The following is a 57,671-nucleotide window of genomic DNA, read 5'->3' as shown; positions in this document are numbered from 1 at the left end:
ACCCATAGTATCGTGTTCAACTCTGTATTCCATAGTGTTTCCTTTCTAGAAATATTGTTAGAATTATTTAAACAAAAATAAGCATAAAGTTAGCTTATAATTTAAAATTTATTTATATTTTTTGTAGCATTTTGAAGTTATGTGCAGTTTGTTTAAACTGCACGGATTATTCGACTGTTACGCTTTTAGCCAAATTTCTTGGCATATCCACATCATTGCCAAGTCTTATGGAAATTTCCATCGCCAAAAGTTGAGTAATGACCATCATTTCAAAAAATTCACACATATAATGATCTTGCTCATTGGTTTTGATAAAATCATCACTTAAATCAAATTCTAAAGGTGAAATGCTAAGCACTGTAGAATCCCTAGCAATAAGCTCTTCAACATTTGATTTTGTTTTTTCATAAAGCATGTGCTTTGGCATTAAAGCTATAGTATAAAGCTTAGAATCAGCCAAAGCAATAGGGCCATGTTTCATCTCTCCTGCGGGATAACCTTCAGCATGAAGATAAGATAATTCTTTAAGTTTCAAAGCTCCTTCTAAGGCCAAAGGATAAAACACATCTCTACCTATAAAGAAAAAGCCGTGTCCATCTAAATAACGCTTAGATAAACGATGAATTTTTTCATGTAAAGCTTGTTTTACACTCACGCAATTTGGAGTATGTAAAAGTGCTTTAATTTCAGCAGAAACATTTAATTTTCTTTTTTGTGCCATAAAAATAGCAAGCATCCAAAGTGTTAAAACTTGAGTGGCAAAAGCTTTGGTTGAAGCAACTCCTTTTTCTATACCTGCACGAGTTAAAAGACTTAGGTGTGCTAAACGCACTATATTAGAATTATCCACATTACAAATTGCAAAAGTCTTAGCACCCTGCTCTTTTGCAATCTTTAAAGCCTCTAAAGTATCTGCTGTTTCTCCACTTTGAGAAATAACGATAAATAAAGAATCTTTTTTTACAATTGCTTCACGGTAGCGAAATTCACTTGCAATTTCTACTTTAGCTTTAACTTTAGCAATTCTTTCAAACAAATAAGCACTTGCCATTGCAGCATGATAGCTTGTTCCACAAGCACAAAGCGTGATTTCATCTACTTGACTTAAATCTTCATTGTTTAACTCATCAAAAACGACTTCATCGCCTTGAATACGCCCCATTAAAACTTCACTCATCACGCGACTTTGTTCATAAATTTCTTTTTCCATAAAAAAGCGAAATCCGTCTTTTTTTGCATAAGCCTTATCGCCTGAAAGCTTAGAAAAACAAAGTGATTTTAAAACATCATTTTCATAAACGACAAGCTCATCTTTACTCGCGTATCCCAAGCTTAAATCTTCAAGATACATTACCTCATCACAACTTCCTATCAAAGGTGCATCACCTGAAGAAAAATACCATTCTTTATTTGCATTTTTACCGATAATCAAAGGAGCAGCATTTTTTGCAAAATACACATGATTAGGATCTTTTTTTGTTACTAACAAAGTAGCAAAAGCACCGCGAAGTTCTTTGATGGTTTTTTGCCAAGCTTCAAAAACTCCCAAATTTCTTGCATAAAATTCAAAAAGCTGGACAATAACTTCAGTATCTGTTTGACTTAAAAAACTCACGCCTTCTTTTTCAAGTTTATCTTTGATTTCTTTATAATTTTCTATAATACCATTGTGAATCACACAAGAATACTGTCCTAAATGAGGATGTGCGTTGATTTCAGTAGGCTTACCATGAGTTGCCCATCTTGTATGACCTATAGCAAAACCATAACCTTGACTTTCAAAATCTGTGCATTTATTCGCCAAATTTTCAAGTTTTCCTACAGCTTTAAAAAAACTAAGCTCTCCTTCTTGCATCGCTGCCATACCCGCACTATCATAGCCACGATATTCTAATTCTTTAAGTCCATTTAGTATAATTTGTTTTTTTTCATTATTTCCTATATAGCCTACGATTCCACACATTTTTTTACTCACTTATTAATAAATTAACTAACTTTTGCTCGCTATGTTCTAATTTTTCATTCTTTTGAAAAATAAAAATATTACGCGTCCTTTGTCTTATGGTTTGAATTTTTGCTGCACATAAAACAAGTTCAAGTTCATTAAAAACATTCATCAAATACGCCATTAAACCCTGCTGATCTTTAGTATTAAGACCTAATTTGGCATACATTTTAGAATAATTTAAGTCTAATTTTAACTCATCTTTTTTAATGATTGGCTTTTTAATTTTTTTCAAATTAAAACCAGAAAGATTTGAATTTAAAAGCTCCCAAAGTTTTAGTTTTTGCTCATCACTGATAATATTATCATATTCAAATCTTAAATAAATTTTATCATCAAAAAGTTCAAAAAAATTCATGAAAATAAGATTTAAATTTGTTAAAGAACTTAAAATAATGGCAATATTAAAATGAAGTGGTGCAACAATTTGCAAACTAAGATTTGTTTCATTACTAAACCAAAATTTAAAATCATTTTCTTTGGCTAATTTAGAAATCATAACAATATCTTCAAAAGTATTTTTTATAATAAAAAGATTTGATTTGATATGTATGATTTTATCTTGCAAAATTTCATCTTGCTCTAAAAAAATCTTACTTCTTTTAAGTGTTAATTCTTTTTTTACTCTTCTTGTGCTTTCTTCAAGTAGATTTTCATCTTCAAAACCTTGTTTTGCATTTTCTAAAAGTTTATCAAGAACTCTAAAATAAAAAGCATTATAATTTAAAGCCTTAGCCTTTAGCCAAGTTAAAGTGTATAAAAGCTCTAAATTTTCTAAATTTTCTAGCTTAGAAACCAAGCTACTTACAACAATAGGATTGTATATATCTTCTTTTTCTGCAAGATCTTTTAAGGCATTATTGTTTTTAAATATCTTAAGACCCCATTCTAAAATTTCATTCTTTAAATCAAATTTAGAGCAATACGCTCTATATATGCCTGCTAAAGAAATTTCATTTTCACTTTCTATAGCGCTTAAAAGTATCACAAGCTTTAAAATCATTTTTTCATCGGTTTTAAGTTTTTGGAGTATCTCAAGCTCATCTTCGTATTTTTCAAATTCACTTAACATAAGAAAAACTTGCTCATCAAAACTATAATTTCCTTCTTCATCGCTTAAAAAACGAACTGTCCAAAAAGGCTTGCATAAATCTTTTAAAATTCCACTATCAAGCAAAAGCTTTAAAACACAAAAACTATGCCTTTTATAAAAAATTTTCTCAAAAAGTATTAAAGCTTTTTCTATATCTTTTTTACCGTATTTCAATCTTCTTAGGGCAAAAACCAAGTTAAGATCGAAAATAACCTGTTTATCTTCAAGTTTTAATAAGTATTCTAAAACTTCCACAAGAGTTTTAAATTTATATTCTTGTTTAAGAGTATGATTTAATCCATCTTGAATTTGCTTTGCTAGAAAGTGCGTATAAAAACCTATAGTATGCATACTTTGCAAAGCCTTTTGAACCAACAACTCATTTGCTCCAAAATGTTTTTTAGCTTTTTTATACATTAATTCACTCAAATCATGAACATTAATAAGTAAAAACTCATCCTCATCTTTAGCACTTAATAAATTCATCGCTGATTTTAAAGAAAGTAAAAAATCTCCAGCTAAACGCAACTCGCTTAAATTTTTTTCATCTATAAAATTTAAAGCATAATTTTTTGGAGAAGTCTTAAAAAGAACAAGCAAACTCTCTAAGGATCTTAAATGATTTAGTCCGCCAAAATCTTTTAAGATATTAAATTCCTGCTTTATAAATGGAATATCAAATTCTTTAAAATTTTCTAGCAAAAGCTTGGCAAAATCATTTTTATTTTCTTTTAAAATACTCTCAAATTTTGTCTTAATCCCTTTAAATAAAATCCTAGAACCACATATGAAACGAGTTTGTATTATAGAAGTCTTAAGCTCATTGCTAGCATTATAAAGTCCGTTAAATTCTAAGATAACAGAGTCAATTTGCAAATGCGCATCATTTAAAATTTCGATAAAAGCCTTAATCATAGGTTTTAAATGAAAAGCCTTAATATCTTTATAAACAAAAATCAAAGAAATACTTTCATTAAAACAAAGACTATTATTTGCATATGCTTTGCTTGCTAAAACACAAAAAGGGATATTATCACTTGGAGGTGAAAAATCATCAAAATAATCTTTAAGAACTATATCATAAGCTTTTTTTATGAAATTATCCATATTTTTAGAATGATATAAGCTAAATGCCCCTTGCTTAAGAAAAAATTTTCTACAACTTTGGGTATAGGAACTAAGATTTTTTTTAAAAATTTCTAATTCTTTATTTAACAAAATTTCTACTCTCTTTAAATTTTAATATTTTAATAATAATCTTAACAAAAATATCTTTTATTTTGGCTTTTTCTATAAACTCTTTTTCAGTAAGCAAAAATTATAATGCTTTGTTTAAAAACAGCAAAAGAGTAAAATTAAAATGAAAAATTTAATTACCAAACTAGAAAATGAAGAAAGATTAAACCAAGAAGAAGCCAATGCACTTTGGGATCTAGATCTTTTTACCTTAGGTAAATACGCTCACAAAAAACGCACCAAACTTCACGGAAAAAAAGTCTATTTTAATATCAATCGTCATATCAACCCAACTAATATCTGTGCAGATACCTGTAAATTTTGCGCCTTTTCAGCGCACCGAAAAAATCCTAATCCTTATTTGATGACTCATGAAAAGATTATGAAAATTGTCGATGAAACTGTAAAACGAGAAACTAAAGAAGTACATATCGTTTCAGCTCACAACAAAGATACAACTTGGCAGTGGTATTTAGAAATTTTTAAAATGATAAAAGAAAAATATCCTAATCTTCATGTAAAAGCTATGACTGCTGCTGAGATTGATTTTTTGCATCGTCGTTTTAAAATGAGCTATGAAGAAGTGATAGAAAAAATGCTTGAATACGGCGTTGATTCTATGCCTGGGGGTGGGGCTGAAATTTTTGATGAAGAAGTGCGTAAGAAAATTTGTCATGGAAAAGTTAGCAGTGAAAATTGGCTTAAAATTCATAAACTTTGGCATGAAAAAGGCAAACAAAGTAATGCTACCATGCTTTTTGGACATATAGAAGAAAGACATCACAGGATCGATCATATGTTAAGATTGCGTGATCTTCAAGATCAAACTGGTGGATTTAATGCTTTTATCCCTCTAGTTTGGCAAAGGGATAATAGCTTTATACAAACTGATAAAATCATGGATAGTGAAGAAATTTTAAAAACCATTGCCATTGCTCGTTTAGTGCTTGATAATATTAAAAATATCAAAGCTTACTGGGCAACAATGACTTTAAATTTAGCCATGGTAGCACAAGAATTTGGAGCTAATGATTTAGACGGTACCATAGAAAAAGAAAGCATACAAAGTGCAGGTGGTGCAAAATCTGCTAAAGGCACAAGTTTAAAAACTTTTATCGATATGATAAAAACTTCAAATCTTATTCCTGTAGAACGCGATAGTTTATATAACGAGCTAAAAACCTACTAAGGAGAAAAAATGGACTTTTTTAAACTCAAAGAAAACAATACGAGTTTTAAAACCGAAGTTATAGCAGGGCTTACTACTTTTTTGGCTATGGTTTACATTATCCCCGTAAATTCTAGCATAGTAGGAAATACAGGAATGCCCATAGAAGCTTTAATCACCGCAACAGCTTTAATCACCATAGTTGCAAGTGCTTTTAATGCTTTTTTTGCCAATACTCCTGTAGCTATGAGTGTAGGAATGGGTTTAAATGCTTATTTTACCTTTGCGGTTTGTTTAGGTCAAAACATAGCTTGGCAAAGTGCCTTAGGAGCTGTTTTTATTTCAAGTATTATTTTTCTCATACTTTCTTTTACGCATTTTCGCCTTTGGGTAATCCGCAATATCCCAAAAGATTTACGCCTTGCAATTTGTGCGGGTATAGGTTGTTTTATAGCTTTTTTAGGCTTAAGTCAAATGGGTGTGATCATGCATAATAAAGATACTTTAGTAAGCATAGGAAATTTCAAAAGCCCTCATGTGCTTTTTGGAATTTTCACTCTAGCTTTAATCATCTTTTTTTGGGCTATAAAACTTCGCGGAGCTTTTATTTTGGGGGTATTAGTAAGCTCTATTATCGCTTGGATTTTCCATTTAGACAATGCAAGTTTTCCTGTGCAAATCTTTTCTTTGCCAAATTTTAGCATGGAAAATGGCCTAGGAGCCATCTTTTTACAACTTGATATCAAAAGTGCCTTAAATATTACTATGATACCTATAATTCTTACTTTTTTTATCACTCAACTTTTTGATAGTATAGGAACTATCACAGGTGTGGGTGAAAGAGGAAAGATTTTTGATGATCCAAAAAATGGAGAAAAAAAACTAAGCAAAACATTAATGGCAGATGCAACAGGATCGGCTTTAGGAGCTATGACAGGCACTTCTACAGTTACAGCTTTTGTAGAAAGCACTACAGGGGTTGAAAGCGGTGGAAGAACAGGACTTACAGCTTTAGTTGTAGCTATTTGTTTTGCTTTTACACTTTTTTTACTGCCACTTTTTAAAGCCATTCCTGCAAACGCAATATACCCCGTACTTGTAATGGTTGGAATTTTAATGTTTATGGAAGTTAAAAATATAGATTTTAAAGATAGTGCTATAGCTGTAGCAAGCTTTTTTACTATTATCATGATGCCTTTTACTTACTCCATCACCACAGGTTTTGCTTTTGGTTTTCTTTCTTATTTACTTGTAAGAATTTTTAAACGCGAATGGAATAAAATCAATCTTGGCATTATAGTTTTAAGTTTATTATCTTTGGGTAATTTTTTACTTATGACACTACAATAAATAAGGATATATAATGATATTTTACTCTTATGAAGAATTTAAAGAAGATGTAAAAATTCTTGCTAAAAAAATTAAAGAAGATTTTAACCCCGATGCACTTTTAGCTATAGCAAGAGGAGGGATGAGTTTAGGACACTCTTTAGCAGTGGCTTTAAAAACGCGTCAGCTTTTTGCTTTAAACTCAATTCATTACGATGATACGAAAAAACTTGATACTATTGAAATTTTTAACATTCCTGATTTAAGCAAGCACAAAAAAATTTTACTCATTGATGATATAGTAGATAGTGGAGAAAGTTTAACAGAAATAAAAAAAGTTTTGCTTGAAAAATTTCCTCATATCGAACTTAAAATTGCGACCATTTTTTACAAAAAAACCGCTCTTCTAGAGCCTGATTTCAAAGTAAAAGAAGCTACTGAATGGGTAGATTTTTACTGGGATATAAATCTTGATTAAAAATTTGCTATAATCTTACTTTTAAAATTTTTAGGAGTTTTTGCTTGAGAATAAAATTTATATCTTTTATTTTAATTTTTTTTACTATTTTTGCTTTTGCTAAAGAACAAAATTTAGATGATTTTGAACAAGAATACCAAAATCATCAAGTAAACGATCCACTTTCAGGATATAACAAAGCTATGACAAGCTTTAATGTGGCTTTGTATGATTATGGTCTTCGTCCCGTTCTTAAGGGCTATAACGCCATCACTCCTGAATTTATAAGATTAGGAGTAAGAAATTTCTTTGATAATTTACTTGCTCCTTTGCGTTTTGTAGGCAATGTTTTGCAGTTTAAATTTGAAGAAGCTGGAGAAGAATTTAAAAGATTTACCGCCAATACCATCATGGGTTTTGGTGGACTTATGGATGTGGCATCAAAAATGGGTCTTAAAAAACATCCCGCGGACTTAGGAACCGTTTTGGCTCACTGGGGTGTAGGAAGCGGTTTTCATATTGTCTTACCTATACTCGGCCCTAGTAATCTTAGAGACACTCTTACTTTACCTGCAACTTGGTATGCAAGTTTTACCGCTTACATTGATCCTACTTGGGCAAGTATAGCTATAAGTGCTTATGGATTTGGTAATGAACTTAGTTTTAGGCTTGATGAAATTGATGAAATTTATCACAACACGCCTAATTTATATCCATTCTTGCGTGATGCTTACGAGCAAAGACGCAATGAACTTAGCAAATAAAGGAAATTAATGAAAAAAATATTTTTAATCTTGACTTTATTTTTTAATGCTTTTGCCTTACAACTAGATGAAATTTCTAGCACTATGCAAAAAAACATTGATGCAAGCTTAAAACTTTTACAAGATAGTAAAGAAGATAAAAAACAAGCTGCTAATGGAATTTTTAAACTTTTTGATAGCATAATTGATTATAAACTCATGGCAAAACTGAGTCTTTCGAAAAATTATTCTAAATTAACCCCAAAAGAACAAGAAAAATTTACCACAGCCTTTGAAACAAGTCTTAAAAAAAGTTTTACCGATAAACTCAGTCTTTATAAAGATCAGGTTTTAAAGGTCAAAAATGGTGAGTTAAAAAATGAAAAACGCTATTTTTTAACCACTTCTATGGTAGTAGATGGGGAAGAAAAAAATATCATTTTCAAATTTTACAATGATAATAACAACTGGCTTATTTATGATGTAGATGTTTTAGGTGTGAGTATAGTACAAACTTATAGATCACAATTTGGAGATATTTTAGCCAACCAAGGCTTTGATGCCCTACTTCAAAAACTTGAAAGTATTGTCATAGAATAATGTTTGCAAAGCTTTTAAAGTTTTTTATTTCTCGTCCAAAAAGTACTTTTTTTGGAACGTTGTTTATATGCCTGTTTTTAAGCTTTTTTGCTTTTAAGCTTAGCGTAGATGCAAGTGCTGAAAGTTTACTTTTAGAAGATGATGCAGATTTAAAAACTTTTAGAGAAATTTCAAAACATTATAAAAGTGATAATTTTTTACTTTTAGCCTTCAAACCCTATGATGAAAAACCTTTTTCAAATGAAAATTTAGCCAAATTAAAAAAACTTCATGAAGAATTAGAAAAAGCCCCTTTAGTAGAACGCGTTTTTAGTATCATCAATGCCCCTTTGCTTCAAAGTTCGCAAAATACGGATTTAAAAGAACTTTTAAAAAATATCCCAAATATAGAAAGCCAAGATATAAACCGCACAAAAGCCCAAAATGAAATTTTAAATAGTCCCTTTTATAAAAATAATATCATCTCAAAAGATGGAAAAGTAACAGGGCTTATTATTTACTTAAAGCCTGATACAGTTTATAATAATCTTATAGAAAAACGCGATCTTGCTACCGATGAAAAAGAAAAAGATCAAATTCGTCTTGCCATAAAAGAACATCAAGACAAGCAAAAAGTTATCACGAAACAAAGTCTAGATACTATTAAAAGCATAGTTCGAAATTATGAAAAAAATAAAGATACGCTCTACCTTGGTGGCGTAAGCATGATCGCTGATGATATGATAGCTTATATAAAATCTGATCTTGTGCTTTATGGTGTTTCTCTTGTATTTTTACTAGGACTTGCACTTTATTATTTTTTCCGCTCATGGCGCTTTGTTTTTTTACCTCTTTTTATTTGTTTTATAAGCTTAAGTGCGGCTAGTGGAGTTTTTGCGCTTTTAAATTTTCAAATCACGGTTATTTCATCAAATTACGTTGCTTTGGTTTTAATTATCACCTTAAGTGTAGTTGTTCATTTGATCACGCATTTTATCGAAAGCACCCAAAATCATCCCAAAGCTAAAGTTGAGCGCATAGTGCTTGAAACCTTACTAGCCAAAGCAAATCCTAGCCTTTATGCCATTGTTACAACGATGATAGGATTTTTTTCTTTAATCCTATCAAATATCGAACCTATCATAAAACTTGGCATTATGATGAGTATAGGCATAGGTTTAGCTCTTATCTTTAGTTATTTGTTTTTAGCAAGTATCTTGATTCTTTTAAAACCAAAAAATTATCATAAAAAAGAGTTTAAATTTAATCTTTTAGCCTTTTGTGCCAAAACCGCTCTTGATCCTAAAAAGCGTCGCATGATTTATGGAATTTCAGTTCTTGCTATAATAATCTTAGCTTTAATAGGCATTTCAAAACTCAGAGTTGAAAATTCTTTTGTCAATTATTTCAAAGATGGTAGTGAAATCAAAAAAGGACTTTTGGTTATTGATAAAAATCTAGGTGGAACCTTGCCTTTAGAAGTGATCATTCGTTTTCCAAATAATAAAAACGATCAAAATACAAGTGATACCCTTGATAGTTTTGAAAGTGAATTTGAAAATTTAGCCACACAAGAAACTTATTGGTTTGACTCTAAAAAAACACGTATTGCAAAAAAAGTTCATGAATTTTTAGAAAACAAAGAATTTGTAGGCTCGGTTTTAAGTCTTAATAGTCTTTTAACCCTAGGGAAAAATATCAACGATGGAAAAGAGTTAGATGATTTTGCCCTTGCGTTTTTAAATGAGAATTTACCTGCTAAATTTAAACAAGACTTGCTTTCACCTTTTGTAAGCATAGAAAATAACGAGTTAAGATTTAGTATGCGTATTATTGATTCTGATCCGAATTTAAGACGTAATGAGTTTTTAATAGATCTTAAAAAACAGCTCAACGAGCTTGTAAAAAACGATGGAGTAGAAGTTCAAATCACAGGCATAATGGTGCTTTATAATAATATGCTCCAAAGTCTTTTTTCATCGCAATTTGATACTCTTATATTTGTAATTTTAGCTATTTTCATACTTTTTATCATTGTTTTTAGAGATTTAAAATTTTCAGTTGCGGCTATATTGGTAAATGTTATTCCTTTAAGTGTGGTTTTTGCTCTTATGGGACTTTTAGGTATTCCTTTGGATATGATGAGTATTACTATAGCTGCTATTGCTATAGGCATAGGCGTTGATGATGCTATACATTATATTTATCGTTTTAGGGAAGAAATTAAAAACAAAAGCCTAGAAGAAGCCATTATGATTTCTCACCTTAGTATAGGTTCGGCACTTTATTATACCACAATTAGCATAGTTTTAGGCTTTAGCGTGATGATGAGTAGCAATTTTATTCCAACAATTTATTTTGGAATTTTAACCGTTTTTGTAATGATTTTGCTTTTAAGTGGAAGTTTGTTCTTGTTACCAAGCTTTTTAATCACTATTTATTCTAAGAAAACCAAGTTTCCAAACCAACATAAAGAGCATATATTAAAACAATAATAGCTATATATTTTAAAAAATTTTTCATTTTTATCCTTTATTTAAAATCTTTAAAATGATTTTTGCAAGCTCTAAAGCTTTAAAACGATGAGAGATATTATTCTTCTCATCCACGCTAAGTTGGGCTAAGGTTTTATCAAAACCCTTTGGAATAAAAAGGCTATCATAACCAAAACCATTTTCACCTTTTTCTGTATCTATTACTTTTCCATGCATGGTTCCATGCGTACTAAATTCCCCCATCAAACCTACCATAGCAATAGCAGCAACATAATATGCCTTACTTTGTTTAAAACCTTTTTTTACCATTTCATTGACAAGTTTATCACGGTTACTTTTATCATCACCTTGACCACTAAATCGAGCAGAATAAATTCCTGGATTTCCTTCTAAAACATCTACACAAATGCCACTATCATCACTTAAAGCGATAAAATCTTTTTTTTGCTTTTCATCCAAAGCATTAAAAACCGCTCTTGCTTTAATCAAGGCGTTTTCTTTAAAAGTTTTTCCATTTTCTTCAATCTCAAAAGGCATTAAAACTTCATCAAAGGCATGAATTTCAAAATCTTTCAAAATTTCTTTAAGTTCTAAAACCTTATGCTTATTGCTCGTAGCTAGGATAATCTTCATAACAAAAGCTCCAAAATAATATCAAAACAAAAATATGATTTTATAAAATTTATCCTTGTGCATAGCTTTTAAATATCAAATGATAAAACGATGTTAATCAATGCTTAATCCATTTCATAGTAAAATTATCCTAATTTAAATTTCAAATTTAATAGGAAATTGATAATGCTAAATAATGTCTTACCCTTATCTTTCATAGTTGGAACAAGATTTTTTGGGCTTTTTATAGTTTTGCCAGTTTTAAGTCTTTATGCTTTAAAACTTGAAGGTGCTAATGAATTTTTAGTCGGACTTTTAGTAGGTGTTTATGCCTTAACTCAAATGATTTTACAGATGCCTTTTGGAATTTTAAGTGATAAAATTGGTCGTAAAAAAACCATGCTCATTGGACTGATTATTTTTATAATAGGCTCTTTAATCTGCTCTTTTGCAGAAAATATTTACACCATGCTTTTAGGAAGAATGCTTCAAGGCGCAGGAGCTATTGGAGCAGTAGCTACGGCTATGATAAGCGATTTTATTACAGAAGAAAATCGCGGTAAAGCCATGGCGGTTATGGGCTCTTTTATAGGACTTAGTTTTGCAGCTTCTATGGTGGTCTCTCCTTTAATGAGTGCAAAATGGGGTTTATCTAGCCTTTTTGATCTTAGTGCGGCTTTGTCTCTTTTATGTATAATTTTACTTTATACCGTTGTACCTAAAGAAAACAAAATCACTCATGAAAATGAAAAAACTCCTTTTTTTCATCTTATTAAACAAAAAAATTTAGCCCTTATGAATCTTACTAGTTTCATGCAAAAAATGCTTATGAGTATAGCATTTTTAAGCATTCCTATCATTCTAGTAAAACATTTAGGTTTTGCTTCTGATAAACTTTGGATTGTTTATAGCGCTTCTATGGTAGCAGGTTTTATCGCTATGGGCTTTGCTGGAAGTTTAGGCGAAAAAAGAGGTTTAGCTAAACAAATTTTACTCTTAGGAATTGTTTTTTTCATACTTTCTTATCTTTTTTTTGCTTTTAGTAATTCTATAGATTTTTTTATCATAGCAGTTGTGATTTTTTTTATAGGTTTTAATTTACACGAACCTATTATGCAAAGTTGTGCATCAAAATTTTGTAAAGTTCATGAAAAAGGTGCAGCATTAGGGTTGTTTAATGCTTTTGGATATGGTGGAAGTTTTATAGGTGGTATTATCGGAGGGATATTTTTACATCTAGATGCCTTAAATCTTTTGGCTATTATTTTAGTAATTTTAGCTCTAATTTGGCTTGTGGCATTATTTTTCTTAAAAAATCCAGCTGATTTTAAAAACCTTTATCTACCTTTAGAAACGCCTTTAAATTTCAGTACTTTTAGTGAAAATTTAGGGGTTGTAGATATTTATAAAAACTCTAAAAATCTTGTTGTTAAATTTGATAGCAAACTTACAAATAAAGAAGAATTAGAAGGCAAAATTAAGATCTAAATCTAATTTTGCCCCGCAAAACCCATTGCTTTTATCATCACTTTTGCCTTGCAATCTGCACAGCAATAAAGTGTTTTGATTTTATTCTCATCATTACCAAATTTAGGCTTCATTAAATTGGCTATTTTTTCTACAGCTTTTTTGGTGGCAAATTCTTTACCACATTCTATACAGGCAAAAAGCTCATCTTTTGCCATGGTTTGATATTCAAAATAAGAAGCTCTAAACTCCATTCCACTACGAAATAATTTTAAAGTATCTTTTTCGGCACAACTTAACTCACAATACCCACAAGTCGTACAAAGAGAAGCATTAAATTTCAAAGCATTTTCTTGTTTATCAGCGATTAAAGCTCCTACATTACAGGCACCCACGCAAGAAAGACAAAGCGTACAGGTGTTAGGATTGATTTTTACCTTACCATAACGCAACCATTCGCCACTTTCTATACTGCCAAAATCTTCATTTTTTATCATTTCTTGCATTCTTTTGGCAAAATTTTCTCTTGTAGTTAAGGTGTTATTATGAAAATCATATTTTAAATCTTGTATGAATTCTTGCTCTTTTAAAACATTTTGCAATTCTTTTTCATCTTTAGCAACAAAAATAGCTTTTTTTTGAAATTTTCTCTCAAAAAAAGTATTTAAAAGTACAATAGCCTCGTTACTACCACGAGATACAAAATCTGTATAAAAAACTAAATTTGCTCCACTATTTTGCAAAAGCGTTAAAAAATGCATAGAAGAAAGCCATTTTTCACCCTCTATCATAAAGGGTAAAACATCTTTTGGTAAAGCAAGATTTAAATTTTCTAAAGACATTTTTTTAGGAATGATTAAAATTTTTTTATCTTTATAAAACTCACAAAGGGTAAAAAAACTTTCTCTTGGCATAGGAGCATAATCAAGCGATCCACTAGGACACACACTAATACATCCTCCACAACCCAAACAATCCACTTGAGAAAATTCCAAATGTTTGTTTTCATCATCTTTTAAAATCGCCACAGTAGGACAAATTTCAGCACATTTTGCACAATGCTCACTGCGTCTTTCGTGGTATTGGCACACACTAGCATTATAGCTAATATAAGTTTTATAATGATATTTTGGACTTTTGCTTTGTAAAAACTCAAGCAATACTTCAAGATTTTCAAAATTTAAAAGATTATAACATCCACTTTGTCTTGTAAAATCTTTACGCACAACGCTTAAATCCTCAGCTTTAAAAAGTAAAAAATCAAAATCTATTTCCACTTCTTCGCCTTGATTTTTAACCACAGCACAAAGCTCCCCTACACTTCCAAAAACAGCTAAAATTTCTGCACTACTTAAAGCAATAACCTTAAATCCATGTTCTTTTAAAAACTCTACGGTTTGAGTATCGCTATCTACTAAAATCAAACGATTTTGCACTTCTTTGCTTTGTTCTAAATCAAGCCCCAAATCATAAACGCTAGCTCTTGCTTCATAAAGCGTTAAAACATTTTTACTTTGCTCTAAAATTTCATCTTGAGAATTTTTAAGATAAAAATTAATCTCAGGGGCATAAATTTGTGCTTTTTGATTTTTATCATTGCAAACTAATGCTTCTTTATCATTTGCCTGATCTAAAATTTCAATAGCATCGGGCAAAGGGATTAAAACATCATTTTTTATATAAACAAAATCTTGCATTGTCTTCCTTAATCTCTTTAAAACATCATTTTATAAATTCTATGTTAAAATAACCAAATATTTTCTTAAGGCTTAAGATGAACAAATTTAGAACTTTTCCACAAATTAACACTCTTATTGAAGATGAGAGTTTAATATCCTATCCTTTTTATATCAAAGCATTTTTTTGTAAAAAAGTTGTCGCAAAACTAAAAGAAAATTTTTCCCAAGATGAAATTTCTAAAGATAAACTACTTTTAGAAATCAAAAAAGAAATCAAAACTTTTTATCGCAAAGATTTACAAAGTGTGATTAATGCAAGCGGAGTGGTTATACACACAAACCTTGGCAGAAGTGTAATCCATGAAGAACTTTATGAAGCGTGTAAAGATATAATTTGTAATTATTCTAATGTAGAGTTTGATTTAGAAAATGGAAAAAGAGGCTCTCGCTATGCTTTGGTACTAGAAAAACTTAAAATGCTTTTTGAATGTGAAGATGCTTTAGTGGTCAATAACAACGCTGCAGCAGTTTTTTTAGTACTTAATTCTCTTTGTTATGATAAAGAAGTCATAAGCTCAAGAGGAGAACTTGTAGAAATTGGCGGAAGTTTTCGTGTGCCTGAAGTGATAAAAGCTGCAGGTGTAAAGCTTTGCGAAGTTGGAACTAGTAACAAAACACACTTAAAAGACTATGAACAAGCCATCAGTGAAAATACCGCTCTAATTTTAAAAACCCATAAGTCTAATTTCGCTCTTATGGGTTTTCACAGTGAAGTAAATATAAAAGATCTACATGAACTAGCAAAAGAAAAAGGGCTTTTGAGTTATTATGATCTAGGTTCTGGTTGGTGTGAAAATTTAAATGAAAAGCTGATTAAAAATGAACCTAAAATCAGAAAACTCGTGCAAGAATGCGATATTTTAAGTTTTAGCGGAGATAAACTTTTTGGCAGCGTACAAGCGGGCATTATACTTGGAAAAAAAGAACTCATAGAAAAACTTAAACAAAATCAACTTTTAAGAATGCTAAGAGTGGATAAATTAACCCTATCTTTTTTAAACGAAAGCTTAAAAGCTTATTTACAAAAAGATTATGAAAAAATTATTACCTTAAAACTTTTAAATGATGACTTATCCTTTATAGAGAAAAAAGCTTTAAGAGTGCAAAAAGAATTAAAATTTCAAACCCAACTTAAAAAAAGCAAAAGTTTAGTAGGAGGAGGTTCTATGCCTGATAAAAGTTTAGATACTTATATACTAACTTTTCAAGGAGATGCTTTAAAACTACAAACTCGATTTAGAAAAGAAAATATCATAGGACGCATTGAAAATGATGAATTTGTTCTTGATTTTAGAACTATACGAGAAAATGAACTTCAAAAACTTATTCTTACAATCAATCAAATGGAAAACTTATGAAATCTGTTATTATAGGAACCGCAGGACATATTGATCATGGAAAAACTTCACTCATTAAAGCTTTAAATGGTTTTGAAGGCGATAGTTTAAAAGAAGAACAAGAAAGACAAATCACCATTAATTTAAGTTTTTCAAATCTTAAATTAAAAGATAAAAACATTTCTTTTATCGATGTTCCAGGGCATAAAGATTTGGTTAAAACTATGGTAAGTGGAGCTTTTGGCTTTAGTGTTTGTTTATTTGTCGTAGATATTAACAAGGGTTTAAAAGAACAAAGTTTAGAACATTTAGAAATTTTAAAAATTCTTGATATTAAAAATATCATTTTAGTACTTAGCAAATGCGATCTTTGTGAAAATATAGAGCAAAAAAGTGTAGAAATTTTAGAAGAGTTAAAAAATTTAGATTATCCCATTTTAAAAGTATTTCACACCAGTATAAAAAATAATCAAGGCATAGAAGAATTAAAAAATTATCTTTATACCATAGAAAACAAAGAAAACGATGAAGAACTGATTTTTCATTATTATATCGATAGAGTTTTTTCTCTAAAAGGCATAGGAACTGTCGTTACAGGCAGTCTTAATGAAGGAAGCATCACTTTAAATGAAAAAATCATCTGTTTAGACACTCAAAAAGAACTCATTGTTAAAAATATACAAAACCACGATACTAATCTAGAACAAATCAAAGCTTGTAACCGTGTGGCTTTGAGTTTAAATTGTGATTATAAAGAGTTGAAAAAAGGTTATTTACTAAGTAAAAAAGGTTATTTTAAAGCCTTTAAAGAATGCGATGCTTTAGTTAGAGCAAAAAATTTACAAAATAGCAAAATGATTTTTTGTGTGGGTTCAAGACAAATAGAATGCAAAATAAATATATTAAAAAAACTAGAAAATGATGAATTTTTTGTACATTTTAGTTTTGATAAAAATGTATTTTTAAGTTTTGATGAGGCTTTTATTTTATTGCAAAACAATCGTGTTATAGGCGGTGGTAAGGTTTTAAATCCTTTAAGTGAACCTTTAAAAAAAGAACAAAAAAATAAATTTTTAATGTTTTTGAAAAATAAAGATTTTAAAGCGGCTTTTTCTTTCTTAAAAGACGCACATAAATATGGTTTTGGTTTGCTTTCAAGCTATCAAAGATTTAAACTCTCTCATCAAAAAGCATTGAAATTAGCAAAAAAATTAAATCAAGTATTTGTTGATGAAAAAAATCTTAATGTATATCATTTACAAAGTCTAGAAGAAATTAAAAATTTCATCAAATTCATACTTGAAAAAAATCCTTATGCCATGCTTTCAGCACATTCTTTAGCTTTAAGGATTACTTGGGCAAGTGAAAATTTTTGCGAACTCGGGCTTAAAGAGATGTCAAATTTATTGGATTTTCAAAATGGAATTTATTTTAAAAAAGGCATAGATTTTGAAAAACTTCAAGAAAAAAATAATAATCAATTATATGAAATTTTAAAAAAACAAGGTATTAAACCCGAAGCTCCTTATAATCTTTATGATTTTTTAGAACTTGACAGAAAAAGCGGAGATAATATACTCAAAAAACTTACCCAAAAAGGTTTGGTTGTAAGACTTTCACACAATCTTTTTATAGAAAAACAAGCTCTTGAAAAACTTATGCAAGAATGTTTAAATTTATTAAAAAATCAAAGTCTTGATGTGCAAAGTATGAAAGAATATTTTAATCTTTCAAGAAAATATGCTATTGCTTATTTAGAATACTTAGACAAATTTCCTCAAGTAAGCAAAGAAGCTGAAAAAAGATTTTTAACAAGCATTTAGAAAATCATTATAGAATTAAACATAATTTATTTAAAGGATTTATAAACTATGAAAAAATTAAGTTTAATTCTTGCCTGTTCAGCATCTTTGTTTGCTGCAAGTAATTCAGAAATTAGTGATTTTTATTCAAAAAGCATTAAAGCACAATTTCCAAATGCTACCGTTAGTGTATCAAATCGTCAAAAGGTTGGTAATACGGGTTTTGAAAGTGTTATTGTAAGCGTTGAATTAAATGGACAAAAACAAGAAAACATTCTTTTTACAAAAGATAGTCTTATTACCCCTGATCTTATCGACTTGAAAACGGGAATTTCTTATGCTCAAGAATATGAAATGAAAAAATTTCAAGAAGCAAGAGAAAATTTTACAAAAAATGCTAAAGCTGTAGCACAAAAAGAAACCATGGTAATAGCTTTGGGAGATAAAAATAAACCTGCAATTTATGTTTTTTCAGATCCTGAATGCCCTTATTGTAGAGAACTTTTAGCTCAAATTGATGATGAACTTAAAAACTATCAAGTTAATTATATTTTAACTCCGGTACATGGAAAATCTGCTTTTGAAAAATCCGCTCTAATCTACAAAGAAGCAAAAAAAGCAAAAAATGATAAAGAAAAAATCGCAATTTTAAACAAATACTATGATGCAAATATCAAAAATTATCCAAAAGTAAGTGATGCAGAATTAAAAGAAGTTTTTTCCTTATATGAAAAATATCGCTCATTAGGTCTTAGCGCTACTCCAACTATTATTAAATAAACCTAATGTCTAAATTTGCTTTAATTTTAAGCTTTTTTATAGCACTCTTTATGAGTGCTTGCACCGATGCAACTTTCATACAAAGCTTTATTCAAACAAGCAATGAAGGCATTTTTATCAGATCACAAAAACAACAAAGTTTTAAAATTTCCTTTCAAAATCCTAGTCAACTTCAAACTACTTTGGATAGAGATTTGGCTTTAAAACTTAAAAATTTAGGCTTAAAAGAAGTAAAAGAGAATGCAGATTATGAAATTTTAATCAATCTTGTAGATATGAAAAAGCATTCTTATGCTCAAAAAATCACAACTTCAGCAAGATTTTTTTATGATTTTGATCCTTTGGAAAGTGATGGAGAATGGATGGTAGAAAACTACTATACTATGCAAGTTAATTTACAAATCAACTCTAAAAATCACAATTCTCAAAAAACAAGTCTTCTTGCAAGAACAGCTTATCTTGGAAACAAAGAACGCTGTCAATTATCTTTAGAAAATAAAATTATAAATCAAATAGTGAGTTTTTTTTATTTTTAAGAAAAGACAATCAAGAGTATAAAAACTCTTGATTTTAAGAATTATTAAGCAAAATAAGGTTTGATTTGTTCTACCCAAGCATCAATTCTTGATTCAGTTTGATCTTCTTGATTATCATTGTCAAGAGCAAGTCCAACAAATTTACCATCTACAACCGCATCGCTTGCTTCAAATGTATAACCATCAGTTGAAACTTCTCCTACCAAATTTGCACCTGCATCTTTTAAATTTTGAGCTAATTTACCCATGCCACCACAAAAAGTGTCAGAATAACTTTCACTATCACCCATACCAAATACAGCTACAGTTTTTCCACCAAGACTAAGCCCTGAAAAATCAAAACCATCCCAATCATCTTGCAAATCACCACTTCCCCAAGTTGAAGTTCCACAAATTAATTTATCGTAAGAATTCATTTTAGCTGCATCAATATCTGAGATATTAAAAACATCGCTAATTCCAAGTTTTGAAGCAATTGTATTAGCCGCTCCTTCTGTATTTCCCATAGCACTACCATAGATTACTGCTACTGACATTATTTTCTCCTTATAATTTGATTTGATATTTTATACGGAACTAATTTTAACATAGTTTTGTTTAAATCATACAAAAAATGTTTTATTTCAATAAAATGTGTGAAATGTTTGTTACGCGGACAAACAATATAAAATTTTTCAAAATTGTTTTCTTTTATTAAATTCAATAATCCATGAATTTCATTTTTAATTTTTAAATTATGTGTATTAATCTCTTTGCAAAGTGGCAAAATTGCAAATTTCTTATCTATTATAATAAGATCACCATCTTGATCGATATTTTTTCCATTATTTTGAAAAGAAACCTTATCATAAACATAAGAGCTAAATAAAATTTGTGCATCAAAACAAATGCCATAAAGATAAATTCTTAAAAGTCTTAAAAGATCGATATTCTTAGATATTTTAGTATTAAAAATTAAGCTTTTTCTTTTTTGAAAGTAAAAAGCGTATGCATTAAGCTTGATATTTATATTTTGAATCTTACCAAATGAAACATGCATTATATCATGTAAAAAATTTCCAAATATCATTTTTAAACTCTTGGTATTTTTTGCATATAAAAGAGGAATTTTTAGAGCGCTATCAACGCTCGCATTATATTGAGTTAAAAAAGTCAACATAAGCTCTTGATTGTTTAAATAGCGATAAATTTGCGGTATAAATTCTTGCTTATCATCAAATCCAAATAACATCTTTAACCTTTATAGCAAGAAAATTCTTTATTAAGATTAAAAATTTTACAATATTCACAATACACACAACTTACACTTCTTTTTGCACAAACTAATGGAATTTTACGCTTTTTAGCTTCATTTTTGATTTTTTTCATAGTATTATGATTTAAAAAGCTTGTTAACATTACTATACATTCTGTATCACAAGGAATCGGCTTGCGATTAACTCTATTTTCATTACGCGCATCCCAGTGTTCTATTTTTTTAGCACCTAAATCATGTAAAACAGCTCTAATAGGAGTGATTTCATCTGCACCAATAACCAAAACTGACATAAATTCTCCTTTGTGATTTTTAAAATATATTTTGATAATTATTATTATAATATAAAAAAACTAAATTTATTTTGAAATTTATTATCAATAAAATGCAATTATTCAGTTAATTTTAATTTTTAATAGATATAATTTGCTAATTAATAAAATTTATTATTTAGGAGAAAACAATGAAAAAATTGACTAACGATTTTGGAAACATTATAGCCGATAACCAAAATTCATTAAGCGCAGGCGCAAAAGGACCTTTACTTATGCAAGATTATCTTTTGCTTGAAAAACTTGCTCATCAAAATAGAGAAAGAATTCCAGAAAGAACCGTTCATGCTAAGGGAAGTGGAGCTTATGGCGAAATAAAAATTACAGCAGACTTAAGTGCTTATACCAAAGCTAAAATTTTTCAAAAAGGCGAAGTTACTCCATTATTTTTACGCTTTTCAACAGTAGCAGGTGAAGCAGGTGCAGCAGATGCTGAACGCGATGTGAGAGGTTTTGCTATTAAATTTTACACCAAAGAAGGAAACTGGGATTTAGTAGGAAATAATACTCCAACTTTTTTTATCCGTGATGCTTATAAATTCCCTGATTTTATCCATACTCAAAAAAGAGATCCAAGAACACATTTAAGAAGCAATAATGCTGCTTGGGATTTTTGGAGTTTATGTCCTGAAAGCTTACATCAAGTAACCATTCTTATGAGTGATAGAGGAATTCCTGCAAGTTATCGTCATATGCATGGATTTGGAAGCCATACTTATAGTTTTATTAATGATAAAAATGAAAGATTTTGGGTGAAATTCCATTTTAAAACCCAACAAGGGATTAAAAATCTTACCAACCAAGAAGCTGCCGAGCTTATAGCAAAAGATAGAGAAAGTCATCAAAGAGATCTCTATAATGCTATAGAAAATAAAGATTTTCCAAAATGGAAAGTTCAAGTTCAAATTCTTGCTGAAAAAGATATAGAAAAACTTGGATTTAATCCTTTTGATTTAACAAAAATTTGGCCTCATAGTCTTGTGCCTTTGATGGATATAGGCGAAATGATTCTAAACAAAAATCCTCAAAATTATTTTAATGAAGTTGAACAAGCTGCCTTTAGTCCAAGCAATATCGTTCCTGGAATTGGCTTTAGCCCTGATAAAATGTTGCAAGCTAGAATTTTTTCATATCCTGATGCACAAAGATATAGAATAGGAACTAATTATCATCTTTTGCCCGTAAATCGTGCAAAAAGCGAAGTGAATACTTACAATGTCGCTGGTGCTATGAATTTTGATAGTTATAAAAATGATGCAGCTTATTATGAACCAAACAGCTATGATAATAGCCCAAAAGAAGACAAAAGCTATCTTGAACCTGATTTAGTCTTAGAAGGCGTAGCACAAAGATATGCTCCACTAGATAATGACTTTTATACTCAACCAAGAGCTTTATTTAATCTTATGAATGATGATCAAAAAACTCAACTTTTTCATAATATTGCCGCTTCTATGGAGGGAGTTGATGAAAAAATTATCACTAGAGCTTTAGAACATTTTGAAAAAATTTCACCTGATTATGCAAAAGGAATTAAAAAAGCTTTAGAAAAATAATTTTTACTTGCCACTTTTGGTGGCAAACTAAAGATTATAATAATTAAGGAAAAACAATGACAACTCTTAGTTTAGAAGAAGAAAAAAGATTTGAAGAGCTTTGTAAAATGGCTTTTAATTTTGCAAGAAATAATGAATATGAAAATCTTAAAATCATGATAGAAGCAGGTTTAAATGTAAATTTAAAAACTCATAAAGGCGATAGCTTGCTTATGCTTGCAGCTTATAATAATTCTTATGAAAGCGCTAAAATGCTTTTAGAAAAAGGTGCAAAAGTAGATGAAAAAAACGATCGTGGACAAACCCCATTAGCGGGAGTTTGTTTTAAAGGATACTTACCTATGTGTGAACTTTTAGTTAAATATGGAGCAAATATTGACGAAAACAATGGTTTAGGAATGACACCTTATACTTTTGCTATTATGTTTGGACGCAAAGATGTGGCAGAATTTTTACTCAAAAAATCTAAAAATAATTTTTTAAAGAAAATGAGCCTAAAAATACTAAAATTTATCAAAAAATTTTAGTTATTTTTTAAATTTCTTCAGATACCTATAAACACTAGGTTCTGAAATTTTTAAAAATTTTGCTACGATAGGAACCGCTCCTTTTATATTAAAAATACCTTTTTCATATAGCTTTTCAGCAATTTCTTCTTTTTGAGTAATACTTAATTGATAATCAGAATTTAAATAACTAGAATCTACACTTTGAACTAAAATATCCTCTATCGAGTGACTTAATGTTTCTATGCTTGAATCATTTTGAGAAAAACTAATATTTCCTAAAATATCACCCATATCTCCAATTTTTTCTAAATCAATCATCTTGCATATTAAATCTCTCATAATGCTAGTATCATGATTGATACACAAAATACCTACTAATTTATCATGATTTTTAATAAAAAAAGTAGATCCTCTAATTAATTTTGATTTTCCAACAAGAGCCTTATAATCACATAAAAAATCTTTTTCTAAATATTTTTTATTTTGTATAAGCTCACTTGCAAAAGCAGTCAAGGGAGAATCTAAACTTCTCCCACTAATGTGACTGTTAGCAATTGCTGCAATATAGGCCCCATCTTCAGTAATTACATGAAAAACTATCTCATATTGCTCACCTAAAACTTCTCCTAAAAAATATGTCAACTTTATAAATTGTTGTTTTTGTCCCTCATCCATAAAACTGCCTTCAATAAAAAATTAATACGATATTAAATTCTACTCTTTATACTTTAAAACATTTCTTAAAAATAAAATTTTATTATTATGATAATAAACTATTGACAAATTATTATTGTAGTGATAAAATGCATTCTGTTTAATCTATATTTAACAAAGGAGAATTCATGTCAAACTATCCAAAGGCCATTGGTCCATACTCAGCTTACAGAGAAGTAAATGGACTTTTATTTATATCAGGACAACTTCCTATCAACCCTGCTTCAGGAGAAATAGAAAGCTCTGATATCAAAGAACAAACCAAACAATCTTTAAAAAATATCGGTGCTATCTTGGAAGAAAATGGTATCAGTTATGATAAAGTGATTAAAACCACTTGCTTTTTAGCTGATATTAATGATTTTGTAGCATTTAATGAAATTTATGCTGAATTTTTTAAAGCTCCTTATCCAGCAAGAAGTGCTTTTGCAGTAAAAGATCTGCCAAAAAAAGCTAAAGTAGAGATAGAGATCATCGCTCAAAAAGGATAAAACATGCTAGGTATTGTTTTTTCTTTATTTAGTGTTTTTTTACTTGTTTTTATGCTTTATAAAAAAATCAATGCTCACATGGCATTGCTTTTAAGTGGTTTACTTTTACTTTCCTTAGCTGCTATTTTTGGACTTTCTCCACACATTGTCGCTAAAGGTTCTTTAAATTTAGGTTTTTTTGATATTTTTCAAGTTTTCAATCAAACCATGTCAAGTACATTAGCAGGGCTTGGACTTACACTTATGACTATAGCAGGTTTTTCTGCTTATATGGATCATGTAGGGGCTTCTTATGCACTTTTTAAAGTTTTTGAAAAACCTTTAAAAGCCGTAAAATCTCCTTATGTTTTACTCATAGTTGCTTATTTTATCGTGCAATTTTTAGTTCTTTTCATCCCTTCTCACGCAGGCTTGGCACTTTTACTTATGGTTACTATGTATCCTATACTTGTACGCTCTGGTGTTTCAAAACTTTCTGCCTTAAGTGTGATTGCGATTTGTCAATATATCGATCATGGACCTGGAAGTGGAAATGTGATCATGGCGTCAAAAGTAGCTGAAGTTGATCCTGCAATTTATTTTGTTCATTATCAACTCCCTACAACCTTGCCTATCATTATAGCTGTAGGTATTGCGATATATCTTTGCAATAAATTTTTTGATAAAAAAGATAATTTTGTCTTCAATGCACAAGAAATTGAAAAAGAACTAAATGAAAATGAAGGTAAAGAAAAAGAACTTAAAAAGCCTCCTAGAATTTATGCGATTTTACCTATAATTCCTTTGGTTTTAATCCTGGGATTTAGTTCCGTGCTTGATAGCATCTTAGTTTTAATGGGAATAAGTAGTGCTGAAGAAGTTAAAGCAGCTGCTAGCACTGCCATTAAAATGAATGTTCCAGTAGCAATGGTGATTTCAACTTTTGTGGCTATTATTTTTGAAATGATACGCTATAAAAGTATAGTAGAAACTCTTAATTCTATTATGATTTTCTTTAAAGGAATGGGACATTTATTTGTTATCACAGTTTCACTCATCGTTTGTGGTCAAGTATTTGCAAGCGGTCTTTTATCTGTAGGTTTTGTAGATACTTTAATAGAATTTTGCAAAAATGCAGGATTTGGAGTTTTGGCTATTATTATCGCCGTTTCAATCTTGCTTGCAGTTTGTGCTTTCTTAATGGGTTCAGGAAATGCGGCATTTTTTAGCTTTGCTCCACTTATCCCAAATATAGCAAAACACTTTGGAGTTGAAACTATCACCATGATAGCACCAATTCAAATTATGACAGGCTTTGGAAGATGTGTTAGTCCTATTGCACCAGCGATTTTAGCTATCTCAGCTATTGCAAAAGTAAGTCCTTTTGCCGTGGTTAAAAGAACAGCTATTCCTATGCTTGTAGCGGCTATTATAAATGTTATTATGACTTATATCTATCTTTAAAAAGGAGAAAAAATGAACTCAAAAACTAAACTTATTCATTGTGGCAGAGGCGATCAAAGTGCTGAAGTAAGATCAGTTAATCCTACACTTATGCGTGCATCAACCATACTTTTTAAAGATCACGCAACTTGGCAAAAATACAGAGAATTAAGAAAAACAGATCGTGTTTTAAGCTATGGGGCTAGAGGAACAACAATCAATTTTGAACTTGAAAAACTTATTTGCACTCTAGAGGGTGGCTATAGAGCACAACTTTTCCCAACAGGACTTGCAGCATTAGCTATGGTACTTTTAAATTATGCAAGCAAAGATGCACATTTTTTAATCACCGATGCAATTTATGGGCCTGTAAGAACGATTTGCGAATTATTTTTAGACAAAATGGGAGTTGAAATTGATTTTTTAAAAGCTGATGCAAGTGATGTAGAAGAAAAAATCAAACCTAATACCAAGCTTATCCTATGTGAAAGTCCAGGTTCTATACTTTATGAAATCATAGATTTACCAAAACTTTGCAAAATTGCCCATGCGCATAATATCCCTGTAGCTATTGACAATACTTATTCTAGTGGATATTTTCTAAATCCTTTAGAACTTGGAGTGGATATTTCAGTTATCGCCGCTACAAAATATCTTAGCGGACACTCTGATGTAACCATGGGTATAGTAGTAATCAACGAAAAAGAATGGAAAAATTTTGACAAACTTCCAGAAGCTTTAGGCTTTACAACAAGTCCTGATGATGCTTACTTAGTACTTCGTGGTATGAGAACACTAGATGTAAGAATGAAAGCCCATGAAAAAAGTGCTGATGAAATTGTAGAGTTTTTACAAAGCAGAAAAGAAATTAAAACAATTTTCTATCCAAAACTCAAATCCCACCCAAATCATGAAATTTTCATGCGTGATCATAAAGGTGCAAATGGTATGATTACCATAGAATTTGCAAAAGGTTATAGCAAAGATGATGCTATTAAATTTGTAGATAAACTAGAATACTTTTCAATTGGCGCTAGCTGGGGTGGATATGAAAGCTTAGCCACCGTAACTACTCCACCTAGAACTGCAACAGATTGGAGTGCAAGAGGACCATTTGTAAGATTTCATATAGGTCTTGAAGATACTAAAGATTTAATTGCTGATTTAACACAAGCTTTTGATAGTATTAAAAAATAAGGAGATAAGATGACAGGAATTAGTGTATTTGATCATAGATTACTAGCAGACTCATGGAGCACGCAGGAAATGCGTGCTATTTTTTGCGAACAAAACCGCATACAAAAATGGCTCGATGTTGAAGCAGCTTTAGCAAAAGCACAAGCAAAACTTAAAATTATCCCTAAAAAAGCAGCTGATGAGATCGCAAAAAAAGCTCATTATAAATTTATGGATATGGACTTTATCTTTGCTGAATTTAAAAAGACCAAACACCCTTTAGTTCCTACTGTAAGAGGATTAGAAAAAGCTTGCGATAATAATTTAGGCGAATATGTACATTTTGGAGTAACCACTCAAGATATCATCGATACAGGACTGGTTTTGCAATTTAAAGAAGCAATGACTCTTATAAAAAGCGAATTAAAAGCTATCGCAAAAGCCTTAGCGAAACTAGCTAAAACCCATAAAAACACCGCTATGATGGGAAGAACTTTAGCACTTCAGGCTTTGCCTATTACTTTTGGACATAAAGTGGCTATTTGGTTAAGCGAACTTGAGCGTCATTTTGAAAGAATACTTGAGCTTGAAAAAAGACTTTATGTAGGTAGTATAGTAGGTGCTGTAGGAACCAAAGCGAGTTTAAGTGATGAGTGCAATGAGGTAGAAAAACTCACTTTAGAAAATTTAGGACTTGATGTGCCTAATATTTCTTGGCAACCTGCACGTGATCGCTTTATAGAGCTTGGTTTTGTGCTAGGTAATATCAACGCAACCTTTAACAAAATCGCTCATGAAATTTTAATCCTTTCGCATAATGAAATTGATGAAGTTGCTGAACCTTTTGGCAAAGGACAAGTAGGATCAAGCACTATGCCACACAAAAGAAATCCTGCAGTAAGCGAAAATGCAGTTACAGTAAGCAATGCCTTTAAAGCAAATTTAGCCATTTTAAGCGATATTGAAAGACATGAACATGAAAGAGATGGTCAAGTTTGGAAAATGGAATGGAAGCTTTTACCTGAAATGTTTTTAATGCTTTCTGTGGTTTTAGCAAATATGAAATTCGCTCTTAGCGATTTAGAAGTAAAAAAAGATAAAATGCTTAAAAATTTAAATACTCTTAATGGTTTTGTTTTAGCCGAGCGTGTTATGTTTGCATTAAGCGATCATTATGGAAAACAACATGCCCATGAAATTGTTTATGAAAATGCTATGCTAGGTATAGAAAAACAAAAAACTTTTAAAGAAGTTTTACTTGCAGATAAAAGAGTATCTAAGGTATTGAAAGAAAAAGAAATTGATGCTTTACTTGATGCAACAACCTATGTAGGATATGCACCAAAACTTGTAGATGAATTTTTAGCAAAAATCAAAAATAGCGCTATCTTAAAATAGGAAAAATCATGTTCTATAGTGAAATTTTAGCGGATTTTATTTTCAATCTTAAATATGAAAATATCCCTAATACAGTTGTTCAAAGGGCTAAAGAGCTTATGCTTGATAGCCTTGGAACAGCTATAGCAGCAAGCAAAGAAGAATGTGTTTTAAATGCTTTTAAAGCTTTTGAAAATTTAAGCACAGAAAAAAATACTCCTATTTGGGTAAATGATCAAAAATTAGATCCTATATATGCAGCTATGCTAGATGGCATTGCTTCTCATGCATTAGATTTTGATGATACGCATACAGAAGCGATTTTGCATGCAAGTGCGATTTTAACTCCACTTTGTTTAAGTTATGGTTTTCATGTTAGCAAAGATGCGAAAAAAATCATCAAAGCTTTTATAATAGGCTGGGAAATTGCAGCTAGAGTAGGCATTGCAAGCAAAGGCACTTTTCATAAGCGTGGTTTTCATACTACTGCTATTGCAGGAATTTTTGGAAGCGTGAGCGCAAGTGCAATCTTACTAGATCTTAACAAAGAACAAATCATCAATGCTTTAGGACTTGCAGGAAGTTTTGCAAGTGGGATTAATGAGTTTTTATCCAATGGATCTAATTCAAAAGTTTTACATATTGCCAATACTGTTAAAAACGGCATTATGGTAGCTCATTTTGCCAAAAACAATATGAGTGGGCCTTTGAGTATTTTTGAAGGTAGGGATAATATCTTTAAATGTTTTGGCATAGAAGAAGAATGCGATAAAACAGAACTTAGCAAAGCCTTGGGAGAAATTTGGCAAACTATGCAAGTTTCAATCAAGCCTTATCCAAGTTGTCATTTTGCTCATGGGCTTATTGATTGTGCTATTGCTTTAAAAAATGATGGTTTAAAAGCTGATGAAATTAAAAGTATTCATTGTTTTGTAGATGAAGTTCCTATTTCTTTTATCTGCGATCCTTTGGAAGCAAAATACACTCCAAATAGTGCTTATGAAGCTAAATTTTCCATGCCTTTTTTAATGGCTCTTGGATTCTTTGATGGTAAAATCACTCTTGAATCTTATAAAAATTTAAAGCGTGAAGAAGTACTAGAATTTGCTAAAAAAATCAGTTACGAAAAAAGGAAATCTCAAGGCTTTCCAAAATATTTTCCAGGGCATTTAGAAGCCAGTTTGCAAGATGGACGCATAATCCAAAAAGATGTTTTTATCAATAAAGGTAATTTTGATAATCCACTAAGTTTTGAAGAATTAAAAGCTAAATTTTTAGCCAATGCACAAATTTACCTTGATAATGCTAAAGCTAACAAAATTCTAGATCAAATCATCAATCTAGAAAATTTAAACCACTTTTCTTTTTAAATATTTATCCTTCTTTTTACAAGAAGGATAATTTCATTACACTTTTTTATTATAATATTTATTATTAATTTAGGAATTACAATGACTTTAAACGAGTTAAAAGATGGACAAAAGGCTATTATTGTCAATTTAAACGCTCACAAAGAACTCAAAAATAGACTTTTAAGCTTTGGATTTATTAAAAATAAAAACTTGAAAAAAATTCACTCCTCTTTAAAAAATGCCACCATAATGGTAGAACTTGATACAAGTTGTGTTATCCTAAGATCTGATGAAGCTAAAACCATAGAAGTGAATCTTATATGAAAAAAATCAAAATAGCCCTTGTAGGTCAGCCTAATGTAGGCAAAAGTCTTCTTATTAATGCGCTTTGCAAAGCCAATATGAAAGTAGGAAATTTTAGCGGAGTTACTATAGAAAAAGCAAGTGCAAAAACTTTTTACAAAAACTATGAATTTGAAGTCATTGATTTACCAGGAACTTATTCTTTAGATGGATATAGCGAAGAAGAAAAAATCACACGTCATTTTTTAAATCAAAATGACTATGATGTTATTGTTAATGTTTTAGATGCTACTAATTTAGAACGCAATCTTATCCTTAGTGCAGAACTTTTAAGCCTTAATAAAAAAATGCTTTTAGCTTTAAATATGTGCGATGAAGCCAAAAAAGAAGGTATAGAGCTTGACACTTCTATTTTAAGCCAAGAATTTCAAAGTCAAGTTGTTGAAATTTCAGCAAAAACAAAAGAAAATTTAGAACTTTTGCTGCAAAAAATTATTATTTTATTTGAAAGTAAATTTATTCCAAGATCTCAATTTTACACTCCGCTTTGCGAAAAAACTCCAGAAAAAGAAGATTTATTATATTTTATTAATGAACTTTCAAAAAAAATTATCACACATAAAAAAGAAGAGAGAAATTTAACCAAAAAAATCGATGCCTTACTTATCCATAAATTCTTTGGCTTACCTATATTTTTATTTTTAATGTGGCTTTTATTTCAACTCACCTTTAGCTTAGGACAAATTCCTATGGATTATATAGAATCAGGCTTTAATGCCTTAGGTGAATTTGTTAAAAACAATATTTCTAATACCTTCATCGCTTCAGCTTTGGCTGATGGGATTATCGCAGGTGTTGGTGCTGTGATACTTTTTTTGCCTAATATAATGATTTTATTTTTAGGCATAGCTCTTTTAGAAACCACAGGCTATATGTCAAGAGTAGCTTTTTTACTTGATGGGATTTTACATAAATTTGGTTTACATGGCAAAAGTTTTATTCCACTAATCACTGGTTTTGGTTGTTCAGTACCTGCTTTTATGGCTACACGCACTCTTAAGAACAAAAGAGATAGACTTTTAACTCTTTTTGTGATCAATTTTATGAGTTGCGGGGCAAGACTTCCTGTATATGTGCTTTTTATCGGCGCTTTTTTTCCAAGTGAAAAAGCAGGAAATTATCTTTTTGGAATTTATATTTTAGGTGCGATTTTAGGACTTTGTGCTGCAAAATTTTTAAGAATGACAGCATTTCGTGGACTTGATGAACCTTTTGTTATGGAAATGCCAAAATATCGTATGCCAAATTGGCATTTAGTTTGGTTTATGGTTTATAATAAAGCCAAAATGTATCTTAAAAAAGCAGGAACTTTCATACTTTTGGCCTCTTTGCTCATATGGTTTGCTAGTAATTTTCCAAAAAGTGAAGAAAATTTAAATGATTTTAATGCTCAAGAAAGAGCTATAGAACAAAGTTATTTAGGACAATTTGGCAAAGGCATAGAACCTATTTTTAAACCCCTTGAGTTAGATTGGAAATTAAGTGTATCTTTAATCAGTGGTTTGGCTGCTAAAGAAGTAATGATTTCAACTATGGGAGTACTTTATTCACTAGGAAAAGATGTAGATGAAACAAATAATGATTTAAAAGGAATTATCGCTAAAAACATACCTATACCAAGTGCAGTGGCTTTTATTTTATTTGTAATGATTTATAATCCCTGCTTTGCAGCAACTATAGTTTTTTCAAAAGAAAGTGGAAAGCTAAAATATACTCTCTTTCTCTTTCTTTTTACCTGCACAAGTGCTTATATAGTAGCTTTTATAGGACTTCATATTGCTAAAATTTTATTAAACTAACTTGCTTTTAATGATGAAATTTTAATAATATTATCTTCAAAAGCTTTTAAAATACTATAAGCAATACCTTCAAAATCAAGCCCACCGCAAAGATAGATTAAAGTCATACGAAAAGATTTACTCACATCAAGCTTTGGTTTTTCAGCGTTCATATTCAACTTAAAATCATAAGGACTTGCATGTTTAAAAGCGTAATTTTTTGCCGCAATTAAAAAATCATTCTTATCTTTTAAAAACTCGCCTTTAACCAAAATAAAGCTTATCTCAAGATATTTCCAAAAATCTTTTGAAGGCATAGGATTTTCATCAAAATTTTGTTCTATAAAAGCATAGTTTTTTTCAAAAGATTTTTTATAATTTTCTACAAGCAAAGCACCTAATTTATTTTTAGCTATATTTTGTAAAATAAGTTTTATATTGCTTTCAAATTCAAAATCTATTTGTTCTAAAATTTTAATTTGCTCTTCTAGAAAAAATTCTTGTTTTAACTCTTCATTACAAAGTTTAGCGTAAGAAAAAATATTTGCCATAGGCTTTTCATAATTCCCAAACTCATCCCAAAAATTTTTCTCACTACAGGCTATACAACCATGTCCTGCGGCCACTGGCCAAGAAGTTTTAGCATTGAATTTCACTTTAGGACAGTTGTTGTAAGTATAAGGTCCTTTACAACCTACCTTAAATAAACAAGCTCCATTCTTTGCAGCCTCATCGTCAAAATGTTCAGCAAAAATCCCACTTTCAAATTTTGCCTTTCTTTCACACATATCATGCAAACATTTACCATAAGCCCACACAGGACGATTTTGCTCATCAAGTTCAGGTAAAACTCCAAATAAAGCAAAAAAACTTAAAGTCGCAATGATATTTACATCACTTGGAGGACAACCTGGGATATTTACTACTTTTTGACTTAAGACTTCACTAATACCACAGGTTTTACTAGGATTTGGATAAGCAGCTTGAATACCACCATAACTTGAACAAGTACCCACTGCAAAGATAGCCTTGGCTTTAGCGGCTAGTTTTTCTAAAATTTCATAGCCACTCTCTCCTTGTGCTCCTATAGTAAGAAAAAAGGTATCAATGGCTGCAACACCACCTTCAACCGCTAAAATAAAATCTTCTTCTAAAACATGCTCTAAAAGCTCTTCAGCTTTAGTGCCATTTGCTGCCATTAAAGTTTCATGATATTCTAAAGAAAAAAAATCAAAAATAAGCTCATCAAAACTTGGCAACTCAGAACGCAACAAACTCTCACTACACCCTGTACATTCACAAAGATGAAGCCATACTAACTTTGTTTTAGGTGCGATTTGAAAAAATCTTTGAGCAAGAGCTGGAATTTCATTGCCTAAAGATAAATGCTTAGCAAGAATTTTTACACTTTCTTCATTGACAACCTTATCCTCTTTTAAAATGGAATTTTCAAGTTTTTTAATGCGACCTTCAAGTATATTTTTTAATTCTTCATTGCTAAGCTTTGTCATTTTTTATCCTTTTTGATTATCCCAACAAAGAACAGTTTGCCCTTCTTCATTTTTTTCAACATCACCCATACCCATGATGTTATATCCTGCATCGACATAATGTATTTCACCTGTAACACCATTTGCTAAATCGCTAAGTAAATACATAGCCGAATTTCCTACATCTTCTATACTAACATTGCGTTTTAAAGGAGAATTGATTTCATTGTATTTTAAAATCATTCTAAAATCCCCTATTCCACTTGCTGCTAAAGTTTTAATAGGACCTGCTGAAATAGCATTAACACGGATTCCTTTTACCCCTAAATCTCTTGCCAAATAACGCACAGAACTTTCAAGTGCAGCTTTTGCTACACCCATAACATTATAATGAGGCACATATTTAACCCCTCCAAGATAACTTAAAGTCAAAATCGAACCCTTATCTTTTAAAATAGGTAAAACCGCACGTGTTAAAGAAAGTAAAGAATACACAGAAGTTTGCATAGCTATATCAAAAGCTTCTTTTGAAGTTTCTAAAAAAGAATTTTCTAAAGCTTCTTTTGGAGCAAAAGCAACCGCATGCACTACAAAATCAATCTCACCTAAATCTTTTTTGATTTTTTCAGCGATAGAATCTAAATGCTCATTATTGTTTACATCAAGCTCATAAACAAAATTAGAATTAAACTCTTGTGCTATAGGTTCTACGCGTTTTTTTAAAGCATCATTTAAAAAAGTAAAAGCAAGCTCGGCTCCTTGAACAAAACATGCTTTTGCTATGCCATAAGCGATAGATTTATTATTTGCAACCCCTACAATAAGGCCTTTTTTACCCTTCATAATCATCTTTTATCCTTTGATTAATTTTATAAAATTTTCTACTTTTAAAGCTGCAGAGCCTATCAAAACTCCTCCACAATGTTTTACACTTAAAATTTCTTTGATATTATTTTCATTCACACTTCCACCATAAAGCAAAGGTACCCTAGTTAAACTCGCTAAAAATTCAAGCACTTTAGCAATATCTGTAGCTTGTGCGCTCACTCCCGTTCCTATAGAATAAATAGGCTCATAAGCAATGATGAGTTTTTCATAATTTAAATCAATAATTTCAAGTTGTTTTTTTAAAAACTCTAAAGTCTTGCCTAAATTTTTTGTATCTAAATTTTCACCTATACAAAAAACAATTTTATAGCCATGCTCTTTAGCAAAATCAAATTTAGCCTTAATAAGTGCTTCATCTCCTAAAGCTCTTCTTTCAGAATGCCCGATTAAAACACATTTGATCCCAAATTCGTCCAAATGTTCTTTTCCAAGCTCGCCTGTAAAAGCACCATTAACACAAGGATAAAAATTTTGCGCTCCTTGTATGAAGTTATTTTCATTTTCTAAAAATGCTACACTAGGTGGGAAAACGATAATATCATCGCATTTTGCCCCCATAGTTTTATTTAAAATTTCAGCATAAATTTTAAAGCTTGCCCTTGTGTGATTGCATTTTAAATTTGCAGCAAAGATCATTCATTTTCCTTAGATCTTAAAGCTTTTACACCTGGAAGTTCTTTACCCTCTATAAGTTCAAGAGAAGCACCACCTCCAGTGGAAATAAAAGTCATCTCATCTGCATCACCTGCACGCGCAACCACATCAGCCGTATCGCCACCGCCAACAACAGAAGTTGCATGTCCTTCGCTGATATAATGACTCATTTTAATACTACCTTTTGAAAATTTATCAATTTCAAAAACACCCATAGGTCCATTCCACCAAATCGTTTGCGCATCAGAAATCACCTCTTTAAAAAGTCTCACACTTGCAGGTCCTATATCTAAACCCATCCAACCATTTGGAATTTCTTGCGCTGGAACAAATTTCATCGGTGCATCTTGTGAACACGCAGGAGCGGCTACAACATCTACTGGAAGATAAATTTTTACTCCTAAATTTTTACCCTTGGTAAGAATTTTATTAGCTTCTTCTAAAAGCTCTTCTTCTAAAAGTGAATTTCCTATATCATAACCTAAGGCTTTTAAAAAAGTAAATGCCATACCTCCGCCTATGATTAATTTATCTACCTTTGGTAATAAATTTGTCAATGCTTGAAGTTTTCCGCTTACCTTTGAACCTCCAACAACAGCGACAAAAGGACGTGCTGGATGTTTGATAAGATTGCTTGCAAAATCAATTTCTTTTTGGAGTAAAAATCCTGCGCCTTTGTGTTTTTCATCAAAAAATTTAGTAATCGCCTCTACACTAGAATGTGCTCTATGGCATACTCCAAAAGCATCATTGATATAAACTTGAACCATAGAAGCAAGTTCTTTGGCTAAATTTTCATCATTTTTAGTTTCGCCTTTTTCAAAACGCAAATTTTCAAGAAGTAAAATTTCACCCGCTTTTAAATTCATAGCTTTGGTTTTTGCATCTTCGCCGATAACATCTTTTGCCATAATAATTTCTTTATCTAAAAGTCTAGCAAGACGCTTAGCCACAGGTTCTAAAGAATATTTAGAGCTAATTTCTTTTGGACGCCCTAAATGAGAGGCTAAAATCACACTACAACCATTATCCAAACAATATCTTATCGTAGGAATAGCTGATCTTATGCGTCTATCATCAGTGATATTTAAAAAATCATCTTGAGGAACATTAAAATCACATCTTATAAAAACTTTTTTCTTAGCTAAATCAATGTCTTTTATAGAAATAATATCACTCATGATTAAGCCTTATTTGCAATATATACTGCCATATCTACTAGACGACTTGAATAGCCCCATTCATTATCATACCAAGCAATTACCTTGATAAAATCATCCGCAATCACTTGAGTTAAATCACTTGCTACAATAGCTCCATAAGAACAAGTGATAAAATCGCTTGAAACTCTTTCATCATCATCTACCATTAAAATGCCTTTTAAATTTGTAGTTGCAGCTTTTCTAAAAGCTTCATTGATTTCATCTTTGCTGACTTTACGGCTTAGTTGTGCAGTTAAATCCACGCTTGATACATCAATCACTGGCACACGCATACTTTGTCCATGAAGCTTGCCATTAAGTTCAGGCATAACAAGTTTCATAGCTTTTGCTGCGCCTGTAGAAGTTGGAATGATATTTTGCGCTGCAGCACGAGAACGGCGTTTATCTTTAGCTTTAGCATCAATAATACTTTGTCCATTTGTATAAGCATGTATTGTTGTCATAAGTCCTTTTTCTATGCCAAAATTATCTTGTAAAACACGACAAACAGGACCTAAACAATTTGTTGTACAACTTGCATTAGAAATAATGCTTTCACCCTTGTAAAGTTCTGAATTTACCCCTAAAACATAAGTAGGAGTATCATCTTTTGCAGGAGCACTCATGATCACTTTTTGTACTCCCATATCTATAAATTCTTGACATTTTGCCATAGTTAAATGCGCTCCTGTACACTCTAAAACAATTTGTGCGCCGTGTTTTGCAAAGTCAAGATCTTTTACATTGCGACTTTTAAATACTTTGATTTTTTTACCATTTACCACTAAATCATCGCCTTCACTATCAACACTGCCTTTAAATTCACCATGTACTGTATCGTATTTAAAAAGGTATTTTGTAAGTTCAATATCCGTAGTATCATTTATCGCCACAAGCTCAATATCATTTCTTTCTAAGATGATTCTTGCAACACATCTGCCTATGCGTCCAAAACCATTTATAGCAACTTTTACAGCCATTTAATTTCCTTTTGCAAAATATAATGTTAATATTCTACAAAAAAAAGGTTAAAAATTTAATGAAGATAGCACTTTTTGGTGGCAGTTTTGATCCACCACATAATGGACACAATAGCGTTGTTTTAGAGGCTTTGGAAAAATTAGATATTGATAAGCTTATTATTATGCCTACTTATATCAACCCTTTTAAACAAAGTTTTAGTGCTGATGAAAAGCAAAGATTTTTATGGGTTAAAAAACTTTGGGGACATTTGCCAAAAGTTGAAATTTGTGATTTTGAAACCAAGCAAAAACGCCCTGTTCCTAGTATAGAAAGCGTTAAGTATCTTTATAAGCTTTATAATCCTAGTAAATTTTATCTTTTAATCGGCGCAGATCATTTAGAAAAACTTCATCTTTGGCATGATTTTGAAAAACTTAATTCTTTAGTAGAATTTGTTATTGCCAATCGCAATGATATAGAAATTCCTAAGAATTTTAAAGATTTAAAAACCGATAAAAAAATCGCTTCTTCTTTCATACGCAATACTTTAAATACAAATGAAGTTTGCGAAGAAATTAAAGATGAAGTAAAAAAATATTATGAAAAATTACAAAAAAATTGATACAATTTCAAAAATTAAAGGAAAATAATGCAAGAAAGAATAGATTTAATCGTTAAAATTTTAGATGAAAAAAAAGCTGAAGATATCAAAACCATTGACATGAGCGAGCAAGAATACTTTGTAAAATATGTCATTATCGCAGCTACTTTAGGAGAAAGACACGCTCTATCTTTGATCGATGAGCTTAAAACACAACTTAAAGCCAAAGGTGAGGAATTTTTAAACATAGATAGTAGTGAAGAATGGAGCGTGATTGATCTTGGTGATATTTTAATCCATCTTTTAACACCAGAACACAGAGGAATTTATAATATAGAAGAATTATTAGAAAATCTTAAAAAAGGTAGGGTTTAAAAAGGCTAAAATTTAATTAGCCTTTTAATTTTTAGAGATTATCGATATATTCTTTAATTTCTTTTTTGATCTTCTCTTTTTGTTCTTTTAAAGCTTCTTTTTTAGCTTTATACTCAGCCTTACTCATATAATCTTTTTGTTTTTTTAAAGCATCAAGTTCTTTTTCGATTTTTTCCACTTCTTGTTCTTTAAGTTTTTTAGCTTCTAACTTTTTATCATAAAACATAGGATCTTTAGCACAATCATTTTGTACTTGTTTTAAAGCAAGCTCTAAGCTTAAAGTTCTAGCTGTATCATTATGTGCTTTAGAAAAACTGATTTCTTTATTGATACGATCGATTTTTCTATCACATTCACTTGTACCAAAAGCAAAGGCGCACAACGAAAGTAGAACAAGTATTTTTTTCATTTTTAATTCCTTTTTAAAATAAATTTAAATCGCGAAATATTATCTCATCAATTCTTAGGCCTAGCTTTTATATCATCAAATAAAGCAAATACCATACTTTCAAGCTCTTTTGCTCTTTCTAAAGAAGTTGCTTCAAAGCGTGTGATAAGATAAGGGCTGGTGTTAGATGCACGAAGCAAAGCCCATCCATCGCCAAAATCTATCCTAGCTCCATCGATTTCACAAAGACTTTTAACACCTTTTAAAGCTCCTTTTTCAATCTCTTTTTGAAATTCTTCCACAAGTTTAAATTTTTCTTCTTCATTTACAGGAATTTTAATTTCAGGCGTAGTATAAAGTTTTGGTAAAGCTTTAATCATACTTTCTAAATCAAAACCTTTATAAACAAGTTCTAAGGCTCTTAAAAATGCGTAAATTCCATCATCATAACCAAAATATCTATGTTTAAAGAAAATATGCCCACTCACTTCAGCAGCTAAATCAATATCTTTTTCTTTCATCATTTTTTTGATATTAGAATGTCCTGTTTTTCCCATAAAAATAGTTCCAAATTTAGCCACTTCATCAAAAAGATTTTTAGAACATTTTACCTCGCCTAAAATGCGTGGACTAGGAATATTTTTAGCAAACAAATAACAAAGCTCATCCCCACAAAATACATGAGTTTTACTCAAAGCAACCATTCTATCAGCATCCCCATCAAAAGCAAAAGCTAAAGAATAATCTTGATTTTGATTTAAAAACTCTCTAATCGCACTTAAATTTTCTTCTTCTGTAGGATCTGGAGCATGGTTTGGAAACTGTCCATCAGGCTCTGCAAACATTACATGAGCTTTTAAATTTAAAGCTTTAATTAAAGGCTCTATCACCACTCCAGCCGCACCATTTGTGCAATCAACGCCAAATTTATAATTAAAATCCTTTAAAAAGCTAAATTGCTCGCACATAAATTTCACATAAAGGCTTAAAATATCGTATTTTTCTACTTCTAAATTTTCTTCAATATCATCATCTAAATGCTTATAAACTTCTTTTGAAAACTCTTTTAATTCCACGCCAAAAAAACTTTCTTTATTGATAGTGATTTTAAAACCATTATAATCTTTTGGGTTATGAGAGCCTGTTATCATAACATTTGCATCAAATTTCAAGCCCTCATAAAGACTAAAATATCCCAATGGAGTTGGTACAAGCCCTATATCATAGATTTTTATTCCCGCTTTGTTAAGTCCACTCACTAGATAATTAAAAAGTTCATTTGCACTATATCTTGCATCATAACCCACACTTACATTTTTACAGCCTTTATTTAGCATGGTTTGTCCTAAGCAAAAACCTATAGCCTTAACACTTTTTTCATTTAGTTCTTTGCCATAAAGTCCTCTTATATCATATTCTCTAAAAATCACATCTAACATTTTTTTCCTTCAAATTCATCTCTTCTTTGACCTAAATTTATCGTTTTTCTAAAGCAAATTTGGATAGAAAAGAAATTTTTGCTACAATTTTACATTAATTTCACTAAATGAAGGAAAATTTATGGATGAAGAATTAGAAAACGAAGAAACGAAAAAGAAAAAAGGCGGTTCACTTGTAATTATTATTGTTATTTTACTTTTTGTTTTACTTCTTAGTATTATGGGAGTGATTGCTTGGCTTATTTCAAGCAGTTCAAGTGATGAAAGCGAAGTCAAAGAAGCTCCAAAAGAAGAAGCAAAAGCCGATAAACCTAAAGTTTCAGCTCCTACCCAGCGAGGTAGTGATTTTGCCAATATAGGTCCTATGTATCCACTTGATCCTTTTACCCTAAATTTACTTAGCGATAGCGGCTCAAGATATGTAAAATGCACTATAGAACTAGAACAAAATAGTGAACTTTTAAAACCTGAACTTGACAAAAAAGTTCCAGTGATCCGTGATATTATTATTCGTACATTAACAGCTAAAACTTTTGAAGAAGTAAGTACACAAAAAGGCAAAGAACGTTTAAAAGATGAGCTAGTTGGAAAAATCAATGAAATTTTAACCGATGGCTTTATTAAAAATGTTTATTTTACGGATTTTGTAGTTTCTTGATGCGTGTAGGCTGTGATATCATCGCCATTTCTAGGATAGAAAAAATTCATTCTAGACATGGCAAAAATTTTTTGGATAAATTTCTAAGCCCAAAAGAACAAATACTCATTAAAAATCCAGCAACTCTAGCAGGTCTTTGGGCTGCTAAAGAAGCCGCTAGCAAGGCTTTAGGTGTTGGAATTTGTGAATTATGCAGTTTTTTTGATATTGAAATATCAAAAGATGAAAAAAACGCGCCTAAATTAAAATATTCTCAAAAAATTACAAAAGATTTTAATATCACTCAAACTTCTCTAAGCATTTCTCATGATAATGGTTTTGCTATAGCCATAGTGGCTATAGTTTGATTATTTTCCTATAGTTTGCTTGTCTAAATTTCTTGAAAGTATGAAATCCACCACAGGTTGTTCTCTTTTATTTGCTCTTTTACAATGATCTTTTTGAAAAAAATCTGTGATTTTTATAACAATCCTTGCCCATTTTTTGCGATTTCTTTCACGCCACGCATGAGAAGAAACGCTCTCCCAAGCATAGCCATTAAACAAGCTTGCATTTACAAAATGATCTAAGGCTCTAACACCCTGTCTTGCTCGTGCAGTATTAAAAAAAGTTCCTATAATCACAATAAAAAGATATCCTAAAACTGCTAAAGGTACTATAGCGCAAAGCAGAATAGTCCCTGCTAATTTTTCTTTTAAGCTTCCTTTTAAGGTGCGTTTTACACGACGACGAAAATTGGCGCGAATTTTAGTTCTAACTCTTTTCATAGCTTTCTTTTGCTAAATTTTATCCTCATACCATTAGCCGAACGCACTGTTAAACGCCCTACTACATCAGGTACAAAACCTTCTTCAAGTTCTAATTTGTAAGTTTTTAAAATATTAGCCAAAATCAAAATCGCTTCTTGCATAGCAAAACCTTGTCCTATACAAATTCTTTCCCCTACCCCAAAAGGCAAATAAGCATCTTTTTTGTATTCTCCCTCAAAACGAGAAGGATTAAATCCATGTGGATTTGTCCAAAATTCTTCATGTCTGTGTATCAGCCAAGGAGCAATCACCACCCCAGAACCTTTTTTAATAAGCTTATCTCTAACTTGAGTATCTTTTTTTGCCTCTCTTGCAAAAAATCCAACAGGAGGATAAAGTCTTAAAGATTCTTTAAAAATATTTGTTAAGTATTTAAACTGTCTTAGATGCGAAATTTCAATGGCTCCACCCTGTAAAACCTGAGTAATCTCCTCATAAGCTTTTTCTTGCTCCTTAGGATAAAGACTAAGCAAATAAAGCGTCCATGTCAAAGAACTTGCTGTGGTTTCATGTCCTGCTAAAAAAAGCATAGCCACTTGATCTAAAATTTCCTCAAAAGAAAAACGCTTATTTGTATCCGCATCCACTACTAAAAGCAAAGATCCTAAAATATCTTCAAATTCTGCATTATCTGCCATATCATATCTTGGTTTTATGATGTCACTTAAAACCTGTCTGATCACATCTCCGGCCTTAGCACGCTTACGATCTCCTAAAACATAAGAAAGCCATTTTGGAAAACGAAACATACGACGCATGGCTGTATGCACACTTTGCTCTTGAAAAGTCACAAAGGCATTTAAGATTTTTTTACCTTTTTCCTCATCGAGTTTTGAAGACATAATGGTGCGAAAAATCACATCAGCGGTAATAAAAGTCATAGCCTCATCTACTTCGATAATAGCATGATTTGGATACTTACTAAAACGATCCATCATATCTGCTACAGCTTCACTCATAAGATTAAACACTTTATTGATACGAGTCATTTCAAAACTTGGACGCAAAAGCTCTCTTTGCTTTTTCCAAACTTCACCATTTGTAGTAAAAATGCTCTCTCCTAAAAGCGGACTTAAAAGCTCATGCAAAAATGCACTTTTAGGAAATTCTCTAACCTCATCAACCATCATTCTTTTAACTTCTTTAGTGTCATTTATGACATAAAGATCAAAATTTGGCATCTTCACATAGCCTGTTTGCATTTTATAACTACGCTCATAAAGCCCATCAAGCCAAGATCTACGTTTTAACAAAAAAGTTAAAAGTGTAGAAGCCTTATTTTTATAAGGTTTTGGAAAAAAGGGACATTCACTCATATTTTTACCTTTTCTTCTAAAAATTTAGGCATTATAATAAAAGAAAAAAAATCATAATCACCTTTAACACTAATACTATAAAGATATAAAAAGTGCGCTTTGTTTTTATCTCTTTTTATTTTTTTATACTCATGTTTTTCATATAAAGTGTGAAATTTAGCACTTAAAAATGGGGGTGTAAATTTAGCATTTACGGCACTTGTGCGGAAAAAATCCACTTGAGGAAAACATGCTCCATCAATAATCGATGTGTAATCATACCATTTTAAATCAAACCTTGAAACAAATTCAAGCTTCTTTCTAAATTCATCCGCTTTTTTTTGATAACTCACTAAAGGTATGCATTCTCCTAAAGTAAGAATTTTTAATTTACGAAGTAAAGATAAATCTAAATTTTGTCTTAAAATACACTCCAAAACTTCTATACAAACTATAGTTCCAACACTATGCGCTACTAAAATAAGCTCATAATCTTGTTTGCTTTCGTTTTGTTTTAGCTTATCTACTATAGTATTTGCAAAAAGCTTGATTCTTTCTTGCATAGTGCCTATTTTTTTATCTTGCCAAGTAGCACAAAAAGCACAAATTCTTGCTATCCAAAATACAGCTAATTTCTTACCTAATTTAAATAAAAAATGATTTAGCAAAAATCCTAAAAAACATCCTATGATGATAGCTAAAGAAAAATGCATATAATTTTGCAAAAAAACAAAACTTCCAAAAGCTAAAACCAAAGAAAATAGTAAAGAAAATAACACATAAAAAAAAGGATAATAACCTGTGATAAGTTGATAAATCGACTCTTTGCCAAATTTGATAAAAAGTCCTGTGATAGTATAAATTCTAAAAAAACTATAACAATCTGCTAAGGCATCTTTATAATTTTCTGACCAATTTTTCTTAACAATATCATTCCATGTTAAAAAATGATATTTAGTTTGCACTCCCTCGCAAGAAATTTTAAAAAAAGGAAATTGCTCATTTTTTTCAATTTTACTTAAATCAGTCTTAATGTTAAAAGCATGAGAATAATCTTTTAGGTTTTTTTTAAATAAATCATAATAAAATCTATAACTTTTAGGATCATATCCTGCTATATAAAATACTTCCCTATCCATACAATATTTCTTTTTACTTTTAATTATAACAACTTTGCTTTAAAAGCTCTCTTAATCAAAGCTTTTTAGTCTTATTTGTCTAAAAAGAAATTTTTATAAAAATTGCCGTTGAATTGATTAGTTTGTAAAAGATATTTCTTAAAATTACACACCAAAACAGGATTGGGTTTATAAGCATGAGCTTCACGCCAAAAAAATTGAAGTTTTTTTGGATAAGATAAGCCTTCAAAATCATAAAAAGCATTGCCACAAACCTTAGTCGGACAGCCTTCTAAAATAGCACTAAGACCTACTGTTGAATTTATAGTAATACAACCTAAAGCCTTTCTTAAAAGAACTGGCAAGTGGGTATCATGAACATATAAAACCCTTCCTTCTACATGATATTTTTGACTTAAATCATTTATGAGTTTAGAATAATTCTTATAACCCCTATCCATAGGATGGTGTTTAAAAACTAGATAAGATTTAGCTCTTGCATGGTTTGCAAAAGAAAGTATGGTTTCTTCTATAAAGTGCTCTATGCTTTTTTTGTAATGATATTTAATTTGCGTATCGCTATAAACTTGTAAAATCGCCAAAAAGTACTTTTTTTCTAAATTATAAATCTTTTCATTTAGTTTTTTTTCTGTAATCTTATAAAGATATTTTCTATATAAAGATCTAAACCAAAATAAAAATTCAAAAGGATATAAAGTGCGATGATGAAGTTTGTTGTTAAAAAATGGAGCCAAAATAAAAGCAAACAACCAATACAAAAAAGCATCAAAAGCCATAAATTTAAATCCACCTGGAATTTCTTTTATGCTTTCTTGGGTAAAAATATTTTGAGAAAGATAAAAATTTTTATCACGCGGTAAAGAAGAATTTGCATTCACCCCATCTTTTTCCAAAGTAATACAATAAGGTCTTAAATATCCTTCTTCAAAAATCCATATTTCAATTCCTAATTCTTTAGCCACTTTAATAGCCTTAGCATGTATAATACGACAATCATTATACATTAAAATAGCATCGATTTTTTTGCTTTGAAAAAAATCTCTATAGAAATTTTCAAGATCTTTTTCATCACATTTACACCTTGTTCCACTAGGATAGAAAAAAAAATCTCCACCGTTAAAATTGAGTTTAAAAACTTTGGTTTGGTTTTTTTTCATTTTCATTGCAAGATGATGAAAAAAATTTCCCACAGGCCCTTGCAAGAGTAAAACATTTTTACCGCTAAATTCTTTTTTAATTTTAGTGCTAAATCTCATTTCTTTGCTAAAAATTCATAAAATCTTCTTATTTTTCTAAGCATAAAAGTTTTAAAATCTATTGCCAATTTTATATGTTTTTTTGAAAAATAAGCTTTTTGTAAATTTAGCATTATATCTAAACAAACTTCAATTTCACATAAAGTTTTTGTTTTAGGATTTATATATCTTGGATATGCTATCAAAGCACCTGCTACAAGCTCTTCTAGGCTTAGTTTTCTTGTTCTTCTTTCGCATTTATATTTATCTTTTGTTAAACCCCAGCCCGCATAAAAAGGCATGCCGTAAGTAAAAACTTTTTTAGCTCTTAAAAGAGCATCAAAACCACTTGTAGAAGTAATAGTGTGAATTTCATCAGCAATTTTTATAGCACTATCAATACTGCAATCTTTTACAATCTCATCACAAAATTCCAAGATGCGTGTTTCATCTTTTAAACCCACACGGTTGCCACTTAACACATCAGGATGAGGCTTAAAGATGATATAAGCATCTTGATTTTTAGCACGCACCTCCTTAAGCAAATCAAGAGTAGATAAGCCAAAACCTCCTAAAATCATTGAAGCATCATCTTCAACTTGAGCAGGGATTAAAATAATCTTTTGTCCTATTTTGGCATTAATCTTTAAATTTTCATGCTTTAAGCCATTATATTTTGAAAAGCGGTTCTCAAGTAAGATTTTTATAATATTTTTTGCCCTATTTAGTATATTTTCATCAAAAATTTCATTTTGCAAAAGCTCTTCTAATTTACTTGCTTTATTTGGATCTATGTAAAGTCCTTTATCATCAACGATTAAAGAAAAAGGGCGCGTAAGATCAGAACCTAAAGAAATTGAGCGAATAAATCCATCTTCAACTAAAGAAATTTTAGGAGTAAAATTAGTTAAATTTTGCTCTTTTGCCTTTGTTAAAAGCAAATTTTTAAGAGTATTTTCATCGTATTTTTTACCCCAAATGAAAAATTTATCATTTTCTTTAAGTTTATATCTAGCTAAAGATTTTAAAGAATTTAAAAAAATAATTTCATTATCTTTAGCATTAAAAAAAGGCTTGATAAAATGCCTTTTCCATAAGGTAAAGCCTAGCATAAAAAGTCTATTAGAATTTGCCTTTTCTATATCTTTATATTTTGCTAAAGTTTGAATAGCATCAAAAATATTACTTTTTTGATTTAAATAAGGATTAAAATACTCGCTATAAAGTATATAAGCGGCATAGAAAACTTCTTCTAAACTTCTTTTTTGTATCCTTCTTTTACACTCTAATTTATCTTTTGTTAGACCCCAACCTGCATAAAATGGCATGCCATAACAAATACACTCACATTCTTGCATCAAAGCTTCAAAACCCATACCAGAAGTTTTGGTATAAACCTTATCAAAAAACTCAAGCAAGACTATGGGATTAAAATTGTCAGTGATTAAAATACATTCTTTAGGTAAGGAATTTATATCTAAATCACTTTGTTTTTTACCGCTTAAAACATCAGGATGGATTTTTATATAAATTTTAGAATCAGGATTTTCTTTTATGGCATCTTTTATCATATCAAGGGTTTTAAAATCTTTAGCAAGCCCAAATTCAAGCGAGGCATCATTGGCTATTTGGGTGATGATTAAAACCCTTTTTTCATCTTTTTGAAAATAATCATCTGGAATATCAAGATTGTTATTATACTTGCTAATTTTATATTTTTTGATAAGCTCTATAGCTTTTTTAGCTTGTTTGATTTCTTCATCTTTAAATTCATAAGCATTTAAAAGATTTTCAAGCTTTGAAGTCATTGTTGCATCATAATAAATACCTATATCATCTTTAACCATAGAAAAACTTGGGCTATTTTCAACCCCTAAGTTTAATGAGCGGATAAATCCATCTTCTAAAAGTATGAATTTAGCCTTATGTTTTTTTGCTAAATTCATAGCTTTTAAACCTGATTTTTTGCGTCCCCAGCCAAGAAAAAAGTCATCTTTATTTATTTTTGAATTTTTCTTATACAAAGAAATGGTGTAAAAATTTCTAACATTAGCGATAAGTTTTTTTGATGTTGAGTAATACTTCATAAATATTTCTTTTAAAAATATTTTTAAAAAAATTATAACAAATTTTTTATATCAAAAATTCAATTCTATAATTTTTATCAAAATTCAGAAAAAATATTTATATTTTTATTTTTTTGATATCTCAACCAATAACCCGCCATCATCGAAGAAATTAAAACAGTTAAAATAAGTGTTGTAAAAAAACTTACATTAATAATCTGATAATAATAGGCAACACTCGCTAAAACTATTCCTGGACCACCTCTAGCATTCATAGTAATTGCAAAATTAATTCTTGAAATATTAGAAATTTTAACAAAATTTAATCCTACATAACAACCTAAAAATTTCAATAAACACGCAAGAACTAGGAAGAATATAAACATACTAAAAGAAAATTCATGCATAATATTTAATTGAATACCGATTAAAGCAAAATAAATAGGAATAAAAAATGAAAAAACCATATCTGAAAGACCACCAACTTTTTCTCTTAATTCTTGATGATTATTTAAAATATTTTTTATTAAAAAACCTACAAGAAATGAAGTATACATAGGATTGATATGAATCATATTTAAAAAAGCTATAGATAAAAATAACACAACAAAGCTTAAAGTAAAAAAATCAATTGTATTCATGCGAAAAGAAATTTTTTCAAAGAAATGAGAAATTACCTTCACAGCTATAAATAAAAATAAAGTAAGAAAAGCAGTTTTAAGATTGCTCATTAAAGTTAAATCTTGATTTGTTGCAGCATTAATAGTAATATTTAGTAAAATCCATAAAAACAAATCTTGTATTGTTGAGGTGGTTAAAACTATGCTTGCAAATCTTGTTTTAATCACTCCTATATCAAAAAATATTTTTGATATTACAGGTATGGAAGTTACAGCAATGGCTATCAAAAAAACCAAATCAAAAGATAAATCATTCCCCTTTATTCCAATAAAACTCTCTTTAAAATAATCAATAAAAAAATATCCCACACCAGCAGATAAAAAAGTACCACCTAAAAATAAAGTAGAAATAATCTTAATGTTTTGTTTTTCAAAACTAATTTGTGTATTAAACCCTGCAATAAACATTAAAAATATCAAACCTAATTGATAAAAAATATTTAATATCTTGCCTTGCTCATTAAATCCATTAAAGATATCTGTAAGTAAATCAGGAGCAAAAATATACAAACCACTTACCCCCAAAACAAAACCACCAAAAATTTCACCAATTACTTTTGGGGCTTTAAATAAAGTAAATAATTTTCCAAAAACAAAAGAAGAAAATAATAAAACTCCTAAAGATAAAAATATAATACTAATATTCTCAGGACTTAAAGATTCAAATTTCATATTACCTTCCTAAAGAATGATTTTTTCATTATTGATTTCATCTTGTATTAAATTTAAAATCTTAACACATTCTTCTACATAGTGTCCTACAGCTGTTTCTTCAGAAAGTTGCACACCAAAAACTCCACTTTTTGCGATATTATATAAATCATCAATTTCTGCAATAGTAGGAATAGGCTTTTCTTCCATATTTTTTAAAATTTGCGTAGCTAAAAATACTTTAATTGCATTATGATGTGCCATTTCTACAATATAATTTTGAAAACGTGGAATTTTTTCTATGCCGATTTCTGTAGATAAATCTCCTCTATCGATCAAAATATATTCTACTTCCTGCAAAATACTGTATAAATTATTTACTGCTTCCAAAGTTTCAATTTTAGAAATAATCTTAGTATTTGAATGAAGCACTTGTTTTATTTCTTGTATATCATTTGCTTTTCTTACAAAAGAAGCTCCTACATAGGTTATATTAAACTCATTGCAAAGCTTTATAAGTTCCTTGTCTTTTTCAAACAAAAAAGGAATATTATTATGTAAGTTTCTTACATGCATACCCTTATTATTTAAAAGCAAACCAGTACTTTTAGATGTAAATATAATTTCTTTATTATTAACTTCTTTTACGATAAATAAAAATACACTGTCATTTGCATAAACTTCCATGCCTGGTTTAACAAGCTTATAAAAATCTTTATAGTTAAACTGATCAATTCTTAAAGAAAAATCTTTATCTTTTTCTACTTGAATAGCCTCGCTAATCCCTGAAGTTCTAATTTTATTTCCTGGTAAATCAATCAAAATATCAATATCAGCTTTTTGTTTTCTTAAATTAATAATAGTATTTTTAATACTCTCTATATCTCCATGAGCTCCATTGATTCTATAAATAAATTTATCTTGATGAATTTGATTAAGATTTATCTTTCCACCTAAACTAGGACCTATTGTTAAAATAAGTTTTTTCATTGTCAATCCTTTAATCAATAAAAATATTTTCTCTACCTAAAGCAAGTATACTAGCAGAAATTTCTGAACGCATCATAAGTTCACTAGGAATTTTACCTTCGCTTAAATCCTTTCTGATTTGTGTACCGCTAATTGCGATTCTATATTCTTTATAATGTGCACAATTTTTTTCACTCACAATCTTTTGGCATTTAGAACAATAATAAGGTTCTTTTAAAAGTAAAAAATCTATACCTAAATCATAACGTGCTGATAGATCTTTAGCCAACTTTTGTGCCTCGTAAATTCCGTAATAACCCCCCACTCCTGCATGATCTCTGCCAATGATAAAATGAGTACAACCCATATTTCTTCTAAGTAGAGCGTGAAAAATAGCTTCTTTAGGACCTGCATAACGCATAGCAGTTTGTAAACCTTGAATATAAACTCTATCTTTAGGATAAAACTCATCAAACATAGTTTTATAAGCATTCATTACTGCTGCTTCGGTAAAATCCCCTTGTTTTTTCCAGCCTGTTAGAGGATTAATAAACAAAGCATCACAAATTTCAAGTGCAATTCTTTGTAAATGTTCATGAGCTCTGTGGATAGGATTTCTTGTTTGAAAACCCACTATAGTCTTAATATTAGCATTAAAAACATCTTTTAAGATATTTTTATATAAAGAATCTTTATAAAATTCTTCTTTTAGTTCTATCTTGCCGCCAACACGCAAAGAAGAGCGTTTTTTTTCTTTAATAATACCAGGATGTTTTTCATCTTTGGTTTGAAAAATTTCATAAAGATCCTGATCTTGAACACAAAATTTATCTTCGATTTGAATATTTCCTATAAATTTGTCTTGATAATATAAATCTTGCTTTTGTCCTACATAAATATCTTTAAAATCATCCACTTCTAAAGTAATAGGCAAGGTCCATATTTCACCATTTAAAAGTTGCATTTCATAAATTACTTTTTTATATTCTTCATAATTCATAAAACCTTCTAAAGGATAGAACACACTGCTAGCAAAATATTTTAAATCTAGGAAATTTTCATAAGTAACTTGTAACATTTATTCGCACTTTGAATTATCTAAATTTTGAGAAAGTGCTGTTAAAATAAGGCAAACCTTATCATCAAGCGCTGTCATTTGGGTATTATCAATAACTAAATCAGCTTTTGGTTCATCATACGGAATGTCTACACCCACGACATTTGAAATTTCACCCTTTAAAGCTTGGGTATATAAATTCTTTTTATCGCGTCTTTTCAACTCTTCAAATTCACATTTTATATAAATTTCAAAATAATTTTTTAAATATTTGCGGTTATACTCATAAATTTCATTCCACATAGAAATCGCACTTACAATAACTATCATTCCCTGATTGCTTAAAAAACGAGCAAAATCGGATCGTTTAAAGGATACATCCATACGACCTTTTTTATCATAGGAAAAATATCCCAAAAGCTCTCTTAACTCATCTCCATCAAGATAGATAACATTGTCATATTTCTCTTTTAATTTTCTATACAATGCTTGCGCTATATAACTTTTACCACTTCCTGCCAAACCTGTAAGCCAAATAGTTAAATTATGTTTCATTACACATCTGCTCAAATTTTTGATAATATTTCCATTGTTTTAAATACTTTGGATAATTTATTTTTATAAAATTTAATTCTTCATCTAAAATATCTTTTAATTTTAATCGCAAATCTTTTCTCATTTGCAAATATTGCAAAATTTCTTCTTCTGTAATAAGATTGTTTTTAATCTTTATCTCATTCTCTTCAAACGCATCCATATAACCATTTAAATATTTTTTGCTATCTATAAAACATTTTTGATTATTCTTTAAAATATTATATTCTTTTTGTTTTATTAACAAAATAATATTATCAAACATTAACTTTCTTTCTTTAAAAATTTCAGAAGTAATGTCAATATAGTCTTCATTTGTCATCTTAGGCTCTAAAGAATTGAAATACATAAGATTTTTTGTAGTAATTACTATATTAATACAAATTTCACCTATAACAATAGAATATACAACTGGAAGCACAACCAAATCACCTTGATGGCGATTAATTCTTTTAGAAAAAAAAGAATAATCGCATTTTACATTAAAAAATTTATCAGCTATAAAATCAAATGTTTTTCGAGCATTTAAACCAGAGATTTCATTAAGTTCAAAACACAATACATCTTTTTTTAAAATTTTAATTCTTTGATATGATTTAAAGTAAAGTTCATAATTATCTAAAACTTTTATCAAGCTACTCAATTCAGGTTTACTTGAATTAGAATACCAGTAAAGTATTTCTGGAAAAAGCTCTTTAAAATTTGAATTTAAAGTTATCTGTTTCATCATTGGTTTTATTTTGCTATTTTGGTCACCTATATGATTTATTGCATGCCTGATAATTGATATTGGATCTCTACATATATATAATAAAGGAACATTGCTAGTAAATAAATAATAAATTTTATCATTATTTTCAAACACTCTTGGAGCTATTGCTACATGTGTTTTTTTGCTTAATATATACGTATAATTATCGATATAAACTTTTTTTTCATCTTCCCAACCATTTGCATTAATAGTTGAAATATCTGAATAATTAAAAAATGTATAAATAGCCATTGTTCCACTGCATGCAGCCCATAACCATATTAATTTATAATTTTCAGGCAATGGTAAATTCATTTTCCAAGCTAATTCGCCTGAAATATTATGATAATTTATTTTTTCTGCTTGATCATTAAGTTTTTTAGGGTCAAGTAAAGAAGGATAAGGATGATTTACATCTTGAAATCTTTGCTTAAAATCACTTGACAATAACCATTCTTGTATCATTTCCAAATGATTTAGCGTATAATTAAAATTTTGAAAAATAACTTTTAATGCTGGTATATAATTTTTATGCAAGTCTAAAATAATTTTCAAATTATCCAAATTACACATGAATAAATTTTTATTTTCAGCAAGTATAATATAAATATTTTCTTCAAACTTTTTAGAAAGATCTAAAATTTCTTTTATTATTTTATAATCTTTTTTGGTTTGTTCTATATTTTTAAAAAGAAAAAAATACCCATCTTTAAACTTATTCACATCAGCTTTGATTAAAACTTCACCTAGCATATAGGACAAATGAAATTTATATCTTAAAGCTTGTTCATAATCACTACATGCTTCTAAACTTGGATATTTGAGTTGAGGAAAAACTTGTATGGTTTGTTGATAAATTTTTTGTTCTTTTTTGTGTTGTCTTTTTATTTGATAAAGTTTTTTAAATAATGCTATATACCCCCCCCCATTGTTTGTAAAGTCAATCATAGCTTGACCTAATTTATAAGCTAAATGATTTTTTACTCTTTCTATAGCTGAGTTTGGGTTATACATAGGGTTTTCCTTTAAAAATGGCTTTGGTTGGTTATAAAATTATAATAATCCTCAGGCACGCCAATATCTATAAAATAATCATCAAAAATACAAGCTCTAGCCTTTAGTTTTTTATAATTTTCTTGCAAAAATTCTTCAAAAGAAAATTTTTTCTCTAAATCAAATTCATTAAAAATATCTTTAGTTAAAAGATAAATTCCACCATTGATTAAACCCTGTGTTTTAAATATTTTTTCCTCAAAGGAAATCACAAATCCCTGCTTATCAACATTTACTGTACCATATCTATCAAAATCATTCATTTGCTTTAAAGCAAGGTAAATTTTACCTCCATTTAACTTTAATTTGTTTAAATCTATGTCAAAAAAAGTATCGCCATTTAAAACACAAGCTTCATTTTTTATAAATTTTAAAGCTTCTTTTATAGCTCCACCTGTTCCTAAAGGCTCTTTTTCTATACTATATTTTATTTTTATGCCTAAAAACTCATCTTTAAAATACTCTTTTATCACTTCATATTTGTATGATACCGCTAAAATTACTTCTTTTATACCTTGCCTTTTAAGATACTCAAAAATAAATTCTAAAAAAGGTTTATTATTTATCGGTGCCATAGGCTTTGGAATGTCTTTTATAACGCTTTTAAGCCTTGTTCCTAAGCCGCCACAAAGTATTATTGCTTGCAAGAAAAACCTTTACCGAAAAGCTCTTCTTCGACAATAGCACAAATAATATGCCCTATCAAAATATGTGCTTCTTGAATTCTTGGTGTGCAAGTTGAAGGTACTTTTATACAATAATCACAAAGTTCATTCATAGCCCCACCATTAGCTCCGCTTAAGCCTATACTTATGATTTCTTTTTGCTTACAAAGTTCTAGAGCCTTTAGGATATTTTTACTATTTCCGCTTGTAGAAATTCCTATAAAAACATCTCCCTTAACACCTTGAGCTTGCACTTGTCTAGCAAACAAATTTTCATAACCATAATCATTGCCAATAGCTGTTAAAATACTTGTATCTGTAGTAAGTGCAATACTTGCGATCCCTGGTCTATCAAAATAAAATCTACTTACAAATTCCCCTGCGATGTGCTGTGCATCTGCTGCACTACCACCGTTTCCTGCAAGCAAGGTTTTATTGCCATTTTTGTAAGCTTTTATGACTTCTAATGAAGCATTTTTAATAAGAGTTATCAAATTCTCATCTTTTAAAATTTGCTCTTTTACTAAAATAGAATCTGTAAAATGTCCTTTTATATAGGAATTTAAATTCTCCATGATTTAACCCCCTCTTTTGTAAATGAAAAATCTTGCACCCAGCCTTGTTCTTTGTTTAAAGCTTTAATTAAATTGTATTTTTTAGTAGGATCCACAAAGAAAAACATAAATCCACCAGCTCCTGCTCCACTGGTTTTACCACTGTAAGCTCCATTATCTATAGCAAGTTTATAAATTCTTTCAAGCTCATCGTTGCTAACGATTTCTGAAATGATTTTTTTTGACTGCCAAGACTTACCTAAAATTTGCGCCAAAGTATCAAAATCAGCCTTAAATAAAGCTTCTTTCATCTTTATAGCATCTTGCTTTATGGCATGCATGGCCTCAAGGGATTTTTCATCTCCAAGTTTTCCTTTTTTATGCTCTTCTATATCTTTTGCTTCTCTTGTGATATTTGTAAAATAAAGCACAGTTCTAGCTTCAAGCTCACTAGCTATCCAGTTTTTGATACGCAAAGGATTAACAATTACTCTTTTATTATCATAAAATTCCATAAAATTAAAGCCACCAAAAGTTGCGGCGTATTGATCTTGTGCTCCGCCTACTATGCCTAAATCTTCTCTTTCTATCTCATAAGCAAGCTTAGCGATTTCATATTCCCCTAAAGGTAAATTAAGCCATTCTGCAAAAGCTTTTATAACCCCTACAACCAAAGTCGAGCTTCCACCCAAGCCACTACCACTTGGTACATCTGAGTATGTATGCAAAGAAAAACTCAAAGGTTTTTTTGTAAAATCTTTTACAATGCGATTATAAATACTTTTAAAAATATCTAATTTTCCATCATTTTCTAAACGCTCTTTGCTTTCGTACTCACAGTAAGAATTTGTATCAGGAGAATCAAAAATGATTTTTCCATCTTCTCTTTCGATCAAAGTACAATGTATGTATAAAGATATAGTCACATTTAAAACATAACCTGTGTATTTATCACAATATAAATTTATATCAGTTCCCCCACCTGCTAGACCGAGACGAAGAGGAGTTTGTGTGCGTATGGTTTTCATCTATTTAAAGGAATCCTTCCTTTTTTTATCTCATCTCTCCAATGATTTAATAGATCCTCAAACATTTGTCTAGCTGGAATTTCTGGCTTCCAGTCAATAAAACTTTTGATTTTTGTATTATCAAACATTTGATAATCCGCATCAATTGGGCGTAATCTTTCTTCATCTTGTTCTACTTTAATATCTTTTCTTGTAGAAAAAGATAAAAGTATATCTATAACTTCAGGGAGCTTAAAAGCCTCTTCTCCTGCTATATTAAAAGCTTCCCCGCAAGGAATATTATCTTTTTCACTTTCAAGAGAAAGTAGATAATAAGCCCTTATAGCATCGCGACAATCTTGAAAAGTTCTTACACTTGAAAGATTTCCAACCTTGATAACAGGCTCTTGATAACCCGCTTCAATGAGTGCAATTTGCTTTGCCACCGTGCTTTCAAAAAACACATCACTTCTTCTTGGGCCACTATGTGTTCCCATTCTTGTAACAAAGGTGCGAATTCCATAAGCTTCACCATAAAATCTTCCTAAATAATCAGTGCCGATTTTACTTATACTATAAGGACTTGCTCCATGAAAAGCAGTTTCTTCATTAAGCTTAATACCTGCTTTTGCCTTACCATAAACTTCACTTGAAGAGCAAACATGCACTACAGGGTCATATCCATCTTTTGCCTTTAAAATTCTAATGTTTTCCAAAATATTTGCTGTGCCTATGATATTTGTTTGTAATGTTTCTATAGGTATATCAAAAGAAGTTTTTGGGTAAGACTGCGCGGCCAAATGAAAGATCACATCCGGTCTTTGACTCTCAAAAAGTTTTTGAAGACTAGAGTAATCATTTAAATCTGCATAAAAAATACTGATTCTATCTTTTTTGTTAATCCTATCGCTTAAATGATAGATATTGTCCATAGGTTCTTGCCAACGCATCATACCTATAACATCATAGTCTGTGTTTTCTAGCAAGAAATCTGCCATTTGCGAGCCAACTTGCCCTGTAAATCCTGTAATTAACGCTGTTTTTTTCATAATTTTTCCTATTGTCTTATATTTTGCTCTTTTAAATACCATTTGTACATCATCTTAATGCCATCTTCAAGCTTAATTTTTGCCTTCCAGCCTAGAGAATTAATCCTCTTACAACTTCCTAATTTTTTCATTGTTCCATCTGGTTTATTGATATTAAAAACTAAATTACCACGATATTCGACAATGCGTTTCACAAGTTCTGCTAAATCTTTAATACTTATATCTTTACCTGAACCTATATTTATATGTGTATTTCTAATTTCAACTTCATTATTTTCATATAAATCATTGAAATTTACTTTTTCCATGACATACACACAAGCATCAGCCATATCATCAGCATGTAAAAATTCTCTCATAGCCTTCCCACTACCCCAAATTTCAACTGAATTTTCTGTAACACCAAATCTATTTAAGTAATTTTTAACTTCATTTTCATCATTGAAATTTAATAAATATTGCACTTTAGCAACGCCTTCTTCTTGCAATACTTTAGCTAAGTGCATTTTTCTTATAAAGGCTGGTAAAACATGCGATGTTTCTAAATTAAAATTATCATTTGCTCCATATAAACTACAAGGCATAACTGAAATAAAATTAGTCTTATACTGTAAATTATAACTTTCGCACATTTTAAGACCTGCTATTTTAGCTATGGCATAAGGTTCATTTGTGTATTCTAATTTACTTGTTAAAAGATATTCTTCTTTTATGGGTTGTGGACATTCTCTAGGATAAATACAAGCAGTCCCTAAAAATAATAACTTTTTAACTCCATTTAAATAAGATTGATGAATAACATTGTTTTGTATCATTAAATTTTGGTAAATAAAATCCGCTCTATAGGTATTATTTGCTCCAATTCCACCAACTTTTGCTGCGGATAAAAAAACATATTCTGGCTTTTCTTTTACAAAAAAATCAGTCACAGCTTTTTGATTTGTCAAATCAAGCTGTGAATGAGTTCTAAAAATTAAATTACTATAACCTTTATTTTGTAATTTTTTAACAATTGCCGAACCTGTTAAACCTCTATGTCCTGCTATATAAATTTTAGAATCTTTATTCATTATTTATCCTTATTCATTGCAAGAATATCACGCTCTGAAAGAATAGGAGAATTTGTTGGCCAATCTATAGCGATTCTTTCATCATTCCAAGCATAAGTAAATTGATCAGGAGCATCTAAATATTCGCCCTCATAAGCAAGCTTATAGTAATACACGGCTTCTTTTGAACTTACATAATGAGAATTTCCCATATTTGGTGGTAATAAAATAAGTTGTTGATTTCTAGGGCTTATAATAAATTTTTCCCATTTTAGATAAGTTGGCGAATCTTTCCTACAATCTACCACTACTTGATGCACTTCTCCATAGACACAAGTTACAAGCTTATAAGTTTTTACATCACCATGAATTCCACGTAAAACATTAAAATGAGAATTTATAAATTTATCATGCTTAAACTTAATTCCATTTGGCACTAAATTACTCAAATATTCATCTGTAAATGCTGTCCATATATCACCCCTTAAATCACTAAATTTATTCGGAGTTATTATATATACTCCGTTCAAAATTTTAGATTCTTTTATATTAAATTTTATTGCCATTATTTAACCTTCTAATACTTTTCCATTCTTTATAAATATTAATAAATCTAATTGCAAACAAAAAAGGATTTTTAACAAATATTTTTCCAATTTTGTAAGATAAATAGTTTTGTATTCTCAC

At 30.0% G+C, this 57,671-nt stretch carries 55 protein-coding genes and 1 pseudogene (1 of these 56 running past the window's edge); 24 read left to right on the top strand and 32 right to left on the bottom strand.

Translation table 11 applies throughout. The annotated features are described in order from the left end of the window. The 3 genes from fumC to ELQ07_RS05925 all read right to left on the bottom strand — a co-directional run. Window positions 1-33, bottom strand: partial view of a class II fumarate hydratase gene (fumC, locus tag ELQ07_RS05935; RefSeq protein ID WP_096702857.1) — the 5' portion only. The gene continues 1,359 nt to the left of window position 1, outside the view; only the first 33 of its 1,392 coding nucleotides appear in the window; its start codon is at window positions 31-33; its stop codon lies beyond the left edge, outside the window. Window positions 34-166: 133 nt separating this feature from the next. Continuing rightward, window positions 167-1,963, bottom strand: a complete 1,797-nt coding sequence (gene glmS, locus ELQ07_RS05930; RefSeq protein ID WP_070316852.1) for a glutamine--fructose-6-phosphate transaminase (isomerizing) — start codon at window positions 1,961-1,963, stop codon at window positions 167-169. Window positions 1,964-1,967: 4 nt separating this feature from the next. Continuing rightward, window positions 1,968-4,316, bottom strand: a complete 2,349-nt coding sequence (locus ELQ07_RS05925; RefSeq protein ID WP_070316851.1) for a nucleotidyltransferase — start codon at window positions 4,314-4,316, stop codon at window positions 1,968-1,970. 142 nt (window positions 4,317-4,458) lie between these two features. Here ELQ07_RS05925 and mqnE point away from each other — a divergent pair, with 142 nt between their 5' ends. The 6 genes from mqnE to ELQ07_RS05895 are packed head-to-tail and all read left to right on the top strand — an operon-like array spanning window position 4,459 to window position 11,105. Then, window positions 4,459-5,523 carry an aminofutalosine synthase MqnE gene (gene mqnE, locus ELQ07_RS05920; protein ID WP_134224871.1) on the top strand — a complete coding sequence of 355 codons (1,065 nt, stop codon included), beginning with the start codon at window positions 4,459-4,461 and terminating at the stop codon, window positions 5,521-5,523. Window positions 5,524-5,532: 9 nt separating this feature from the next. After that, window positions 5,533-6,852, top strand: a complete 1,320-nt coding sequence (locus ELQ07_RS05915; protein ID WP_096702855.1) for an NCS2 family permease — start codon at window positions 5,533-5,535, stop codon at window positions 6,850-6,852. Between the two features lie 13 nt (window positions 6,853-6,865). Beyond that, window positions 6,866-7,309 (top strand): phosphoribosyltransferase, encoded by a 444-nt coding sequence (locus ELQ07_RS05910; RefSeq protein ID WP_070316849.1) that lies wholly within the window; start codon window positions 6,866-6,868, stop codon window positions 7,307-7,309. Window positions 7,310-7,353: 44 nt separating this feature from the next. Further along, a complete protein-coding gene (locus tag ELQ07_RS05905) occupies window positions 7,354-8,052 on the top strand; it encodes a VacJ family lipoprotein (protein ID WP_070316848.1) in 699 nt (232 codons plus the stop codon). 9 nt (window positions 8,053-8,061) lie between these two features. After that, window positions 8,062-8,631, top strand: coding sequence for a phospholipid-binding protein MlaC (locus ELQ07_RS05900; protein ID WP_002932914.1), 570 nt, complete (start codon window positions 8,062-8,064; stop codon window positions 8,629-8,631). Next, a complete protein-coding gene (locus ELQ07_RS05895) occupies window positions 8,631-11,105 on the top strand; it encodes an RND family transporter (protein WP_134224870.1) in 2,475 nt (824 codons plus the stop codon). Before ELQ07_RS05900 ends, ELQ07_RS05895 begins: the two co-directional genes overlap by 1 nt. Before the next feature lie 30 nt (window positions 11,106-11,135). Here the strand turns inward: ELQ07_RS05895 and rdgB are convergent, their stop codons facing one another. Beyond that, window positions 11,136-11,738, bottom strand: a complete 603-nt coding sequence (gene rdgB / locus ELQ07_RS05890; RefSeq protein WP_002893956.1) for an RdgB/HAM1 family non-canonical purine NTP pyrophosphatase — start codon at window positions 11,736-11,738, stop codon at window positions 11,136-11,138. 165 nt (window positions 11,739-11,903) lie between these two features. Between rdgB and ELQ07_RS05885 the strand changes: the two genes are divergently transcribed. Further along, window positions 11,904-13,205, top strand: coding sequence for an MFS transporter (locus ELQ07_RS05885; RefSeq protein ID WP_134224869.1), 1,302 nt, complete (start codon window positions 11,904-11,906; stop codon window positions 13,203-13,205). Between the two features lie 2 nt (window positions 13,206-13,207). Here ELQ07_RS05885 and ELQ07_RS05880 read toward each other — a convergent pair whose 3' ends face one another. Next, window positions 13,208-14,881 carry a 4Fe-4S dicluster domain-containing protein gene (locus ELQ07_RS05880; protein ID WP_070316845.1) on the bottom strand — a complete coding sequence of 558 codons (1,674 nt, stop codon included), beginning with the start codon at window positions 14,879-14,881 and terminating at the stop codon, window positions 13,208-13,210. Window positions 14,882-14,958: 77 nt separating this feature from the next. On the opposite strand from ELQ07_RS05880, the gene selA reads away from it, so the two are divergent. The 4 genes from selA to ELQ07_RS05860 are packed head-to-tail and all read left to right on the top strand — an operon-like array spanning window position 14,959 to window position 19,378. After that, the gene (gene selA / locus ELQ07_RS05875) at window positions 14,959-16,281 is read left to right on the top strand and encodes an L-seryl-tRNA(Sec) selenium transferase (RefSeq protein ID WP_070316844.1); all 1,323 of its coding nucleotides are present in this window, start codon (window positions 14,959-14,961) and stop codon (window positions 16,279-16,281) included. Continuing rightward, the gene (gene selB / locus ELQ07_RS05870; protein WP_070316843.1) at window positions 16,278-18,083 is read left to right on the top strand and encodes a selenocysteine-specific translation elongation factor; all 1,806 of its coding nucleotides are present in this window, start codon (window positions 16,278-16,280) and stop codon (window positions 18,081-18,083) included. Before selA ends, selB begins: the two co-directional genes overlap by 4 nt. 48 nt (window positions 18,084-18,131) lie before the next feature. Next, window positions 18,132-18,842 (top strand): DsbA family protein, encoded by a 711-nt coding sequence (locus ELQ07_RS05865; RefSeq protein WP_070316842.1) that lies wholly within the window; start codon window positions 18,132-18,134, stop codon window positions 18,840-18,842. A 5-nt stretch (window positions 18,843-18,847) separates the two neighbouring features. Further along, a complete protein-coding gene (locus ELQ07_RS05860) occupies window positions 18,848-19,378 on the top strand; it encodes a hypothetical protein (RefSeq protein WP_070316841.1) in 531 nt (176 codons plus the stop codon). Between the two features lie 44 nt (window positions 19,379-19,422). Here ELQ07_RS05860 and fldA read toward each other — a convergent pair whose 3' ends face one another. Genes fldA through ELQ07_RS05845 form a run of 3 tightly spaced genes read right to left on the bottom strand, consistent with a single transcriptional unit; the run spans window position 19,423 to window position 20,926 of the window. Then, on the bottom strand, window positions 19,423-19,914 hold the full coding sequence (gene fldA, locus ELQ07_RS05855) for a flavodoxin FldA (protein ID WP_002855629.1): 492 nt from the start codon (window positions 19,912-19,914) through the stop codon (window positions 19,423-19,425). Continuing rightward, on the bottom strand, window positions 19,914-20,609 hold the full coding sequence (locus ELQ07_RS05850) for a hypothetical protein (RefSeq protein ID WP_070316840.1): 696 nt from the start codon (window positions 20,607-20,609) through the stop codon (window positions 19,914-19,916). The genes fldA and ELQ07_RS05850 overlap by 1 nt, the downstream gene beginning before the upstream one ends. 2 nt (window positions 20,610-20,611) lie before the next feature. Next, the gene (locus tag ELQ07_RS05845; protein ID WP_002855637.1) at window positions 20,612-20,926 is read right to left on the bottom strand and encodes a DUF2325 domain-containing protein; all 315 of its coding nucleotides are present in this window, start codon (window positions 20,924-20,926) and stop codon (window positions 20,612-20,614) included. A gap of 170 nt (window positions 20,927-21,096) precedes the next feature. Here ELQ07_RS05845 and ELQ07_RS05840 point away from each other — a divergent pair, with 170 nt between their 5' ends. Further along, window positions 21,097-22,521, top strand: coding sequence for a catalase (locus ELQ07_RS05840; RefSeq protein ID WP_002936345.1), 1,425 nt, complete (start codon window positions 21,097-21,099; stop codon window positions 22,519-22,521). 56 nt (window positions 22,522-22,577) lie between these two features. Continuing rightward, complete coding sequence (locus tag ELQ07_RS05835; RefSeq protein WP_002855628.1) at window positions 22,578-23,048, top strand: Cj1386 family hemin-binding protein; 471 nt, start codon at window positions 22,578-22,580, stop codon at window positions 23,046-23,048. Here the strand turns inward: ELQ07_RS05835 and ELQ07_RS05830 are convergent, their stop codons facing one another. Beyond that, entirely contained in the window at window positions 23,049-23,705 is a 657-nt protein-coding gene (locus ELQ07_RS05830) for a transcriptional regulator (RefSeq protein ID WP_052777901.1), read from the bottom strand. Between the two features lie 167 nt (window positions 23,706-23,872). On the opposite strand from ELQ07_RS05830, the gene ELQ07_RS05825 reads away from it, so the two are divergent. The 7 genes from ELQ07_RS05825 (at window position 23,873) to feoB (ending at window position 31,724) form a co-directional block, all read left to right on the top strand. Then, entirely contained in the window at window positions 23,873-24,235 is a 363-nt protein-coding gene (locus ELQ07_RS05825; RefSeq protein ID WP_002852401.1) for a RidA family protein, read from the top strand. Between the two features lie 3 nt (window positions 24,236-24,238). Then, complete coding sequence (dcuC, locus tag ELQ07_RS05820) at window positions 24,239-25,678, top strand: C4-dicarboxylate transporter DcuC (protein WP_134224868.1); 1,440 nt, start codon at window positions 24,239-24,241, stop codon at window positions 25,676-25,678. Window positions 25,679-25,690: 12 nt separating this feature from the next. Further along, entirely contained in the window at window positions 25,691-26,854 is a 1,164-nt protein-coding gene (locus tag ELQ07_RS05815; protein WP_052777902.1) for a PLP-dependent aspartate aminotransferase family protein, read from the top strand. A gap of 9 nt (window positions 26,855-26,863) precedes the next feature. Then, a complete protein-coding gene (purB, locus tag ELQ07_RS05810; protein WP_052804818.1) occupies window positions 26,864-28,231 on the top strand; it encodes an adenylosuccinate lyase in 1,368 nt (455 codons plus the stop codon). A gap of 8 nt (window positions 28,232-28,239) precedes the next feature. Continuing rightward, the gene (locus ELQ07_RS05805) at window positions 28,240-29,580 is read left to right on the top strand and encodes an MmgE/PrpD family protein (RefSeq protein WP_038817384.1); all 1,341 of its coding nucleotides are present in this window, start codon (window positions 28,240-28,242) and stop codon (window positions 29,578-29,580) included. 81 nt (window positions 29,581-29,661) lie between these two features. Next, window positions 29,662-29,886 carry a ferrous iron transport protein A gene (locus ELQ07_RS05800; protein WP_002779147.1) on the top strand — a complete coding sequence of 75 codons (225 nt, stop codon included), beginning with the start codon at window positions 29,662-29,664 and terminating at the stop codon, window positions 29,884-29,886. After that, entirely contained in the window at window positions 29,883-31,724 is a 1,842-nt protein-coding gene (gene feoB, locus ELQ07_RS05795; RefSeq protein ID WP_038817383.1) for a ferrous iron transport protein B, read from the top strand. Before ELQ07_RS05800 ends, feoB begins: the two co-directional genes overlap by 4 nt. On the opposite strand, the gene ELQ07_RS05790 is transcribed toward feoB, so the two are convergent. Genes ELQ07_RS05790 through gap form a run of 5 tightly spaced genes read right to left on the bottom strand, consistent with a single transcriptional unit; the run spans window position 31,721 to window position 36,917 of the window. Continuing rightward, window positions 31,721-33,214: a hydrogenase small subunit gene (locus ELQ07_RS05790; RefSeq protein ID WP_038817382.1), complete on the bottom strand. Its 1,494-nt coding sequence runs from the start codon at window positions 33,212-33,214 to the stop codon at window positions 31,721-31,723. The two genes, feoB and ELQ07_RS05790, sit on opposite strands and share 4 nt — an antisense overlap. A gap of 3 nt (window positions 33,215-33,217) precedes the next feature. Beyond that, the gene (fabI, locus tag ELQ07_RS05785) at window positions 33,218-34,042 is read right to left on the bottom strand and encodes an enoyl-ACP reductase FabI (RefSeq protein WP_134224867.1); all 825 of its coding nucleotides are present in this window, start codon (window positions 34,040-34,042) and stop codon (window positions 33,218-33,220) included. A gap of 3 nt (window positions 34,043-34,045) precedes the next feature. Continuing rightward, a complete protein-coding gene (locus ELQ07_RS05780) occupies window positions 34,046-34,717 on the bottom strand; it encodes a triose-phosphate isomerase (RefSeq protein ID WP_038817381.1) in 672 nt (223 codons plus the stop codon). Then, the gene (locus ELQ07_RS05775; RefSeq protein ID WP_002783833.1) at window positions 34,714-35,916 is read right to left on the bottom strand and encodes a phosphoglycerate kinase; all 1,203 of its coding nucleotides are present in this window, start codon (window positions 35,914-35,916) and stop codon (window positions 34,714-34,716) included. Before ELQ07_RS05775 ends, ELQ07_RS05780 begins: the two co-directional genes overlap by 4 nt. Before the next feature lie 2 nt (window positions 35,917-35,918). Continuing rightward, window positions 35,919-36,917, bottom strand: a complete 999-nt coding sequence (gene gap / locus ELQ07_RS05770; protein ID WP_002868484.1) for a type I glyceraldehyde-3-phosphate dehydrogenase — start codon at window positions 36,915-36,917, stop codon at window positions 35,919-35,921. A 59-nt stretch (window positions 36,918-36,976) separates the two neighbouring features. On the opposite strand from gap, the gene nadD reads away from it, so the two are divergent. Beyond that, a complete protein-coding gene (gene nadD, locus ELQ07_RS08265) occupies window positions 36,977-37,522 on the top strand; it encodes a nicotinate (nicotinamide) nucleotide adenylyltransferase (RefSeq protein ID WP_002862071.1) in 546 nt (181 codons plus the stop codon). Window positions 37,523-37,549: 27 nt separating this feature from the next. Further along, a complete protein-coding gene (gene rsfS, locus ELQ07_RS08260; protein WP_002855339.1) occupies window positions 37,550-37,876 on the top strand; it encodes a ribosome silencing factor in 327 nt (108 codons plus the stop codon). A 31-nt stretch (window positions 37,877-37,907) separates the two neighbouring features. On the opposite strand, the gene ELQ07_RS05760 is transcribed toward rsfS, so the two are convergent. Both ELQ07_RS05760 and pgmL read right to left on the bottom strand, forming a co-directional pair. Beyond that, window positions 37,908-38,285 carry a DUF1090 family protein gene (locus tag ELQ07_RS05760; protein WP_134224866.1) on the bottom strand — a complete coding sequence of 126 codons (378 nt, stop codon included), beginning with the start codon at window positions 38,283-38,285 and terminating at the stop codon, window positions 37,908-37,910. Window positions 38,286-38,332: 47 nt separating this feature from the next. Beyond that, window positions 38,333-39,722 (bottom strand): annotated as a pseudogene (gene pgmL / locus ELQ07_RS05755) (phosphoglucosamine mutase PgmL). A 102-nt stretch (window positions 39,723-39,824) separates the two neighbouring features. Between pgmL and fliL the strand changes: the two are divergent. Both fliL and acpS read left to right on the top strand, forming a co-directional pair. After that, window positions 39,825-40,361 carry a flagellar basal body-associated protein FliL gene (gene fliL, locus ELQ07_RS05750; protein ID WP_002855429.1) on the top strand — a complete coding sequence of 179 codons (537 nt, stop codon included), beginning with the start codon at window positions 39,825-39,827 and terminating at the stop codon, window positions 40,359-40,361. After that, window positions 40,361-40,708, top strand: a complete 348-nt coding sequence (gene acpS / locus ELQ07_RS05745; protein WP_002825806.1) for a holo-ACP synthase — start codon at window positions 40,361-40,363, stop codon at window positions 40,706-40,708. Before fliL ends, acpS begins: the two co-directional genes overlap by 1 nt. On the opposite strand, the gene ELQ07_RS05740 is transcribed toward acpS, so the two are convergent. The 16 genes from ELQ07_RS05740 to ELQ07_RS05665 all read right to left on the bottom strand — a co-directional run bounded on the left by ELQ07_RS05740 (window position 40,709) and on the right by ELQ07_RS05665 (window position 57,550). Beyond that, window positions 40,709-41,128: a hypothetical protein gene (locus ELQ07_RS05740; protein ID WP_002862076.1), complete on the bottom strand. Its 420-nt coding sequence runs from the start codon at window positions 41,126-41,128 to the stop codon at window positions 40,709-40,711. Further along, on the bottom strand, window positions 41,125-42,486 hold the full coding sequence (locus tag ELQ07_RS05735) for a cytochrome P450 (protein WP_002887974.1): 1,362 nt from the start codon (window positions 42,484-42,486) through the stop codon (window positions 41,125-41,127). The genes ELQ07_RS05740 and ELQ07_RS05735 overlap by 4 nt, the downstream gene beginning before the upstream one ends. Then, window positions 42,483-43,604, bottom strand: a complete 1,122-nt coding sequence (locus tag ELQ07_RS05730) for a DUF829 domain-containing protein (protein WP_096702845.1) — start codon at window positions 43,602-43,604, stop codon at window positions 42,483-42,485. Before ELQ07_RS05730 ends, ELQ07_RS05735 begins: the two co-directional genes overlap by 4 nt. Before the next feature lie 71 nt (window positions 43,605-43,675). After that, on the bottom strand, window positions 43,676-44,860 hold the full coding sequence (gene kpsS / locus ELQ07_RS05725; protein ID WP_052777906.1) for a capsule polysaccharide modification protein KpsS: 1,185 nt from the start codon (window positions 44,858-44,860) through the stop codon (window positions 43,676-43,678). Beyond that, a complete protein-coding gene (locus tag ELQ07_RS05720; RefSeq protein ID WP_134224865.1) occupies window positions 44,857-46,926 on the bottom strand; it encodes a capsular polysaccharide biosynthesis protein in 2,070 nt (689 codons plus the stop codon). The genes kpsS and ELQ07_RS05720 overlap by 4 nt, the downstream gene beginning before the upstream one ends. Before the next feature lie 77 nt (window positions 46,927-47,003). Then, the gene (locus ELQ07_RS05715; RefSeq protein WP_134224864.1) at window positions 47,004-48,257 is read right to left on the bottom strand and encodes a cation:proton antiporter; all 1,254 of its coding nucleotides are present in this window, start codon (window positions 48,255-48,257) and stop codon (window positions 47,004-47,006) included. Between the two features lie 9 nt (window positions 48,258-48,266). Further along, window positions 48,267-49,226 carry a pyruvate kinase gene (locus ELQ07_RS05710; protein WP_134224863.1) on the bottom strand — a complete coding sequence of 320 codons (960 nt, stop codon included), beginning with the start codon at window positions 49,224-49,226 and terminating at the stop codon, window positions 48,267-48,269. A 10-nt stretch (window positions 49,227-49,236) separates the two neighbouring features. Beyond that, complete coding sequence (locus ELQ07_RS05705) at window positions 49,237-50,283, bottom strand: sulfate adenylyltransferase (RefSeq protein ID WP_134224862.1); 1,047 nt, start codon at window positions 50,281-50,283, stop codon at window positions 49,237-49,239. Then, a complete protein-coding gene (locus tag ELQ07_RS05700) occupies window positions 50,284-50,817 on the bottom strand; it encodes an adenylyl-sulfate kinase (protein WP_096702839.1) in 534 nt (177 codons plus the stop codon). Then, on the bottom strand, window positions 50,807-52,621 hold the full coding sequence (locus ELQ07_RS05695) for a DUF2972 domain-containing protein (RefSeq protein ID WP_134224861.1): 1,815 nt from the start codon (window positions 52,619-52,621) through the stop codon (window positions 50,807-50,809). Before ELQ07_RS05695 ends, ELQ07_RS05700 begins: the two co-directional genes overlap by 11 nt. Before the next feature lie 11 nt (window positions 52,622-52,632). Then, window positions 52,633-53,307, bottom strand: a complete 675-nt coding sequence (locus ELQ07_RS05690) for a nucleotidyltransferase family protein (RefSeq protein WP_088303651.1) — start codon at window positions 53,305-53,307, stop codon at window positions 52,633-52,635. Next, window positions 53,295-53,900, bottom strand: a complete 606-nt coding sequence (gene gmhA2, locus ELQ07_RS05685; protein ID WP_022552405.1) for a D-sedoheptulose 7-phosphate isomerase — start codon at window positions 53,898-53,900, stop codon at window positions 53,295-53,297. The genes ELQ07_RS05690 and gmhA2 overlap by 13 nt, the downstream gene beginning before the upstream one ends. Next, a complete protein-coding gene (gene hddA, locus ELQ07_RS05680) occupies window positions 53,888-54,907 on the bottom strand; it encodes a D-glycero-D-manno-heptose 7-phosphate kinase (RefSeq protein ID WP_088303652.1) in 1,020 nt (339 codons plus the stop codon). The genes gmhA2 and hddA overlap by 13 nt, the downstream gene beginning before the upstream one ends. After that, entirely contained in the window at window positions 54,904-55,935 is a 1,032-nt protein-coding gene (locus ELQ07_RS05675; protein ID WP_134224860.1) for a GDP-mannose 4,6-dehydratase, read from the bottom strand. Before ELQ07_RS05675 ends, hddA begins: the two co-directional genes overlap by 4 nt. Before the next feature lie 8 nt (window positions 55,936-55,943). Beyond that, window positions 55,944-57,005, bottom strand: a complete 1,062-nt coding sequence (locus ELQ07_RS05670; RefSeq protein ID WP_134224859.1) for a GDP-L-fucose synthase — start codon at window positions 57,003-57,005, stop codon at window positions 55,944-55,946. Beyond that, window positions 57,005-57,550: a dTDP-4-dehydrorhamnose 3,5-epimerase family protein gene (locus tag ELQ07_RS05665; protein WP_134224858.1), complete on the bottom strand. Its 546-nt coding sequence runs from the start codon at window positions 57,548-57,550 to the stop codon at window positions 57,005-57,007. The genes ELQ07_RS05670 and ELQ07_RS05665 overlap by 1 nt, the downstream gene beginning before the upstream one ends. Window positions 57,551-57,671: the final 121 nt, after the last annotated feature.

It is taken from the genome of Campylobacter sp. US55, from assembly GCF_004378955.1.
GTDB classification, from domain to species: Bacteria; Campylobacterota; Campylobacteria; order Campylobacterales; family Campylobacteraceae; genus Campylobacter_D; species Campylobacter_D jejuni.
The sequence above is the reverse complement of the archived record's forward strand: the minus strand, read 5'-3'. Positions and strand labels throughout refer to the sequence as shown.

Excerpts from the sequence above, each read along its gene's own strand:
- glmS (WP_070316852.1), bottom strand. The coding sequence starts at position 1,963 with ATGTGTGGAATCGTAGGCTATATAGGAAATAATGAAAAAAAACAAATT.
- mqnE (WP_134224871.1), top strand. The coding sequence starts at position 4,459 with ATGAAAAATTTAATTACCAAACTAGAAAATGAAGAAAGATTAAACCAA.
- ELQ07_RS05915 (WP_096702855.1), top strand. The coding sequence starts at position 5,533 with ATGGACTTTTTTAAACTCAAAGAAAACAATACGAGTTTTAAAACCGAA.
- ELQ07_RS05910 (WP_070316849.1), top strand. The coding sequence starts at position 6,866 with ATGATATTTTACTCTTATGAAGAATTTAAAGAAGATGTAAAAATTCTT.
- ELQ07_RS05900 (WP_002932914.1), top strand. The coding sequence starts at position 8,062 with ATGAAAAAAATATTTTTAATCTTGACTTTATTTTTTAATGCTTTTGCC.
- ELQ07_RS05895 (WP_134224870.1), top strand. The coding sequence starts at position 8,631 with ATGTTTGCAAAGCTTTTAAAGTTTTTTATTTCTCGTCCAAAAAGTACT.
- rdgB (WP_002893956.1), bottom strand. The coding sequence starts at position 11,738 with ATGAAGATTATCCTAGCTACGAGCAATAAGCATAAGGTTTTAGAACTT.
- ELQ07_RS05885 (WP_134224869.1), top strand. The coding sequence starts at position 11,904 with ATGCTAAATAATGTCTTACCCTTATCTTTCATAGTTGGAACAAGATTT.
- ELQ07_RS05880 (WP_070316845.1), bottom strand. The coding sequence starts at position 14,881 with ATGCAAGATTTTGTTTATATAAAAAATGATGTTTTAATCCCTTTGCCC.
- selA (WP_070316844.1), top strand. The coding sequence starts at position 14,959 with ATGAACAAATTTAGAACTTTTCCACAAATTAACACTCTTATTGAAGAT.
- selB (WP_070316843.1), top strand. The coding sequence starts at position 16,278 with ATGAAATCTGTTATTATAGGAACCGCAGGACATATTGATCATGGAAAA.
- ELQ07_RS05865 (WP_070316842.1), top strand. The coding sequence starts at position 18,132 with ATGAAAAAATTAAGTTTAATTCTTGCCTGTTCAGCATCTTTGTTTGCT.
- ELQ07_RS05860 (WP_070316841.1), top strand. The coding sequence starts at position 18,848 with ATGTCTAAATTTGCTTTAATTTTAAGCTTTTTTATAGCACTCTTTATG.
- fldA (WP_002855629.1), bottom strand. The coding sequence starts at position 19,914 with ATGTCAGTAGCAGTAATCTATGGTAGTGCTATGGGAAATACAGAAGGA.
- ELQ07_RS05850 (WP_070316840.1), bottom strand. The coding sequence starts at position 20,609 with ATGTTATTTGGATTTGATGATAAGCAAGAATTTATACCGCAAATTTAT.
- ELQ07_RS05845 (WP_002855637.1), bottom strand. The coding sequence starts at position 20,926 with ATGTCAGTTTTGGTTATTGGTGCAGATGAAATCACTCCTATTAGAGCT.
- ELQ07_RS05840 (WP_002936345.1), top strand. The coding sequence starts at position 21,097 with ATGAAAAAATTGACTAACGATTTTGGAAACATTATAGCCGATAACCAA.
- ELQ07_RS05835 (WP_002855628.1), top strand. The coding sequence starts at position 22,578 with ATGACAACTCTTAGTTTAGAAGAAGAAAAAAGATTTGAAGAGCTTTGT.
- ELQ07_RS05830 (WP_052777901.1), bottom strand. The coding sequence starts at position 23,705 with ATGGATGAGGGACAAAAACAACAATTTATAAAGTTGACATATTTTTTA.
- ELQ07_RS05825 (WP_002852401.1), top strand. The coding sequence starts at position 23,873 with ATGTCAAACTATCCAAAGGCCATTGGTCCATACTCAGCTTACAGAGAA.
- dcuC (WP_134224868.1), top strand. The coding sequence starts at position 24,239 with ATGCTAGGTATTGTTTTTTCTTTATTTAGTGTTTTTTTACTTGTTTTT.
- ELQ07_RS05815 (WP_052777902.1), top strand. The coding sequence starts at position 25,691 with ATGAACTCAAAAACTAAACTTATTCATTGTGGCAGAGGCGATCAAAGT.
- purB (WP_052804818.1), top strand. The coding sequence starts at position 26,864 with ATGACAGGAATTAGTGTATTTGATCATAGATTACTAGCAGACTCATGG.
- ELQ07_RS05805 (WP_038817384.1), top strand. The coding sequence starts at position 28,240 with ATGTTCTATAGTGAAATTTTAGCGGATTTTATTTTCAATCTTAAATAT.
- ELQ07_RS05800 (WP_002779147.1), top strand. The coding sequence starts at position 29,662 with ATGACTTTAAACGAGTTAAAAGATGGACAAAAGGCTATTATTGTCAAT.
- feoB (WP_038817383.1), top strand. The coding sequence starts at position 29,883 with ATGAAAAAAATCAAAATAGCCCTTGTAGGTCAGCCTAATGTAGGCAAA.
- ELQ07_RS05790 (WP_038817382.1), bottom strand. The coding sequence starts at position 33,214 with ATGACAAAGCTTAGCAATGAAGAATTAAAAAATATACTTGAAGGTCGC.
- fabI (WP_134224867.1), bottom strand. The coding sequence starts at position 34,042 with ATGATTATGAAGGGTAAAAAAGGCCTTATTGTAGGGGTTGCAAATAAT.
- ELQ07_RS05780 (WP_038817381.1), bottom strand. The coding sequence starts at position 34,717 with ATGATCTTTGCTGCAAATTTAAAATGCAATCACACAAGGGCAAGCTTT.
- ELQ07_RS05775 (WP_002783833.1), bottom strand. The coding sequence starts at position 35,916 with ATGAGTGATATTATTTCTATAAAAGACATTGATTTAGCTAAGAAAAAA.
- gap (WP_002868484.1), bottom strand. The coding sequence starts at position 36,917 with ATGGCTGTAAAAGTTGCTATAAATGGTTTTGGACGCATAGGCAGATGT.
- nadD (WP_002862071.1), top strand. The coding sequence starts at position 36,977 with ATGAAGATAGCACTTTTTGGTGGCAGTTTTGATCCACCACATAATGGA.
- rsfS (WP_002855339.1), top strand. The coding sequence starts at position 37,550 with ATGCAAGAAAGAATAGATTTAATCGTTAAAATTTTAGATGAAAAAAAA.
- ELQ07_RS05760 (WP_134224866.1), bottom strand. The coding sequence starts at position 38,285 with ATGAAAAAAATACTTGTTCTACTTTCGTTGTGCGCCTTTGCTTTTGGT.
- fliL (WP_002855429.1), top strand. The coding sequence starts at position 39,825 with ATGGATGAAGAATTAGAAAACGAAGAAACGAAAAAGAAAAAAGGCGGT.
- acpS (WP_002825806.1), top strand. The coding sequence starts at position 40,361 with ATGCGTGTAGGCTGTGATATCATCGCCATTTCTAGGATAGAAAAAATT.
- ELQ07_RS05740 (WP_002862076.1), bottom strand. The coding sequence starts at position 41,128 with ATGAAAAGAGTTAGAACTAAAATTCGCGCCAATTTTCGTCGTCGTGTA.
- ELQ07_RS05735 (WP_002887974.1), bottom strand. The coding sequence starts at position 42,486 with ATGAGTGAATGTCCCTTTTTTCCAAAACCTTATAAAAATAAGGCTTCT.
- ELQ07_RS05730 (WP_096702845.1), bottom strand. The coding sequence starts at position 43,604 with ATGGATAGGGAAGTATTTTATATAGCAGGATATGATCCTAAAAGTTAT.
- kpsS (WP_052777906.1), bottom strand. The coding sequence starts at position 44,860 with ATGAGATTTAGCACTAAAATTAAAAAAGAATTTAGCGGTAAAAATGTT.
- ELQ07_RS05720 (WP_134224865.1), bottom strand. The coding sequence starts at position 46,926 with ATGAAGTATTACTCAACATCAAAAAAACTTATCGCTAATGTTAGAAAT.
- ELQ07_RS05715 (WP_134224864.1), bottom strand. The coding sequence starts at position 48,257 with ATGAAATTTGAATCTTTAAGTCCTGAGAATATTAGTATTATATTTTTA.
- ELQ07_RS05710 (WP_134224863.1), bottom strand. The coding sequence starts at position 49,226 with ATGAAAAAACTTATTTTAACAATAGGTCCTAGTTTAGGTGGAAAGATA.
- ELQ07_RS05705 (WP_134224862.1), bottom strand. The coding sequence starts at position 50,283 with ATGTTACAAGTTACTTATGAAAATTTCCTAGATTTAAAATATTTTGCT.
- ELQ07_RS05700 (WP_096702839.1), bottom strand. The coding sequence starts at position 50,817 with ATGAAACATAATTTAACTATTTGGCTTACAGGTTTGGCAGGAAGTGGT.
- ELQ07_RS05695 (WP_134224861.1), bottom strand. The coding sequence starts at position 52,621 with ATGTATAACCCAAACTCAGCTATAGAAAGAGTAAAAAATCATTTAGCT.
- gmhA2 (WP_022552405.1), bottom strand. The coding sequence starts at position 53,900 with ATGGAGAATTTAAATTCCTATATAAAAGGACATTTTACAGATTCTATT.
- hddA (WP_088303652.1), bottom strand. The coding sequence starts at position 54,907 with ATGAAAACCATACGCACACAAACTCCTCTTCGTCTCGGTCTAGCAGGT.
- ELQ07_RS05675 (WP_134224860.1), bottom strand. The coding sequence starts at position 55,935 with ATGAAAAAAACAGCGTTAATTACAGGATTTACAGGGCAAGTTGGCTCG.
- ELQ07_RS05670 (WP_134224859.1), bottom strand. The coding sequence starts at position 57,005 with ATGAATAAAGATTCTAAAATTTATATAGCAGGACATAGAGGTTTAACA.
- ELQ07_RS05665 (WP_134224858.1), bottom strand. The coding sequence starts at position 57,550 with ATGGCAATAAAATTTAATATAAAAGAATCTAAAATTTTGAACGGAGTA.